Genomic DNA, 47,043 nt, shown 5'->3' on the forward strand with positions numbered 1-47,043 from the left:
CGGCGGTGTGGTTGTAGACGACGTCGAGGATCACTTCGAGGCCGGCCTCGTGCAGCAGCCGAACCATGCCCTTGAACTCGCGGAGCACGGCCTCCGGCCCCTCGGCGCGGCTCGCGGCGGTGGCGTAGGCGGAGTGGGGGGAGAAGAAGTTCAGGGAGTTGTACCCCCAGTAGTTCGTGAGGCCCAGTTGCAGCAGCCGCGGCTCGGTGGCGAACGCGTGCACCGGCAGAAGCTCGACGCTCGTGATCCCGAGCGACAGGAAATGCTCGATCATCGCGGGGTGGGCGAGCCCGGCGTACGTGCCGTGCAACGCCGGCGGAACGTGCGGATGACGCTTCGTCAAGCCCTTCACGTGCCCCTCGTAGATTACCGTGCGGTCCATCGGGACGCGGGGCTTGGCGACCCCGCCCCAGTCGAACCCGCCCTCGACGACGACCGAGCGCCAGTCGCCGAAACCGCCGGACACGAGCCCGCGCGCGTACGGGTCGAGCAGGAGGGTCGCGGGGTTGAACATGTTGCCGGGCCCGTGGGGTCCGCCGACGCGGACGGCGTAGCGCGCGCCCGGGCGCAGCAGCGCGCTCGTGGCCTCGAACACCCCCTGGCCGACAGCGGTCATCGGCAGCGTCTCCACCGCCCAGTCGAGGTCGACGTCGTCGAAGACCACGAGGTGCATCGTGTCGGCGCGCGCCGACCACACGCGCAGGGTTCCGCCGTCCGGTCCGAGTCGCACGCCGAGGTCGTCGAGCGACGGCGCGAGCAGGGCAGAGCGGGGCGACAGGGCCGCTTCGGGTGGGACCATGCGTTCTAGGGTAGTGAACGACACGTGCGCGACACCGGGAGGGTGAATGCCGGTCTATCTCGACCACGCGGCCACCACCCCGCTGAGGCCCGAGGCTCGCGATGCGTGGCTCGCGGCTCACGAGGTGCTGGGCAACCCGTCGTCGATCCATGGCGCCGGTCAGGCCGCCCGCCGCCTGCTCGAGGACGCGCGCGAGAGACTCGCGGAGGTCCTGGGATGCCAGCCCATCGAGGTCGTGCTCACCTCGGGCGGTACCGAGGCCACGAACCTCGCCCTGAAGGGCCTGTGGTGGGCGCGCGAGCCTTCGACCGACACCATGGTGCTCCCGGACGGTGAGCACCACGCCACGCTCGACACGGTCGGTTGGCTGACGGCATCCGCGGGTGCGATGGTGCGTCCGGTCGGTCTCGACCGTCTCGGGCGGATCCCGGTCGCGGACTTCTCCGCCGCGCTCCCCGGTACAGCTCTCGCTACCGCCCTGGTGGCCAACAACGAGGTGGGGACGGTTCAGGATGCCGCGGGCCTGGCCCGCGCAGCCGTGGACGCCGGCGTGCCCCTGCACCTGGATGCGGTGTCCGCGCTCGGACAGGTGGACGTGGACTTCGCGCGGTGGCGCGGCGACGGCAGCAGCCCCGGCGGGCTCGTCGCGCTGTCGGTCTCGGCGCACAAGGTCGGCGGTCCGGTCGGCGTCGGTGCGGCGGTGGTGTCCCGCCACGCACGGCTCACTCCGCTGCTGCACGGTGGTGGACAGCAGCGCGGACTCCGCGCCGGTACCCAGGATGCCGCGGGGGCCGCCGCGTTCGCGGCCGCAGCGATGGCGACGGTCTCCGAACGCACGCAGGAGTCCCTGCGGCTCGAGGCGTTGCGACGGCGTCTCGTGCACGGCATCCTCGACGCGATCCCGGCCGCGCGACTGCTGGGCGATCCCGATGGGCGGCTGCCGGGGAACGCCCACGTCCTCTTCCCCGGGGCGGCGGGGGAGACCCTGCTCTTCCTCCTCGACATGGCCGGGATATCGGTGTCGACGGGATCGGCGTGCCAGGCGGGCGTCGCCGAGCCGTCCCACGTCGTCCTCGCCCTCGGGCTCGACGACCGCGCGGCGCGGTCCGTGCTGCGCCTCACCCTCGGACGGACGTCGACGGACGAGGACGTGGATGCCGTTCTCGCGGCGCTGCCGTCCGCGTACGAGCGGGCCGTGGCATCCGGTGCCCGTTCAGCGGGCGGTTCGTAGACTGGACCCATGCGAGTTCTGGCGGCGATGAGCGGTGGCGTGGACTCCGCGGTGGCCGCGGCACGCGCGGTCGAGGCGGGGCACGATGTGGTCGGTGTACACCTGGCGCTGTCCCGCGCGGGCGGGACGCTCCGGGCCGGCAGCCGCGGATGCTGCACGATCGAGGATGCGATGGACGCCCGCCGTGCGGCGGACAGGCTCGGCATCCCGTTCTACGTGTGGGACTTCTCGGAGCGGTTCCGCGACGACGTGATCGAGGACTTCGTGTCGGAGTACCGGGCCGGTCGCACGCCCAACCCCTGCATGCGGTGCAACGAGAAGATCAAGTTCGCCGCGCTCCTGGAGCGGGCGATCGAGCTCGGCTTCGACGCCGTATGCACCGGTCACTACGCCACACTCGTCGACACGCCCGACGGCCGCGAGCTCCACCGGGCCTCGGATGCCGCCAAGGATCAGTCGTACGTGCTGGGTGTCCTCACGGCTGAACAGCTCGCGCACACGTACTTCCCGCTCGGGTCGACGCCCTCGAAGGCGGTCGTCCGGGCCGAGGCCGAGGCGCGCGGACTGTCGGTCGCGCAGAAGCCGGACAGCCACGACATCTGCTTCATCCCCGACGGCGATACGCGCGGCTGGCTGGCCGAGCGCGTGGGGGCCGAGCAGGGCGAGATCCTCGACCGTTCCGGAGCCGTGGTCGGCCGCCACGAGGGCGCGCACGCGTTCACCGTCGGCCAGCGCCGCGGACTGCAGCTGGGGGTTCCGGCCGCCGACGGCAAGCCGCGGTTCGTGCTCGAGGTGCGGCCCGTGAACAACACCGTCGTCGTGGGTCCGAAGGAGGCGCTCGCCTGCGCCGAGATCGCGGGCGACCGTTTCACCTGGGCCGGCCGTGTCCCGTCCGACACCACGTTCGCGTGCCACGCGCAGATCCGCGCGCACGCCGACCCGGTGCCGGCGACGGCCGTGCTCGAGGACGGCCAGCTGAGCGTGCGCCCCGACGAGCCCTTCGACGGTGTCGCGCCAGGGCAGACGGCCGTGCTCTACGACGGTACGCGGGTGATCGGACAGTTCACGATCGCTCGGACCGTGTCGGCCGTACCCGTCGAGGCCTGAGCGCGCGGATCGCCGGCGGCCTCGCGCCCCTTCTGCTGCGGCTGCGGCGCCTGTCGGCGGAGGAGATTCAGGGACGGGAAGGCCGAAGTCGCGGCATCCCTCCTCCGCCGCCCGAATGCCCTCCCGTCCGAGGTGCCGTGGTCGGCGCCACAACCCCCGCGGGCCATGTCGGTGCCCGTCTCTAAGCTGGGAACGTGACCGAGCACGACCAGCTTCCCGACCTGACCCTCGACGAAGCGCGCAGCGAGGCGGCCGATCTGACGGCGCGCATCGCCGGAGCGCGCGACGCGTATTACGGGCGGGATGCCGAGCTGGTCGACGACGCGACCTACGACGCGTGGATGCATCGTCTCGAGGCCATCGAACGGCTGTACCCCGAGCTCCAAGGGCAGGACAGCCCGACGTTGTCGGTGGGGGCGGCCGAGGCCACCGACCTCGTGACCATCGAGCACGCCGAGCGGATGCTGAGCCTCGACAACGTGTTCTCCCCGGACGAACTGCGCGACTGGGCCGTGAAGACCGAGGCCTCCGCCGGGCGGTCGGTGAACTGGCTCAGCGAGCTCAAGATCGACGGCCTCGCCATCAGCCTGCGGTACGAGAATGGCGTCCTCACATCGGCCGCCACGCGCGGAGATGGCCGCGTCGGCGAGATCGTGACCGAGAACGCTCTGCGCGTCGCCGGGATCCCGCGGGAACTGTCGGGCGAAGGCCACCCGGCGCTGGTCGAGGTGCGGGGCGAGGTGTTCATCCCGGTCACGGCATTCGAGAACCTGAACCGTCTCCAGGGCGAGTACCGCGAGCGCGCGGTCGCCGAGGCGCGCGAGCGCGCGACCGCGCGCCGTGGGGGCGCGAAAGCCTTCGACCTCGACAAGGCCGAGCAGGCGGCGGCACGTCGCTTCCCGGCGTTCGCGAACCCGCGCAATGCGGCGAGTGGCGGCCTGCGGCAGCAAATCGAGAAGAAGTCCGGCCTCGAGCTCGAAGCCGGACTCGCGCGGATCGCCTCGCTCGCGCTGTACGTCCACGGCATCGGCGCATGGCCGGATCCCCCGGTGGCGGCGCAGAGCGAGATCTACGACCTGCTGGCGTCGTGGGGGCTCCCGACGTCCCCGTACAGCCGGGTCGAGGCGAGCGTCGACGGCGTGCTCGACTTCGTGGCCCACTACGGCGAGCACCGACACGACGTCGAACACGAGATCGACGGCGTCGTGGTGAAGGTCGACGAGTTGGCGCTGCACGACGAGCTCGGCGCCACGAGCCGGGCGCCACGGTGGGCGATCGCGTACAAGTACCCGCCGGAACAGGTCAACACGAAGCTGCTCGACATCGTCGTGTCGGTCGGACGGACGGGTCGGGCGACGCCGTTCGCGGTGATGGAGCCCGCGCGCGTGGCCGGCAGCGTCGTGCGGCAGGCGACCCTGCACAACCAGGACGTGGTCAAGGTCAAGGGCGTGCTCATCGGCGACACCGTCGTGCTGCGCAAGGCGGGCGACGTCATTCCCGAGGTGCTCGGACCCGTGGTCGAGTTGCGCGACGGCACCGAGCGCGCGTTCGTCATGCCCGCGGACTGCCCCGAGTGCGGCACGCCGCTGCGGCCCGCGAAGGAGGGCGACATCGACCTCCGCTGCCCCAACGCGCGGTCGTGTCCCGCCCAGGTGCGCGGGCGCGTCGAACACATCGGCTCGCGCGGCGCCCTCGATATCGAGGCGCTGGGCGAGGTCACCGCTGCGGCGCTGACCCAACCCGACGTGCCGGCCGAGCCTCCGCTCGACACCGAGGCGGGGCTGTTCGGTCTCACCATCGACCAGCTCGTGCCCATCGAGGTCGTCGTCCGCGACGCCGAGACGGGGGAGCGCAAGATCGACGAGAAGACCGGCGAGGAGGTACGGCGTGCACCGTTCCAGAAGCTGGGCGCCGCGACCTATCCGCCGGGCGCGGAAGACCTCGATCCCGCCGAGCGGCGACGCCGCGGCATCCGCAAGGACTACCGCGCCGTGCTGCCGTCGGAGCAGGCCGTCAAGCTCGTCGCCGAGCTCGAGAAGGCGAAGACGAAAGACCTCTGGCGACTGCTCGTGTCGCTGAACATCCGGCACGTCGGTCCGGTGGCCGCGCGTGCCTTGGCGCAATGGTTCGGATCGCTGGATGCCATTCGCGCGGCCTCGCGCGACGAGCTCGCCGCTGTCGAGGGCGTCGGCGGCATCATCGCCGACGCCGTGATCGACTGGTTCGCCGTCGATTGGCACAGGGAGATCGTGGAGCGCTGGAGCGCCGCGGGGGTCCGCTTCGCGATCCCCGGCCACCCCGGCCCGGGGGCGGCGGCCGCGGCGGGCGGCGTGCTCACGGGCGTCACGGTCGTCGCGACCGGGTCGCTCGAGGGGTACTCCCGCGAGGGCGCGCAAGAGGCGATCATCGCCGCGGGCGGCAAGGCGGCGTCCAGCGTGTCCAAGAAGACGGATTTCGTGGCGGCCGGCCCGGGCGCGGGCTCGAAGCTCGCCAAGGCCGAAGAACTCGGCATCCGGATCCTGGATGCCGCGCAGTTCCGGATCCTCGTCGAACAGGGCCCCGACGCGCTCGGACCCGCGGGCGAGGCGGACGAAGCGGACGAAGAATGACGGAAGGGACGGGCCGGGGCCCGTCCCTTCCCGATCCCTCCGGTCAGCGCAGGCAGGCCTGCGCCGCTGCGTCGTAGGTGGTCTGCAGGGCCGTGATCTGGTCCGAGAGGCCCTCGGCCTTGCTCGGGTCGGCCGCCAGTTCCTCGATGAACGTGACGTACTCGCCGAGCGCAGCGCTCGCGTCCTGCGCGAGCGGCGCGATCTCGGTGTTCGTGATGCCTTCGAAGTCGGTGCGCACGGTGGCCGCCAACTCCTGGAAGGTCGCCATCGCGGCCTGCGGGTCGGAGGATGACATCGTGCTGCTGGCCTGAGTCACCTCGGTGAAGGCCGTCGAGACGACCTCGCAGGCTTCGGCTTTGGACTGCTCGGCGACGGGCGTCGCGGACGCCGATGCGCTCGGCGCGGTCGACGTCGGTGCGGTCGCATCGCCCTGGTCGGAGGCGGAACCGCCACCCGAGCACCCGGCGAGGAGAAGCAGCGCCGACGCGGCGGCGAGGACGAACGGTACGCGGATGGTCTTCATGTGATGCCCCCCAAGAGTCACGGTGCAGGCTGGCTCAGCCTCGGGACCACGCTAGGTATGGTGACGCCACATCCGCCAGAACGCTGGGGACCCTTGCGCTCGGGCGCCGGTTTAGGGCATGCAGCGCTCACTCCGCGAGGAAACGCTCCTTGACCTGTCGGCGCAGCACCTTCCCGATGAGCGACTTCGGCAGTTCATCGACCACGACGATCCGGCGGGGCACTTTGTAGGGCGTCAGGATGCCACGGGCGAAGGCGCGCACGGCGTCGGGGTCGACCTCGCAGCCGTCGGCCGCGACGACCGCGGCGACGACCTCCTCGCCGGAGTGTTCGCTCGGCATCCCCACCACGGCGACGTCCGCGATCGACGCGTGCTGCCGGAGAACGTTCTCGACCTCGGTGGGCGCCACGTTGAACCCGCCCGTGATGATGAGTTCCTTGATGCGGTCGACGATGCGGACGAACCCGCCGTCGTCGATCGTCACGATGTCGCCGGTGCGGAACCACCCGTCGACGAAGACCTCCTCCGTGGCCTCGGGCTTGCCGTAGTAGCCGGAGAACACCTGCGGCCCGCGGACCACGAGTTCCCCGCGGCCACCGGGCTCGACGTCCGTGTGCGGGTCGTCCGGGTCGACGACCCGGCATTCGGTCCCGGGCAGCGGAAGCCCCACGGTGCCGGGCACGCGGTTCTCGGCCACCGGGTTCGCCATCAGCACCGGAGAGCACTCGCTCAACCCGTACCCCTCGACGAGGTAGCCGCCGGTCGCCTTCTCGAACGGCACGACCAGCTCGTGCGGGAGGGCCATGGCGCCCGAGATCGCGATGTCGGTCCCGGCGAGCGACACGCCCTGCGCCTCGGCGGCGGCGAGCAGGCGCTCCGCGATCGGCGGCACGAGGGGGAGGAAGGTCGCTGGATGCCGCTTGGTGACGGCGAGGACGAGATCGGGGTCGAACTTGGGGAACAGCACGAGGCGTGCGCCCATGGACATGGCGAACGTCAGGCAGAGTGTCAGACCGTACGCGTGGAACATCGGCAGCACCGCGTAGACGACGCACCCCTCACCGCGGACGATCGACGGCACCCACGCCCGCGCCTGCGCCGCGTTGGCGAGCAGATTGGCGTGCGTGAGCATCGCGCCCTTCGGGGTGCCGGTCGTGCCGCTCGTGTACTGGATGATCGCGAGGTCGCCCGTGGCCGGACGGGGGTGCGTCTCGGGGATGGGGTCGTGCCGCACGAGCTGCGACCAGGGGGTGGCATCCGAGGTCTTCTCCGTCAGCGCCGCACGTGATTCTCGGGCTTTCGCGATGGGGAGGCGAAGCGCGAGCCGCATGCGCAGGGGCATGGCCTGCGTCACGTCGACCGACACCAGCGTGGTGACCCGCAGGTCGGCGGGGAACTCCTGCACGGTCTTGACGACCTTGCTCCACACGATCGCGTGCTTCGCGCCGTGGTCCTCGAACTGCTTGCGCAATTCGCGCGCGGTGTAGAGCGGGTTGTGTTCCACGACGACGGCGCCCAGGCGCAGGACGGCGTAGAACGCGACGATGTGCTGCGGGCAGTTGGGCAGCACGATCGCGACGGGGTCGCCCGCCCGCACGCCGTGAGCGGCCAGGGCCGCCGCGACGCGCGATACCTCGGCCGACAGCTCGGAGTACGGCGTCGTGCGACCGAAGAATTCCAGGGCGGGGGCGTCCGGGTAGTCGCGGGTCGAGGCGTCGAGGATGTCGACGAGCGATCCCGACTGAGGATCGAGATCCTCCGGGACTCCGGGGGCGTAGCTGGCGGTCCAGGGGCGAGGCGGGTCGTAGCTCGTCACGGTCCCAGCGTAGGCCGGGGCCGGTCTCGGCGCGCGGTGGTCGCGAACTAGACTTGCCGGGTGTCTGAAATCACCCCTGATCTCGTGCGCCATCTCGGTGTGCTCGCTCGGATCGAGCTGAGCGACGAAGAGGTCCAGAGCCTCACCGGCCAGCTGGATGCCATCGTCGACAACATCGCGAAGGTGTCCGAGGTGGCGACGCCCGACGTGGTCGCCACGAGCCACCCGATCCCGCTCGAGAACGTCTTCCGTCCCGATGTCGTGCAGCAGCAGCTCAGCCGCGAGCAGGTGCTGCAGAACGCCCCCGACCAGGCCGACGGCCGGTTCCGGGTGACCGCGATCCTGGGGGAGGAGCAGTGAGCGACCTCACGCGCCTGAGCGCCGCCGACCTCGCCGCCGCCCTGTCCGCGAAGGAGGTGTCGAGCGTCGAGGCCACGCGCGCGCACCTCGACCGCATCGCCGCCGTGGACGGCGACGTGCACGCGTTCCTCCACGTGAGCGACCACGCTCTGGATGTCGCCGCGGACATCGACCGCCGCCGCGCCGCGGGGGAGCAGCTGCACGAGCTCGCCGGCGTCCCGCTCGCGGTGAAGGACGTGCTCGTCACGACCGACATGCCGTCCACGAGCGGATCGAGAATCCTCGAGGGGTACATGTCGCCCTACGACGCGACGGTTGTGGCGCGCTCGCGCGCGGCCGGTCTCGTGCCGCTGGGCAAGACGAACATGGACGAGTTCGCCATGGGGTCGTCGACCGAGTTCTCGGCGTACGGCCCGACCCGCAACCCGTGGGACCTCGATCGCATCCCCGGGGGTTCCGGCGGCGGCTCGGCGGCCGCGGTCGCCGCGTTCGAAGCGCCGCTCGCGCTCGGCTCCGACACCGGCGGCTCGATCCGCCAGCCCGCCCATGTCACCGGCACCGTGGGCGTCAAGCCGACGTACGGCGGTGTCAGCCGCTACGGCGCGATCGCTCTGGCCTCCAGCCTCGACCAGGTCGGACCGGTCACGCGCACGGTGCTCGACGCGGGGCTGCTGCACGATGTCATCGGCGGGCACGATGAGCACGACTCGACGTCGCTCAGCGACGCCTGGCCGTCGTTCGCCGCGGCCGCTCGCGAGGGCGCGACCGGCGAGGTGCTGAAGGGCCTGAAGGTCGGTGTGATCCGCGAGCTCGACGACCGCGGTTTCCAGAAGGGCGTGTCGGACTCGTTCCGGGCTGCGCTGGCGACGATGCAGGCGCAGGGTGCCGAGATCGTCGAGATCAGCGCTCCGCACTTCGAGTACGGCGTAGCCGCGTACTATCTGATCCTGCCGGCCGAAGCGTCCAGCAACCTCGCCAAGTTCGACTCGGTCCGCTTCGGTCTGCGGGTAACGCCGCAGGGCACCCCGACGGTTGAGAACGTGATGGCCGCGACCCGCGACGCCGGGTTCGGTCCCGAGGTGAAGCGCCGCATCATTCTCGGCACCTACGCCCTGTCGGCCGGGTACTACGACGCCTACTACGGCAGCGCGCAGAAGGTCCGCACGCTCATACAGCAGGACTTCGACGCCGCGTTCGCCGACGTCGACGTCATCGCGACGCCGTCGGCCCCGACCACGGCGTTCCGCCTGGGCGAGAAGATCGACGACCCGCTGCAGATGTACCTGAACGACGTGACCACGATTCCGGCGAACCTCGCCGGTGTCCCCGGCATCTCGATCCCGAGCGGTCTCGCGGACGAGGACGGTCTGCCGGTCGGCATCCAGTTCCTCGCCCCTGCCCGCGAAGACGCACGTCTCTACCGGGTCGGTGCGGCGCTCGAGGCGCTGCTGGTCGACCAGTGGGGCGGTCCTCTCCTCGACCGTGCCCCCTCCCTCACGAACGGAGCGACGCGCTGATGGCCAAGGACGCGCTGATGGACTTCGACGCGGCGCTCGAGATGTTCGAGCCGGTGCTCGGGTTCGAGGTCCACGTCGAGCTGAACACCGCGACGAAGATGTTCTCCGCCGCGCCCAACCCGGCGAACGAGGCGAACCACGGCGCCGAGCCGAACACGCTCGTCGCCCCGGTCGACATGGGCCTGCCGGGCGCGCTGCCGGTCGTGAACGCCGAGGCGATCCGCTCCTCGATCAGCCTGGGCCTGGCGCTCGGCTGCTCGATCGCGCCGTCGAGCCGGTTCGCGCGGAAGAACTACTTCTACCCCGACCTGGGCAAGAACTACCAGATCTCGCAGTACGACGAGCCCATCGCCTTTGAGGGGTCGGTCGAGGTCGAGCTGGAGGACGGCACGATCGTCACCGTGCCGATCGAGCGCGCGCACATGGAGGAGGATGCCGGCAAGCTCACCCACATGGGCGGCGCGACCGGGCGCATCCAGGGCGCCGAGTACTCGCTCGTCGACTACAACCGCGCCGGTGTCCCGCTCGTGGAGATCGTGACCAAGCCGATCTTCGGGGCCGAGCACTCCGCTCCTGCGCTCGCGAAGGCGTACGTCGCGACCATCCGCGACATCGTGCGCGGCCTCGGCATCTCGGAGGCGCGCCTCGAGCGCGGCAACCTCCGCTGCGACGCGAACGTCTCGCTGCGTCCCCGCGGCCAGGAGAAGCTCGGGACGCGCACCGAGACGAAGAACGTCAACTCGATGCGGTCGGTCGAGCGTGCGGTGCGGTACGAGATCCAGCGGCAGGCCGCGATCCTGGCCGCCGGCGGCACCATCACGCAGGAGACGCGTCACTGGCACGAGGACACCGGGCGCACGTCGCCGGGACGCCCGAAGTCGGATGCCGACGACTACCGCTACTTCCCCGAGCCCGACCTGCTCCCCGTCGTGCCGGCACCCGAGCTGATCGAGGAGCTGCGCGCCGCTCTCCCCGAGCCGCCGGCCGCCCGCCGTCGCCGGCTCAAGGCCGACTGGGGCTTCGCCGACATCGATTTCCAGGGCGTGGTCAACGCCGGGCTGCTCGACGAGGTCGAGGCCACGGTGGCCGCCGGCGCGTCGCCCGCCGCCGCGCGCAAGTGGTGGATGAGCGAGATCAGCCGCATCGCGAACGCCGAGGAGCGCGAGCCCGCCGAGCTCGTCAGCCCCGAGAACGTCGCCGCGCTGCAGAAGCTCGTCGATGCCGGGACGCTGACCGACAAGCTCGCGAGGCAGGTGCTCGAGGGCGTCATCGCGGGGGAGGGCTCGCCGCAGGAGGTCGTCGACGCTCGTGGTCTCGCGGTCGTGTCGGATGACGGCGCGCTCATCGCCGCGATCGACGACGCCCTCGCTTCACAGCCCGACGTCCTGGCGAAGATCCGCGACGGCAAGGTGCAGGCCGCCGGTGCCGTCATCGGCGCCGTGATGAAGGCCATGAAGGGTCAGGCCGACGCCGCGCGCGTGCGCGAGCTCGTCCTGGAACGCGCCGCCGCGCACTAGACACACCGGATGCCACGGCCCCGCCGGCCCTCGCGGCCGGGGGTCGTGGCATCCATCCTTTCCGGGAGTGGCGCTGGCTCCGCTCGGGCCGATGTCGGAGGTCCGGGGGAGAATGGATGCCATGGGACGGGGAGACGGCACGGGGCGCATCGTCTCACCGCCCGACGCCGATGACACCGGGGCGGGCATTCTGCACGTCGACATGGATGCGTTCTTCGCGTCGGTGGCCGTCCTCGACGATCCCTCGCTGGCGGGGAAGCCCTTGATCATCGGCGGATCCGAGGGGCGCGGGGTCGTCTCGAGCGCCTCGTACGAGGCCCGTCGTTACGGCGTCAAGTCGGCGATGCCGGTGGCGATCGCCCTGCGGCTCTGCCCGAACGCGATCGTGGTGAACCCGCCGTACTCCCGCTACACCGAGATGTCGCGGCAGGTCATGGCGATCTTCGACGAGATCACGCCGCTCGTCGAGCCACTGTCGATCGACGAGGCGTTCCTCGACGTTCGCGGCGCGCGACGGCTCTGGGGGAGCCCCGGGAAGATCGCCCGCGACCTCCGTGCCCGGGTGAAGGAACGCACGGGTCTGACGTGCAGCGTCGGGGTCGCCGCGACCAAGCACGTGGCCAAGATGGCCTCGACGATCTCGAAGCCCGACGGCCTGCTCATCGTCGCCGAGGCCGATACCGAGGCGTTCCTGCGGCCTCGGTCGGTCAGGGCACTCTGGGGTGTGGGGCCGAAGGCGGCCGAGGTGCTCGAGTCGCGCGGTGTTCGCCTCATCTCCGACGTGCTCGACACACCACGCCCCGTGCTCGCGCAGCTGCTCGGACCCGCGATGGGCGAGCGGATCTGGCACCTCGCCCGGGGGATCGACGCCCGCGAAGTGCACACGGGCCGGACGGAGAAGAGCGTCGGCCACGAAGAGACGTTCCACACCGACATCTCCGACACCCGCACGCTTCACGTCGAGCTGCGGCGGCTCGCGGATCGCGTCGGTGCGCGGTTGCGGAACCAGGGGTTCGAGGCATCCACCATCTCGATCAAGGTCCGCTTCAGCGACTTCACGACGCTGAGCCGCTCACGGACCCTCCCCGAACCCACCTCGGTCGGTCAACGGATCGGGGATGCCGCGATCGAACTGTTCGACGGGATCGACCGGCGGCAGGCTGTCCGCCTCGTCGGAGTGCGGGGTGAGAAGCTCCGCCCGACGTCGGCCGCCGCGACCCTGTGGGACGACGACGCCGAATGGCGCCGTGTCGAGGGTGCGCTCGACGGGGCGGCGGCGCGGTTCGGGCGCGGTGCCGTGACCCGGGGCTCTCTGCTCGGTCCTTCCCGCGGCGGCGGCGCGCTGCCCACGAATCCCCGCCCCTCCTACGAGCACTGACACGCCCGCGCGGAGCGCGCAACTCCCCTGGGCGCGGCGCAGACCGCCGGGTACGGTGGGGCTATGCCCAACATCGCATTGGAACTCGGCCAGCAGGCCACCAGCTTCGGCGTCACCTCCGCTTACGGCGAGCAGCAGGACGTGGACGGCGTCCGCATCGTCCCCGTCGCCCTGACCTGGGCCGGATTCGGCGGCGGCTCGGACGAACAGGGCAACGGCGGCGGCGGGGGCGGCGGCTACACGCTGCCGCTCGGCGCCTACATCCGCCGCGGCGACGACCTGCGCTTCGACCCGAACCTGGTGTCGCTCCTCGCCGTCGGCATCCCGTTCGTGTGGGTGGCCGGTCGCGCGCTCAGCCGTGTCATTCGCGCCCTCAAGAAGTAGTGCCGACCCGCTCGACGACGCCCTGACCGCAGCGGTCGGGGCGGTGTCGTCGCGGGTCGCGGCGATCGCGGCGTCGAACCCTGTCGTGATCATCGACGGGCGCAGCGGGGCCGGGAAGAGTTCGCTCGCGCGGCGGCTGGTCGCGGCGTGGCCGGGCCGCAGTCGGGTGCAACTCGTGGCGCTCGACGACGTGTATCCGGGCTGGGGCGGTCTTGCCGACGGGGCCGACTACGCGCGCGACACGATCCTCCTCCCGCACGCGAAGGGCACGATCGGCGTGTGGCGGCGGTGGAACTGGGAGGTGGGCGAGCGCGCGGAGGCGCACGCCGTGGATCCCTCGCTCCCGCTCGTCGTCGAGGGCGCGGGGATCCTCACCCCGGCATCCGCGACGCTCGCCGACGTCAGGGTCTGGGTCGACGCGCCGGACGCATCGCGCAAGGACCGGGCGCTGCGCCGCGACGGCGAGACCTACCGTCCGCACTGGGACTTGTGGGCGGCGCAGGAGGACGCACACCTGAGCGAGCACGAGCCGCAGGCTCTGGCATCCGTCGTCGTGTTCCTGCCCTAAGCGCGAGAGTCGTCCGTCAGCGCCCCGTCGACGGATCGTCGAGGTTCCGGTCGAGGGCGGTGACCAGGCCGTCGAGACGGTAGCCGATCCAGTCGTAGATCCCGAACCGTGCGTCGCCCGGACGGTGCTCGTCGTCATCCTGGATGCCGAGACGGGTGGCGAGCACGAGGCGCACCGCCGAAAGCGTCCGCATCCAGGCGCGGGCCTCGGTCTCGCCCAGCGCCACCGTGATCGTGGTGTCGGGGTCGCTGGCGGGGTCGAGATCGCCGCCGTCCATCGCGAGGGTGTCGAGAACCGTGCGGGCATCCTCCGCGCGCCGGTCGAGCATGTCGCCGCCGGTGAGGCGACGGAATTCCCGGCTCGCGTCCTCGTCGTCGGGGTAGGCGTCGGGGAGCAACCGTGCGACCGCGGGGTCTTCCTCACGCCCGGCGTCCACGACGAGATCGCGGAACTGTCCGACGATGCCCGCCAGGTGCAGCGCCTCGATGCCGCTGACCTCGAGCACGACGATGCGGTCGTTCATCGGGGGTCCTCTCGCACGGTCGCCCACAGTCCGTAGTCGTGCATGGCTTGGGCGTGAACCTCCATCACCTCTCGGGGTCCTCGCGCGACGACGGCGTGACCGTCATGGTGCACGGACAGCATGAGCCGGTGGGCGGTATCGGCGTCGAAGCCGAAGTAGGTGCGAAACACGTGGACGACGTAGCTCATGAGATTGACGGGGTCGTTCCACACCACCGTCTGCCACGAGGTCGGCGGACCGACCTCGGTGTCGGTGACCCGATCCAGGTCGGGGACGGCGATGCCGGCCATCACGCCCATCCGAGTTCGTGGAGTCGCTCGTCGTCGATGCCGTAGAAGTGCGCGATCTCATGCACGAGCGTCGTATGGATCTCATCCCGGAGCTCGTCCTCGTCGGCGCACGCCGCGAGGTGCGGTTCGCGATACACGATGATGCGGTCGGGCAGCTCCCCCACCCCGTAGCGCTCCCGCTCGGTCAGTGCCCAGCCGTCGTAGAGGCCGAGGAGGTCGAGGGATCCGTCCTCGGGGCGGTCCTCGACCACGAAGACGACGTTGTCGAGGCCATCGACCATGTCGTCGGGCAGGCGGTCGAGTTCGGCGACGACGAGGGCCTCGAACGCGTCGCCGTCGATGTCGAGCACGGAGTGCTCTTCGACGTCGTCGTGCATGGGGTCTCCCGTTCCTGCGGACGATGGCGGGGGATGCCGCGCGCCCGCCCGTTCGATTCTATGAGGCTGTGCGGAACGCGGGCCGGAACGACGAAGGCCCGCCGGGGAGGCGGGCCTTCGGGGGTGGGGTGGCTAACGGGACTTGAACCCGCGGCCCCCGCGACCACAACGCGGTGCTCTACCAACTGAGCTATAGCCACCATGTGCCCACCGGAGCGGACAACTGAACGATTATGTCATACGTCCCGCGCGAACGACGAAACGACCGACGATGCGGCGCCCTTCGCCTCGTCGCTCGTGGGGCCCGGCTCGGGCACGAAGACGGCCTTCCGGTAGTACGCGAGTTCGCGGATCGACTCGAGGATGTCGGCGAGGGCGCGGTGGCCCCCGTTCTTGGTCGGCGCGTTGAAATACGCGCGCGGGTACCACCGGCGCGACAGCTCCTTGATGCTCGAGACGTCGACGTTCCGGTAGTGCAGCCAGCGGTCGACGCGGGGCATGTACTTCGCAAGGAACATGCGGTCGGTACCGATCGTGTTGCCCGCGAGCGGCGCCTTCCCCTCGAGGGGGGCGAAGCGCTGGATGTACTCGAGCGCCTGGAACTCGGCATCCGCGAGACTCACGCCGTTCGGGATCTCGTCGAGCAATCCGGAGGACCGGTGCATCTCGGTGACGAACTCGCCCATGTTCGCCAGAGCGGACGCGTCCGGTTTGATGACGACCTGGAAGCCGGGGTCGAGGACGTTCAGCTCGAAATCCGTCACGACGATCGCGATCTCGACGAGTTCGTCGACGGCGAGGTCGAGTCCCGTCATCTCGCAGTCGATCCACACGAGCCGGTCGTTCTCAGAGGCAGACACCATCCCGTCATCCTACTGACGGGGTGCGACACCGAGTCGGTCCCCCAGGCACGATTCGAACGTGCGACCGGCGGATTAGAAGGCCGCTGCTCTATCCACTGAGCTACTGGGGGTCCACACCAGGATATCGAGGACCGCTCGCCCCGTGCTCGACCCCCTGGCGGGGCCGTCTGGGCGGGCGTATCCTCCGGCCAGGTCGAACGAAAGGAGCATCATGTCCGACACCACGACACGGCGCCTGTGGGTCGCTTACGGCCCGGTGGGCGCGGTCGGGACCATCCAGAAGGATGCCGAGGGCTACGCCGTGCACATGGCGGGCAAGGACGAACGCCTCGGGGTCTACCCCAGCATGGAGATCGCCAAGAGCGCCCTGCACTCGCACCTCAAGCCGGGGAGCGACCGCCCCGAGTTCCGGGAGCACTGAGGAACAGATCGCGGCGGGGCGATGATGCTCCGCGGGTCGCGGCGTCACACCCGGGCCGGGCGGCGAAGACGCCGCTGCGGCTCGGGTGCGGCCAGCAGGCGGAGCGCGACGTGCACGAGCGGTCCGATCCCGAGGGCGAACACGACCGTGCCGATGCCGACGGTCCCGCCGAGGAGCCAGCCGGCGACGAGGACCGTGCCCTCGACCCCGAGACGGCAGGCCCAGATGGGCCACCCGAGCCGCGCGTGGAGTCCGGTCATGAGTCCGTCGCGTGGGCCCGGCCCGAAGTGGGCACCGATGTACAGCCCGGATGCCACGGCCACCGTGACGACCCCGGCGACCAGCATCAGCGCCTGCCAGAGCGGCGTATGAGGGTGCGGCAGGAACGTCAGCGCGAGTTGGATGCTCGTGCCGACCAGCAGGATGTTGGCGACCGTGCCGATGCCCGGTCGCTGGCGCAAAGGGATCCAGAGCAGCAGAACGCCGAGACCGACGATGTTGGTGACCCAGCCGACGCCGAGTCCCGTCACGCGGGAGAGTCCTTCGGCGAAAACCGTCCAGGGGTCGACTCCGAGACCGGCGGCGATCGTCAGGGCGCAGCCGAAGCCGTAGAGGGCCAGGCCCGCGAGGAGGCGGAGGATCCGAGTGGTCACGCAAGAATCCAATCACCCGATTGGTTCACTTCGACCGGGCCAATCTCGCTAATCTGGCCTCATGGACTCTCGCATCTCAGCGCGCGCCCTCGCCGAAGCGCTCGGCGGGTGGCGCGGTCGCGGCCCCGCGTACGAAGCGTTGGCCGATGGCATCCGCCTGCTGTGTCTGGACAACCGCATCGCGCCGCGCACGGCACTTCCCGCCGAACGCGAACTCGCGGCGGCCCTGGGATTGAGTCGCACCACGGTGGCCGCCACGTATCGCAGCCTCCGCGATACCAGCCATATCGAGAGCCTCCGGGGGAGCGGGAGCATCACGCTGCCGCTGCGACGCACCGACCCCGGGATCGATGACCGGCGGGACGGCGTGATCGACCTCCAGCAGGCGAGCCCTGCCGCCTGGCCCGGCCTCCCCGCGGTCTTCACCGAGGTCGCCCAGGACGGCGCCGCGCTCCTGGCGCGAACCGGGTACGACGTCGTCGGCGCACCCGCGCTGCGCGAGTCGATCGCGCAGCACTATCGACAGCGGGGACTGATGACCAGCGCCGACCAGATCCTGGTCACCACCGGGGCGCAGAGCGCGCTGCACTTGATCGCGGCGGTGCTGCTCTCCCGAGCCGACCGCGTCCTGATCGAGACGCCGACCTATTCGCACGGCGCCGACGCTTTCCGAGGTGTGGGCGCGCGACTCGTCGGCGTCCCCGTCGCACCGGATGCCGGGTGGGATCTGGACCGCGCTGCGCAGACGTTCGCCCGCGCCATGCCCGCGCTGGCCTACCTGATGCCGGAGTTCCACAACCCCACGGGTCGCACCATGACCCCCGAGGAGGTGGATGCCTTCGTCGACGGTGCTCAGCGCGCCGGAACCCTCCTCGTTCTGGACGAGACGACGGCGGGCCTCGACATCGACCGACCCGTCGCGGCGACCGCGTTCCCGGACTCGGATCGGATCGTGCGCGTCGGCTCGCTCGGGAAGACCGTGTGGGGCGGCCTGCGCGTGGGGTGGGTGCGCGCGAACGTCGACATCATCCGTCGCCTCGCCAGTGGCAGGCCCGTGCACGACCTCGGAACACCCGAGTTCGAGCAGGCTGTCGCGACTCGCGTCATGGGTCTCCTCGGCGAGATCAGTGCGCAGCGTGCCGACCTGCTCCGTGCCGGGCGGAATGCGCTGACGCGGGCGCTGACCGAGACGTTCCCGGAATGGGAGGTCCCGACCGTGCACGGGGGCGTGTCGCTGTGGGTGGGTCTGGGTGAACCGGTGAGTACCCCCCTCGTCATGAGTGCGCGGGCGCGCGGGCTGCTGCTCTCCGCCGGCTCTCGATTCGCGGTCGAGGGGGGACACGATCGCCGCCTCCGCATCCCCTTCACGGCCGCGCCGCACACCCTCGAGCGAGCCGTGGGGGTGCTGCGAACGGCCTGGGATGACGTGAGCGGGTCGGCGTCGGGCAGCGCGCTCGACGACCTCGCCGCCGTGGTCTGACGTTCGCGGCGGACGACGGCGCGCGTCCGCGGCGCTGTCTCAGCGCGCGGCTGCCTCAGCGCGCGTAGCGCAAGCACTCGAGCGCGTCGGCCGGGGACCAGAACTCACCGAGTCGGCGAAACCGGCCCGTGGCGGTGTGGAAGCGCTCGGCCGCATACCGCCATTCGTCGTCGGCAGCGATCGCGCGAACGTGCCCGACGACGACGCCCCGCGGGTCGGCGATGCGCCACAGACCAGCGGCGACGTGCGTCGCCGCTGCCCACCCGGCCGGGCGCGGTGCCGGGGCGAGGTCGTTCCAGAGTGCGGTGCTCATGCCCTCACCGTAGGAGGGGGCTCCGACATCGGCCCGGCAGCCTTCCTCCCCACGATCCAACTGTTGCGACTTCTCCACCGAAGCGCCTCGGCGGCCGCCGCGCGCATCTCCCACCGCGGCATTCTGGCCATGGCTCCGGCGTCCGTCGGGCACACGGATGCCGGAGCCCACATCGAGAGAGGACACATCATGAGCGACCACATCACCCTCGTCGGAAACGTCGTCGGCGACCCAGAAGAGCGCGCCACCCGCGGCGGCGATCCGATCGCCGCGTTCCGGTTGGCGGTCAGCGAGCGACGTTTCGACCGGGAACGCGGCCAGTGGATCGACGGGCACACCAACTATTACGCGGTCTCGGTGTTCGGTGAACTGGGCCGTAACGCGCTGGAGTCCCTGCACAAGGGCGAGCGGGTCATCGTCGCCGGACGCCCGCGCCTGCGCGAATGGGAGACGGACGCGAAGCGCGGCGTGAGCGCGGATGTCACCGCCGACGCGATCGGACACGATCTGCGCTGGGGTGTGTCGACGTTCCGCCGATCGGCGAAGGCGGGCGCCACCGGAGCGGCGCACCCGGACGAGCCGGCCGCGCGGGAGACGCCGAACGGGGCCGAGGCCTGGAACGTTCCGGGTGATACCCCCGCGGATCCGCGCGCGAGTGCGGACGGCATCCCCGACGCGGCCGGTGAGCGCGGGGCGACCCCGCTGGTCGAGGTCGCCGCCGACGCGACCCCGTTCTGATCCGCCGGTGAGCGGCCGGCCGGTACGTAGACTCGAGCGGGTGATCCGTCTGCACCGTCGTCCGGTCGCCGTCCTGGCGGTGGCGGCCGCCCTCGCCGTCGCCATGGCGGGATGTACGCCGACGCCGCCTCCCGCCCCCTCGGCGGCGGCTCCCGAAGTGAGCTCCTCGGCATCGGCACCGTCGCCGGGGGCGGACGGGTCCGCATCATCGCCGTCGGCACCCGCGCTGTCGCCGACGGGCTCGGCGACAGAGAACCTCCCGCTGTTCACGCAGGTCGTCGCGGAGGTCTGGGGCGGAGCGGAACAGGTTTCCGGGCGCGCGTACATCGACGCCCTGGACGCGGCCGGCTTCGACAAGACGGCGATGCAGGTGACGCCCGACCAGACGGTCATCGGCAACCCCGCCGAGAGCATCGAATTCTCGGTGCGGTGGGGCGAGGAGTGCCTCGTCGGGCAGGTCGGGCCGTCGATCGGCGACCCCGTCACCGCGGTTCTGCCCGGCCTGTCGACGGGCGACTGCCTGATCGGTCAGACGCGTCCGATCGACTGGTGACACCTGTTCCGCGCCGGCAGAAGGTGCACGTCTGGTCGTCCGCCCGCCGCGGGCTCCCGGGCAGCATGGCTTGCCGACCCTCGGAGCGGGGAGCGGCGTTGATAGGCTGAGGGAGACTTCCGCGCACCCGGGCGTCCCGCTGGCTTCTGCTCGGCGACCCGGGCGGGCGCGGCCCTCATCCCCGATCGAAGGTGGTACGTCCTCGATGGCCGAATACATCTACTCCATGGTCCGCGCCCGTAAGGCCGTGGGCGACAAGCTCATCCTCGACGACGTCACGATGTCGTTCCTCCCCGGCGCCAAGATCGGCATGGTCGGTCCCAACGGCGCCGGTAAGTCGACGATCCTCAAGATCATGGCCGGTCTCGACAACCCGTCGAACGGCGAGGCGCGGCTGAGCCCCGGGTTCACCGTCGGCATCCTCATGCAGGAGCCCGAGCTCGACGACAGCAAGACGGTCCTCGAGAACATCCAGGACGGCGTGGCGATCAAGCCGAAGCTCGACCGGTTCAACGAGATCTCGGCCCTCATGGCCGACCCCGACGCCGACTTCGACGCGCTGCTGGCCGAGATGGGCACCCTGCAGGAAGAGATCGACGCGGCGGACGGGTGGGACCTCGACTCGCAGCTGGCCCAGGCGATGGACGCGCTGCGCACGCCGCCGGCGGACGCCTCGGTCGTCCCGCTGTCCGGTGGTGAGCGCCGTCGCGTCGCGCTCGCCAAGCTGCTGCTCCAGAAGCCCGATCTTCTCCTGCTCGACGAGCCCACGAACCACCTGGACGCCGAGAGCGTGCTGTGGCTCGAGCAGCACCTCAAGGCCTACAAGGGTGCGGTCATCGCGATCACCCACGACCGGTACTTCCTCGACAACGTCGCAGAGTGGATCGCCGAGGTCGACCGCGGGCACCTCTACCCGTACGAGGGCAATTACTCGACCTACCTCGACAAGAAGGCCCAGCGCCTGGACGTGCAGGGCAAGAAGGATGCCAAGCTCGCCAAGCGACTGAAGGACGAGCTCGAGTGGGTGCGGTCCAACGCCAAGGGACGCCAGGTCAAGTCGAAGGCCCGTCTCGCCCGCTACGAGGAGATGGCGGCGGAGGCCGAGCGGACGCGGAAGCTCGACTTCGATGAGATCCAGATCCCCGCGGGTCCGCGTCTGGGCAGCATCGTCATCGACGCCAAGAAGCTCGAGAAGCGCTTCGGCGATCGCTCGCTCATCAGCAACCTCAGCTTCAATCTCCCGCCGAACGGCATCGTCGGCGTCATCGGACCCAACGGTGTGGGAAAGACCACGCTCTTCAAGACCATCGTCGGCCTCGAGCCCCTCGACGGCGGGACGCTGAAGATCGGCGAGACCGTCAAGATCAGCTACGTGGATCAGTCGCGCGCCAACATCGACCCCGAGAAGTCGCTGTGGGAGGTCGTCTCGGACGGTCTCGACATCATCACCGTCGGCAAGACCGAGATCCCGTCGCGCGCCTACGTGTCCAAGTTCGGTTTCAAGGGCCCCGACCAGCAGAAGAAGGCCGGCGTGCTCTCCGGCGGTGAGCGCAACCGTCTCAACCTGGCGCTGACCCTGAAGGAGGGCGGCAACCTGCTGCTCCTCGACGAGCCGACCAACGACCTCGACGTCGAGACCCTCAGTTCGCTCGAGAACGCGCTGCTGGAGTTCCCCGGCTGTGCCGTGGTGATCACGCACGACCGGTGGTTCCTCGACCGCATCGCCACTCACATCCTGGCGTACGAGGGCACCGAGGAGAACCCCGACCAGTGGCACTGGTTCGAGGGCAACTTCGAAGCCTACGAGGCGAACAAGATCGAGCGCCTGGGGCAGGACGCCGCCAACCCGTCGCGTTCGAGCTACCGCAAGCTCACGCGTGACTGACGCCGCGACCTCGGCGGGGCCGGCGTCGGCCGGTCCCGCGCGGCTGCGCATCCCGATCCAGCTGCGTTGGGGCGACCTCGATGCGCTCGGACACGTCAACAACACCTCGATGCTCAAACTGCTCGAGGAGGCGCGTCTCCGCGCGTTCTGGCGTGGCGACGAAGCGGGCGACGCCTTACCCACGGCCGTGTTCGACATGAGCGTCCTCGAGAGCGGGGGAGAGCGCGCGACGCTCATCGCCCGCCAGGAGATCGAGTACCTGCAGCCCGTGCCGTACAGCCAGCGCCCGCTCGACGTGCGCCTGTGGATCGGGGCGATGGGCGGGTCGAGCGCCGACATCTGCTTCGACGTGTACAGCCCCGTCGGCGACGATGAAGCCGTGCTCTACGCGCGGGCGACCGCCGTGGTCGTCCTCGTCGACACCGCCAGCGGGCGTCCGATCCGCTGGAGTGCGACCGAACGGGAGGCGTGGGCGCCCTACGTCGGACAGCCCATCGAATACCGTCGGCGGACCGCCGGGCGCTGAACCGGAGCTACTCGCTCGGGACCCGCACCATGATCTCCTGCGCCACGCTCCCCAGCAGCGTGCCCTCGCGCGTATAGATCCGCCCGGTCGACAGCCCGCGTCCACCGCGGGCGTTGGGGGATTCCTGCACGTACAGCACCCAGTCGTCGACCCGGCCCGGGCGGTGCCACCACATCGCGTGATCCAGACTCGCCACCCGCAGTCCGGGCGTGCTCCACGGAACGCCGTGGCCACGGAGGATTGTCTCCTGGATCGTCAGGTCGCTGAGGTAGGCCAGCGCCGCTCGGTGCACCGCGGGGTCGTGGGGAAGCGCGCCGCGCGTCCGCATCCACACGGCCTGGCGCGGGACGTGGGGTTCTTCCACCGACGTATAGACCGGCGAGGGCACGTGACGGACCTCGATCGGGTAGTCGGAGAACATCCGGCGCGTGAGCGGGTGGAGGGCGTCGGTATCGAACGGCGTCACGTCTTCGGGTTGAGGGAGCCCCGCCGGCATCGCCTCGGCGTGCTCCACGCCCAGATCCTCGTCCTGGAACGAGGCGATCATCGAGAAGATCGGCACGCCGGCCTGGAACGCCTGCGTGCGTCGGGTCGAGAAGGAGCGGCCGTCGTGGATCCGATCGACCGAGAACGTGATCGCGCCGGACGGATCTCCCGGCCGCAGGAAGTAGCCGTGCATCGAGTGCACGGCGCGCTCCGACGGGAGGGTCCGCGAGGCCGCGACGATCGACTGCGCGAGCACCTGGCCGCCGAACACCCGCCCGAACGGTGAGGGCTGCGAGACCCCGGTGAAGATGTCCTCGGTCGTCCGCGCGCCCGCGTCGCGAAGGTCCAGGACTTCGAGCAACGAGTCGACGGCGTCGGTGGCATCGGTCACGCGGTACTCCCGTTCCGGCGCGGAAGACCGCGCCGCTTGATAGTTTAGGGCGGGTGTCCGCGCGCCTGTTGTTCCCCGATCCCCAGGCGGCAGCCGACCTGCTGACCTTCGCCTCCCGAGCCGTGCGACTCGGCGACGGGTCCGTCCGGCTCCGCGCCGACGGCGGCGTCCTCGTGACGACCGCGGCTCCGTTGGCTCCCCGGGGACTCCTGGATGCCACGCCCACGGTGCTCGGCCTGCGGGTGTCGGCCGTCGATCCCGAGCTGCAGTGCGACCTCGTGGTCGAGGCATCCGCGCTGTCGCCCGCACCGGATGACTCGGCGGCCATCGTGCTGCCCGAGATCGCGAGCGCCCCTGCCTGGGCCGGCGTCTCGCCCCCGCGCGGCAGGTGGACGGAGGTCGCGGCGATCGACAGCTCCGTGCTCGCCGCTCGGGCACAGTACGGAATCGCCGCGGTCGCGGACGCGTTGCCCGCCGACCCGGGCGAGGATGTGATCCGCACGGTGCGCGCGCAGGTGTGGGGGCAGCCCGACGACGCTCTGAACGGCCTGCCGCTGGGCACGGCGTTCACGGCCTATGCTCTCGGGTTCATCGCCGGGGCGGAGCACGCCGCCGTTCGGACGAGCGGCGTCTGGACCCGCGTGACCCTGGCCCGCGGTCACGTCCTCGTGCGCGGTCCGGTGCGTTCCGGCCTCACGCCGGTCCGCGCCACCGGGGCGTGAGACTCAGTCCGCGGAGCGGATCGGGAGGCCCGGGTCCGTTCGCCCGTCGCGCGTCGGACCGATCCCCCGCGGCTCGAACGTGTTGACCATCGCGTGCGCAGCTCGCTCGAGGTAGTCCCACAGGGGGGCCTCGAGGAGCGGCGGCAGGGCGATCTCGTCCACCGCCGCACGCATGTGGCGTAGCCACCGGTCGCGCGCGTCCGGGTCGACGTGGAACGGCATGTGCCGCATCCGCAGGCGCGGGTGACCGCGGGTCTCGCCGTACGTCGTCGGACCGCCCCAGTACTGCGCGAGGAAGAGGGTGAGCCGTTCGGCAGCGGGCCCGAGGTCCTCCTCGGGATACATGGGCTTCAGTACCTCGTCCTCGGCGACGCCGCGGTAGAAGGCGTCCACCAGTCGACGGAACGTGTCCATGCCGCCGACCTGTTCGTAGAAGCTGATCGGCTCGCTCACGCGGACGCTCCGTCATCGTCTGCCCGCACGGCGGGGGGAGTGGGCCTCTGCACGGCGTCACTCTCGGCGGCCGGAGCCGGGGAGTCGCTCGTGTGCGGTTCGGCCGGCTTCTTCTTCGGTTGCGTGGTTTCCCGGGCGGCGTGAGCGGCCTTCTCGGCCGCGATCTCGGCGGCCACGGCATCCGCATCCAGCACCGTGTCGGACACCGCGAGCTTCTTGCGCCGTGGGCGCCACACCGGCCGCTCCGTCGTCGTGGCCACCGGCGTCGGCTTCGTCTTGGGCGGGTGCGCCCCGCGGACGCTCTGCGCGCCCTCCGCGCCGGTCAGCACGATCGAGTTGAGCTGGGGGAGGGTGACGCCGAGAGCGTCGATCGCCCGCTTGAGGCGCACGCGGAGCTCACGGGCCACGTCGTCCTTCGCGCCGGATCGCGTCTTCATCACGAGACGGATGACCAGCGCGTCGCCGCTGATGGACTCGAGCCCCCAGATCTCTGGCTGCTCGATGATCCGCGAGCGCCACTTGGTCTCTTTCGCGAGGCCCTTCGCCGCGCCGAGCATCGCCTTCTCGACCTCGTCGATATCGGCGTCCACCGGCACAGCGAGGTCGATGATGACCCGGGCCCACCCCTGAGACATGTTGCCGATGCGCGTGATCTCACCGTTGCGGACGTACCAGAGCGTGCCGTTGACGTCGCGGACATGGGTGATGCGCACACTCACGAACTCGACGATGCCGGTCGCCAGCCCCAGGTCGACCACGTCTCCGATCCCGATCTGGTCCTCGGCGACGATGAAGATCCCGTTCAGGACGTCCTTGACGATGTTCTGTGCGCCGAAGCCGAGTCCGGCGCCGACGGCCGCGGTGAGAAGGGTGAGGGATGCCAGGGCGTCCGGCGCCACGATGCCGGCGATCCACACGAGGGCGACGATCATCAGCACGACGTTGACGATGTTCTGCAGGATCGTGCCGAGGGTCCGCGTGCGCTGCACGAGGCGGACGGCCGCGAGGGGGGACCGGTCGAGCGCCTGCGTGTCGTCGACGCGCGCGTTCTTCTTCGCGCCGTTGACGACGCGGTCGACGACTCGGCGAATGACGACGCGGAGGATCCACGCCGCGACCGTGACCCCGACGATGATCCCCAGGATCTGCAGGAGCACGCCGCCGAAGCCGAGCAGTTGCTGGCCGATCCATGCCCAGGCGGAGGGATCCGCGAGCTCCGTGATGGTGGTAGGCGGAGTCGGCGTGGGCTCGGGTGCGCTGGCGAGAACGGACATCCCTCTCATGCTAACGACGGATGCCTCGGTGCCACCTGGGCATCGAGGCATCCATCGCTCTGTCGGCGTTTACGCGTCGCGTCGCTGCAGCACGACGATTCCGGCGCCCACGAGAGCGAGGACCCACCCCGCGAGCGTCAGCGCAGGAACGAGGACGTCGCCGGTGGGGATCGCGGTCAGGTCCGAGCCGGCCGCAACAGGGAGGTAGCGGCCGAGGTCCACCACCCACTGCCACGACGCACCGCCCAGGGCGAAGAGGTTCACGGCGATCGGGGCGACGAACAGGACCCCGACGGTCGCCGCGATCGCGCCGGCGCCGTTGCGGATCAGCATCCCGAACCCCATTCCGATGAGTGCGTACGCCACCATCGCGAGCACACCGAACAGCAGCGGCAGACCGGCCTGGGCGGGATCGGACCAGGTGACGGCGTCGGTCGACAGGGGCACCGTGACGGCGAGACAAATCAGGTAGCTGAGCGCGGTCGCCGCCCCCACGACGAGGGCGATTGCGAGGGCCTTGGCCAGCGCGAGCTGCGGGCGGCGGGGGGTGGCGGTCAGGGTCGAGCGGATCATGCCGGTGGCGTACTCTCCCGTGACCGCGATGGCCCCGAGGATCCCGGCGACGAGCATCGTGAACTGCGCGGAGATCACGACCCCGAAGATCGGCGAACCGCCGTCGGATGCGGCGGTGTACAGTCCGGCGATCCCGACGGAGAGGGCGGCCGCGATCGCGAGCGACCACCACGTCGAGCGGAGGGTCGTGAGCTTCAGCAGCTCGCTGCGCAGCGTCCGGGTGAAGGTCGGGCCGGACGCGGTGTCGGCGAACGTCGACCGTCGGGGTGAGGTGAGCGTGGTCATGCGAGTTCCTTCGTCTTGTACTCGATGGCGTCGTCGGTGAGAGCGAGGTACGCGTCTTCGAGGGATCCGCTGCGCGGGGTGAGCTCGTGGAGCGGGATGCCATGACGCGCGGCGATGTCGCCGATGGCGGCGGCCGATGCGCCGGCGAGGCTCGCGAGGCCGGGCTCCACGGGGGACGCCGTGACGCCCTCGGGCCGCAAAGCCTCGACGAGCCGCGGGAGCTCGGGGGAGCGGACGAGGACGACCTCGGTCGTCCAGGACCGCACGAGTTCGGGTAGCGGCGCGTCGGCGAGGACGGCGCCGCGCCCGAGCACGATGACGTGGTCGGCGGTGAGCGCCATCTCGCTCATCAGGTGGCTGGAGAGCAGGACGGTGCGACCTTGCGCCGCGATGTGGCGCACGAACTCCCGCACCCAGCGCACGCCCTCCGGGTCGAGGCCGTTGACGGGCTCGTCGAGGATGAGGGTGTGCGGGTCGCCGAGCAGCGCAGCCGCGATCCCCAGTCGCTGCCCCATGCCGAGCGAGAACCCGCCGGCGCGCTTGTCGGCGACGGAGGAGAGACCGGTGATCTCGATCACCTCATCGACGCGCTGGCGCGAGATCCCGTGGGTGGCTGCCATGACGCGGAGGTGGTTGCGTGCCGAGCGGCCCGTGTGGACGGCCTTGGCATCCAGCAGGACGCCGACCTCGGTGAGCGGTGCGCGGAGGCGGTCATACGCCGTGCCGTCGATGGTGACGCTGCCCGCGGACGGCCGGTCCAGGCCCACGATCATGCGCATCGTGGTGGACTTGCCGGCACCATTGGGGCCGAGGAAGCCCGTGACGCGGCCCGGCGGAATGGTGAAGGAGACATCGGACACGGCGGTGCGGCTGCCGTATCGCTTGGTGAGGTGGTCTGCGACGATCATGCTTCCACGCTAGGAAGCGGGCCGGCGCTTCCGCGTCCGCCGGGGGACGGATCCGCGTACATCGCAAGACGTACGCCCCCTCCCACCGAAGCGGGAGAGGGCGTACGTCGAGGCTGGGTGCTACTGCGCGTCGCGCTCCTGCACCGCGAGCGCGCGCTCGACACCGGCGAGGTTCTCGCTCACGAGGCGACGGAGGGCGGGAGCCGCGTCCTTGTGGGCGGAGAGCCACGCGCGGGTGGCATCCCGCAGCTGCGTGTTCGCGAGAGCGGCGGGGTAGAGCCCCACGATCAGGTACTGCGCGATCTGGTAGCTGCGGCTCTCCCAGATCGGAAGCAGCATGTCGAAGTACGGCCCGACGAACTCCGCGAGGACCTCGACCGTGGCCGGGTGCGTGAATCCCAGCGCCGCCGAGCGGACGATCGTGTTGGGCGCGTCCGCGCGGTCGATGAGCGAGCTCCACGCCTCCTGCTTCGCTTCCGACGTCGGCAGTGCGGCCCTGGCCTGGGCCGCGAACTCGCCGCCCTTCGACGTGTTGTCGGTCTCGCGAGCCGCGTCGATGTCGGCGGCCGTGACCGCGCCGCCGGCGGCGAGAGCAACGAGGAGCTGCCACGACAGGTCGGTGTCGACCTCGAGTCCGTCGAGCACCGTGTCGCCGTCACGCAACGACCGGACCGTCTCGACGTGCGCCGGGGTCGCGGCGGCCGAGGCGAACGCCGTGACGAACTGCAGCTGGCTGTCGCTGCCGGCCTCCGCACCCTGCGCGAGCGCCCACAGACCGTCCGCGACGCGCTCCCGGGCGGTGGCGCGGGTGGCCGGAGCGACGTAGCTGTTGGCCGCGAGCTGGAGCTGCGCGAGGGTCGTGCGGACCGTGGTCGACTCGGTTTCGGACCCGATGTTCCGCAGCACCAGGTCGATGTAATCGGTCGCCGAGGCCTCGGCATCCCGGGTCTGGTCCCACGCGGCACCCCAGACGAGCGACCGCGCGAGCGGGTCGGCGATGTCCTTGAGGTGCGCGATCGCCGTGGCGAGCGAGCGCTCGTCGAGGCGAATCTTCGCGTAGGCGAGGTCGTCGTCGTTGAGCAGGACCAGATCAGGACGACGGATGCCACGCAGCTCGGGCACTTCGGTGCGGTCGCCGTCGACGTCGAGCTCGACGCGGTGCACGCGCTCGAGGCGTCCGGATTTGTCGAGGGAGTAGAAGCCCACGGCGAGTCGGTGCGGACGGATCGTGGGGTAGTCCGACGGCGCGGTCTGCACGATGGCGAAGCGCGTCAGCGAGCCGTGGTCGTCCTGCTCGATGAGCGGCGACAGCGTGTTGACACCCGCGGTCTCGAGCCACTTCTTGGCCCACTCGCCCAGGTCGCGGCCGCTGGTGGCCTCGAGCTCGGTGAGCAGGTCGCCCACCTCGGTGTTGGACCACTGGTGCTTCTGGAAGTACGCGGCGACGCCGGCGAAGAACTGCTCGATGCCCACCCACGCGGCGAGCTGCTTGAGGACAGACCCGCCCTTGGCGTACGTGATGCCGTCGAAGTTCACCTGCACGTCTTCGAGGTCGTTGATCTCGGCGACGACGGGGTGGGTCGAGGGGAGCTGGTCCTGGCGGTACGCCCAGGTCTTCTCCATCGCGTTGAAGGTCGTCCAGGCGGCCTCCCACTCGGTGGCCTCGGCGGTGGCGATCGTCGACGCCCACTCGGCGAACGACTCGTTCAGCCAGAGGTCGTTCCACCACTTCATCGTGACGAGGTCGCCGAACCACATGTGCGCGAGCTCGTGGAGGATCGTCACGACGCGACGTTCCTTCACGGCATCCGTCACCTTGCTGCGGAAGACGTAGGTCTCAGTGAACGTCACCGCGCCCGCGTTCTCCATGGCGCCCGCGTTGAACTCCGGCACGAAGAGCTGGTCGTACTTGGCGAAGGGGTACGGGAAGCCGAACTTCTCCTCGAAGTAGGCGAAGCCCTGGCGCGTCTTGTCGAAGACGTAGTCGGCATCCAGGTACTGCCACAGGCTCTTGCGGGCGTACACGCCGAGCGGGATGACGCGGCCGTCGGCGCTCGTCAGTTCGGAGAACGTGGACTCGTAGGGGCCGGCGACGAGCGCCGTGATGTAGGACGAGATGCGCGGGGTCGCGGGGAAGCTCCACTCCGCGGCACCGTCGCCCCCCGCGACCGGCTCGGGCGTGGGGGAGTTGGAGACGACCTTCCAGGCGGCCGGGGCCGTGACGGTAAAGGTGAACTCGGCCTTGAGGTCGGGCTGCTCGAACACCGTGAAGACGCGGCGCGAGTCGGGCACCTCGAACTGCGTGTAGAGGTAGACCTCGCCGTCGACGGGGTCGACGAAGCGGTGCAGGCCCTCACCGGTGTTGGTGTACTCGCAGTCGGCGTCGACGACGAGCTCGTTCTCGGCGGCCAGACCGTTCAGCGCGATGCGCGAGTCGGCGAACACCTCGGCGGGGTTGAGGGTGCGGCCGTTGAGGGTCACCGAGTTGACCGTGCGAGCGATGAGGTCGATGAAGGTCGACGCGCCCTCGGTGGCGGCGAAACGGACCGTGGTGACCGAGCCGAACACCTCCTCGCCGCGCATGAGGTCGAGGCGCACGTGGTACTCGTGCGTGTCGACGATCGCGCGGCGCTCCTGCGCTTCGATGCGGGTGAGGTTCTCTCCTGGCACTGGCGTTCTCCCGAGGATGTGGGTGGGTCGTCGCGGATGGCACTGCTGGCGCCGACGACAACCGTATAAGCCTAGTGTCGAGATACCCCGGGGCCGGGCTGTTCGCGCCAGTGGGAAGATGTCGGGGTGAGCACGACCGAGACCGACACCACCCCCGAGACCGTCCTCTATGCCTCTCCCGCCGCGGCATCCGGACCCAAGTGGGTCGAGACGCCCGTGGCGTACGACGCCATCCTCCTCGCCGGTTTCGGCGGACCGGAGGGTCAGGACGACGTCATCCCGTTCCTGCGCAACGTGACGCGCGGACGCGGCATCCCCGATGAGCGCCTCGAAGAGGTGGCCCACCACTATCGCCACTTCGGCGGCGTGAGCCCGATCAACGAGCACAACCGTCAGCTGAAGGCGGCGCTCGAGGCCGAGATCGCCCGTCGCGGCCTGAACCTCCCCGTCTACTGGGGCAACCGCAACTGGGCGCCCTACCTCGAGGAGGCCGTCACCGAGGCGGCCGAGGCCGGCGACACGACGCTGCTGGCGATCGCGACGAGCGCCTACAGCTCCTTCTCCAGCTGCCGCCAGTACCGCGAGGACTACGCCCGGGTTCTCGAGGCCACGGGCCTCGGCGAGACGGTGACGATCGATAAGGTGCGGCAGTTCTTCGACCACCCCGGGTTCGTCTCGACCTTCGTTGAGGGTGTGAAGGATGCCGTGTCCGCCTACGTCGCGGACGGACTCTCGCCCGAGAAGATCCGCGTGCTCTTCTCGACGCACTCCATCCCCACCGCCGACGCTCAGCGCTCCGGGCCCCGTGACGTCGACTTCGGCGAGGGCGGCGCCTACGAGGCGCAGCACAAGGCCGTCGCGGCTTTCGTCATGGCGGAGGTCGCCGCGGCGGTCGCCGACGTCGAGTGGGAGCTGGTGTACCAGTCGCGCTCCGGCCCTCCCACGCAGCCGTGGCTCGAGCCCGACGTCAACGACGTCATCGCCGAACTCCCCGGCCGCGGAGCAGAGGCCGTCGTGATCGTGCCGCTCGGTTTCGTCAGCGACCACATGGAGGTCCTATGGGACCTCGACACCGAGGCGATGGAGGCGGCGGAGGAAGCCGGCATCCGCGCCGTCCGCACGCCCACCCCGGGCATCGACCCCGCGTACGTCTCGGGCCTGGTCGACCTGGTCGAGGAGCGCCTCAAGGGCGCCCCGAAGGCGGAACGTCCGCACCTCACCGACCTCGGTCCCTGGTACGACGTGTGCCGCCCGGGCTGCTGCGAGAACATCCGCGCGGGCTTCAAGCCGGTGGCCGCGGGAGTCCGCCCCTGACACGCCACGACGCCGCCCGTCCCGTCGTGGGGCGGGCGGCGTCGTCGTTCGCCCGCGGTGTCGGCGGCCGTCCCTAGGATGGGCGCATGCGCATTCACATCGGCACCGATCACGCCGGTCTCGAGTTCTCCACCCAGCTGCAGCACCACCTCGCCTCGCAGGGGCACGAGGTCGTCGATCACGGCCCGATCGAGTACGACCCGCTCGACGACTACCCGGCCTTCTGCATCCGCGCGGCCCAGGCCGTCGTGCGCGACCAGGCCGATGGCGTCGAGACGCTCGGTGTCGTCTTCGGCGGCTCGGGCAACGGCGAGCAGATCGCGGCGAACAAGGTCCTCGGCGTGCGTGCTGCGCTCGTCTGGAACATGGCGACCGCCGAGCTCGCTCGTGAGCACAACGACGCGAACGTGATCGCCATCGGCGCGCGCCAGCACACGTTCGAGGAAGCCGCGTCGTTCATCGACCGCTTCATCGCGACACCCTTCTCGGGGGAGGAGCGCCACGCGCGCCGGATCGCGCAGCTCGCGGCGTTCGAGCAGGACGGCATCCTGCTGCCCGATCCCCGCGAACGCGCTTCTCAGCCCGACGTCCTGGACGCCAGCGAGGCGTTCGACCCCGAGGCAGGCTGATGCCCGAAGGACATTCCGTCCACCGCATCGCCCGTCAGTTCGACCGCAACATCGTGGGCCGCACGGTCATGGCATCCAGTCCTCAGGGGCGGTTCGCCGAGGGCGCGTCGGTGATCGACGGGCGCGAGGCCGTGGAGGTCCGCGCCGTGGGCAAGCAGATGTTCCTGCGGTTCGATCCCGACGTGTGGCTGCGCGTGCACCTCGGGATGTACGGCGCGTGGGATTTCGCGGGCGAGGTGGCGATCGACGCGACCATCGCCGCGGCGAACGGCCGGATGGGCCAGACGAATCAGCGCGGCACCGCGCTGGACGAGGCGATCCTGGATGCCGCCGGCGAGAACTCCCTCACCTCGATCGGGGCCCCGCGACGCGCTCGCGTGCGCATGTCGGAGCAGACGACGGGCCTCGAGGAGCAGACCGAGTGGCCGCCACCGGTAGTGGGGGCGGTGCGGCTGCGGCTCCTGACCGAGACGACCTGCGCCGACCTCCGCGGACCGACGGCGTGTCAGCTGCAGACACCCGACGAGGTCGCCGCGACGATCGCGAAGCTCGGCCCCGATCCGCTCGTCGATGACATCGCGGAGGGGGAGGAGCGGTTCGTCGCCACGGTGCGGCGCAAGCCCACGGCGATCGGGCTGCTGCTCATGGACCAGGCGGTCGTGAGCGGGATCGGCAACGTCTACCGGGCTGAGATCCTCTTCCGCGCGCGCCGGAATCCGCACACGCCGGGTCGTGACGTGCCGGAGGAGACGGTCCGCGAGATGTGGCGCGACTGGGTCCGGCTGCTCGCGATCGGCGTCGAGACCGGCCAGATGATGACGATGGACGACCTCGACCCCGAGGCGTACCGGCGCGCGATGGCCCATCGCGACGACCGCCACTGGGTGTATCACCGCGCGGGTCTTCCCTGCCGGGTGTGCGGCACGACGGTGCTCGTCGAGGAAGCGGCGGGCCGCAAGCTCTACTGGTGCCCGAGCTGTCAGGCGTGAGCGCTCTAGGCTGATCCGGTGCGGCAGAATCCGAGTTTCGCGATGACCGACGTCGGGGAGATCCGGCGCCTCATCGAGCATCATCCCTGGGTCACGCTCGTGTCCGACGGCTCCACCGGTCTGGTTGCGTCGCACTACGCTGTCCTGCTCGACGACGACCACGACGACCTCACCATCGTGGGGCATGTCGGCAAGCCCGACGACGCGATCCTCGGTCTCGGCGACCGTGAGCTGCTCGTGATCGTGCAGGGCCCGCACGGGTACATCACGCCGCGATGGTACGGCGACGGTCCGGCCGTGCCGACCTGGAACTTCGTGTCGGCGCACCTCAGTGGCATCCCGGAGATCCTCACGCCGGACGAGAACCTGCGCGTGCTCGACCGGCTCGTGGAGCGTTTCGAGGGCGAGGACGGACGCGGCCTGTATCACGCCCCGAACGACGCCGCGTTCGTGGACCGGCTCGCCGCCGGGACCGTCGGCTTCCGGCTGACGCCCGCCCGCGTCGTCGCGAAGCGGAAGCTGTCGCAGAATCGCCCGGCAGAGGTCGTCGACGCGATCATCGCGAGGCTCGGCGACGGGCCCGACGCCAACCCGGCCCTCGCCGCCGAGATGCAGCGCGCCGCCGACGCGCGTCGCCGCGCATGATCGACGAGATCGCGGGGTTCGTTCGCGCCGTGCGGGTCGCCGGCCCGGGCCGCGAATTCCTGCCCACCCCTGACGAGCCCGTCGACCTCGTTCTCGCCGAGGGGCGCATCGTCGACATCGCGCCGACCGGGAACCTCCGCCCGCGCGGGCTCGTGATCGACGGCGAAGGGGGATGGCTGCTCCCGGGGCTGTGGGATCACCACGTGCACGTCGTGCAGTGGGCGCTGACCGCCGGTCGCGTCGCGCTGGGCGACGTGGCGTCAGCGGGGGAGGCGGCCGCCGTGATGGGCCGCGCCGAGGTGCGCGACGGGCGCCGCATCGGCGTGGGCTTTCGCGACGGACTGTGGCCCGACGAACCGAGTCTGACCTCCCTGGATGCCACGACCGGCGAGGTTCCGACCTACCTCGTCAACGCCGATGTCCACAGCGTCTGGATGAATTCCGCGGCGTTCCGACGGGAAGGCTTCGAGCCGTCGGCATCCGGTGTCCTGCGCGAAGAGGACGCGTTCGAGATCTCGCGGCGCATCAACGCGGTCGACCCGGAGGCGGGGGATCGCGCGGTCGAGCGGATGACGCGAGCGGCCGCCGCTCGCGGCGTGGTGGGCCTGGTCGACCTCGACATGACCTGGAACGACGAACCGTGGCAGCGGCGCGTCGCTCGCGGCTTCGACACGCTGCGGGTGTCGTACGGTACGTACCCGCAGCATCTGGATCGCGCGATCGCCGAGGGACTGCGCACGGGCGACCCGGTGCGCGGCGCCGGGAACGATCTCGTGCGCGTGGGGCCGCTGAAGGCGATCACGGACGGGTCGCTCGGCACGCGCACGGCGGCGTGCGCTCACCACTACCCGGGCGACAGCGAGAACCACGGGCTCCTCACGATCCCGCCCGATCAGCTCGTCGAGCTGATGACGCGCGCGACCGCCGCGGGCCTGGAATGCGCGATCCACGCCATCGGCGACGTCGCGAACGCCCACGCGTTGGATGCCTACGCTCGCACCGGCGCGACCGGCACGATCGAACACGCGCAGCTCGTGGCGCACGCCGACATCCCGCGGTTCGCGCGGTTGGGGGTCATCGCGAGCGTGCAGCCCGAGCACGCGCTCGACGACCGCGACATGACGGATGCCATCTGGGCCGAGCAATCGGCGCAGCCCTACCCGCTGCGGGCCCTGGCCGACAGCGGCGCGAACCTGCGATTCGGCTCCGACGCCCCCGTCGCGCCCCTCGATCCGTGGGCGGCGATGGCGTCGGCGGTGTTCCGCACGCGCGACGGGCGCGACGCCTGGCAGCCGCACCAGCGCATCGACATCGACACCGCGATCGCGGCATCCACCGCAGGAGGCTCGACGGCGCCCGCCGAGATCGCGCCGGGTGCTCGCGCGGACCTCGTGGTCGTGGATGTCGATCCCCGGTCCGCCGACGAGCGGGCGCTGCGCGCGATGTCGGTGCGCACGACGCTCCTCGCGGGCCGCGTGACGCACGCGTCCTGAACTCGGAACTTCGCGTGAGGGGTTGGTTTCTGTCGCTTCCGGTGGGCTGAGGCGACAGAAATCGACCCCTCACGCAAACGACGGAGGGGGCGACGCCGAAGCGCCGCCCCCTCGAGAACTCATGCTCAGGCCGCGAGGTGCGCGAAGAGGAACCAGCGGTCCTTGTCGAGGCCGCGCTTGATCTCGATCGCGACGTCCTGGCTCGTCATGTCGGTCTCGTCGAGACCGTCGATGGCGGTCTGCAGGTCGACGAGCACGGCGTCGATGTCGGCGATGACGGCGCGGATGATGACATCGGACTGCGCGAAGCCCGCGGGGACAGCCGTTGCCTTCGCCTTGGCGGCGACGGTCGAGAGGCGCGAGTCGACCGGGAGGCCCAGGGCGACGATGCGCTCCGCCGCGAGGTCGGCCCAGTCCTGCGCGTGGGCGACGACGGTGTCGAGCAGCTCGTGCACGCCGATGAAGTTCGAGCCACGGACGTGCCAGTGCGCCTGCTTGCCGTTGACGACCAGGGCCTCGAGGCCGAGGACGACGGGCGAGAGGAACTGGGCGGTGCTGGAGGCCATGGTCGAGTCGACGGTGGTGGCGGCGGGCGTCTGAACGGTGCTCATGAGATCTCCTGAGTGTTGTGCCGATGTCGTGATGACAGCAACGCTACTCGCGCCCGAACATTCCGCAAGCAAGATGAGGCTCGGCTAAATCCCTGATGGAAAGGCAATCCTCACCTCACTCGCGCGATAGTCTCACGGCATGACGATCGCTCCGGATGCCACGGTCCTCGCCCTGCCCGATGCGACGCCGAACGTGCACGACACCGCGTTCGTGGCATCCGGGGCTCGCGTGATCGGCGCGGTCACTCTGAGCGAGGGATCCAGCGTCTGGTACAACGCCGTAGTGCGCGGCGACAGTGCGGGAATCGTTCTGGGCCCGCGCAGCAACCTGCAGGACAACGTCTCGGTGCACGTCGATCGGGGGCGTCCCGTCACCATCGGCGCCGACGTGTCCGTGGGACACAACGCGGTGGTGCACGGCTGCACGATCGGCGACGGATCCTTGATCGGGATGGGAAGCGTGATCCTGTCGGGCGCCGAGATCGGTCCGGGATGCCTCGTCGCCGGGGGAGCGGTCGTGCTCGAGGGCACGGTGGTTCCGGAGGGGTCTCTGGTCGCGGGAGTGCCCGCCAAGGTCCGGCGGGCTCTGACGCCGGAGGAGCGGGAGGGCATTCTGCGCAACGCGCAGACGTACCTGGAACACGCGGAGCGCCACGCGGGCGCGGTGCGTCGCAGCTGACTCGGGCCTCAGGACGACGCGGGCGTCTCATTCAGGTAGATCGGCTCGATACCGACGGAGACCTCCACGGTTCCGGGGCCGAGTCCCGATCGGATGGCCTCACCCGTGAGCGAGGTCAGCGACGTCTTGTAGCCGGGTCGCGCCCGAACGTCCACCGAGACCGGTTCCGTGCTGGTGTCGGCGTACGGCGCGTCCCGCCAGAGGACGCGGCGTTGATCGCCGTTCTTGTCGGAGAAGGTGTACATCCACACATCCGACCCGAGCGATCGCCGGCCTTCGAACTCGTAGCCGGCGAGTTGACGGAGAAGGTAACCGGCGGCCGCGGCACCCTGTTTCGGCTGGAAGGCCTCCACCCGATCGGTGGGCTGCCGATACAGCCCGAAGTTGTCCTCGGTCTCGTCCAGACGAGTCCCATCGTCGATTCCGTCGTACCAGACGGTCTGGGCGACCGACGGGACCGCGCGCAGCCCGACGAAGATCTTCACCAGGGCCGCGGCGGCCTGCGCCTCGGTCGGCACTCGCGCGACATTCCCCCCGTCTTTCGTCGAGGTCGTGCTGGACACGCCCACCTCGCTCACGATGATCGGCTTGGACACCCCGCCGTTGTTCTTCTTCACGAGCGCGTCCAACGCCGAGACCTTCGACAGCGTGGCATCCAGGTCCGTGGCGTACCCGTGGGTGGAGAGCATGTCGGAGTAGTTGAGACCGTCGGCGTCGATGAAGTCCGAGAACCAGCTCAGAGGGGTACCGGCGGTGTTGCCCGCGACGATGTCCACGTGCGGGTGGCGAGCTTTCACGCCGGTGTAGACGGCCTTCACCAGCGTCGCATAGCAGGCCCCGCTCTGGCAGTCGCTCGTGTTGCGTTGGGAACGGTTGAACTCGTTCCACACCTCCACCTTGTCGATCTGCGGGTCCGCGTCGAGAACGGTGTTGATGTAGTCGACGTAGCCCTGTCGGCCTTCGCGCGTGGTCGGCGGCGACAACGTCTCCTTCATGTCGTCGGGGTAGGCGACGGGATTGCCGTACCCCGCGACGAAGAGCATTTTGAGACCGTTCTCGTCGGTGACGGCGTGAAGGTCTTCCGCGTAGGCCGGGATCTCGTATTCGCCACGCTTTCGCTCGACACTCGTCCAGGACGTCTCGTCGCGGATCTCCCGGAAGCCGAGTCCGACCAGGAGCGGAACGGTTTTGTCGAGGCGCCAGGTGTCGGCGGCGAACGAGGCCTTGCCCCAGTGGGTCGCCACGGAGAAGAAGCGATCCGTCTTCGGGGGAGTCGGATTGACCAGGACGTTCACGCTGAGGTGGTCTCGGTCGTCGGCGAGGTCGAGAACGTAGAACCCGTTCGAGGGGACCTCAGGCTCGACCTGCGCATCCGGGCCCCCGGGACTCTGACCGGTCGCGATCTCCTCGCCGGAATGCGATCGCAGGGTCCACGCGACCGGTCCGTGCGAGTTGCCGAGCACGACCCGCACATCGGACGCAGATGTGAACAGGAGGGAGGGGCTGACGACGCTGAGCGGGCCGGGTCCCGCGGAGCGCAGGAGGAGCAATGCCGCCGCCGCGGAGGCTGCGACGACCGCTATCGCGAGCGTGACGATCACACCCCACCTCGCCTTTCGTGAACCCGCCACCGGACCCCTTTCGTCGACCGTCACGATAACCCGGCGAGATATCGGTCAGATGTCCGTTGCATGAGGCACTCCTCAGAGGCGTGCGGCCGCCGGCCCGGGGAGAAGGCGTGGCACGATCCTGAGCAGTGCGGTCATCCCCACCAGCTCGATGAGTGTTTGCGTGACGACGACGACGGGGGCCAATGCGAAGGAATCCGGGAGGGTCAGGGCCAACGGCAGCACCACCAACGAGTTCCGTGTCGTGCCGGAGAAGACCACGGCGCGTGCCGCGCGGGTGTCCTGTCCGAAGATGCGTGCCACGAGGATGCCGAGAAGCGGCGCGCCCACGAGGAACGCCACGAAGACCGGCACAACGGTCAGGACGGCTATGACGTTCATCCTCACCGACTCGATCTGCGCGCCGATGATCACGGCGAGGGTGAAGGCGAGCAGCGGCACCATGGCGGCATCCATCGTCCGTTCCACCGCGCGAGCAGCCTTCAGCCGGACAGCGGCTCGCTGGGTGAGGGCCGCGAGCGTCAACGGGAGCACGATGAAGACGAGGAACGCCACCGCGAACGGCCCGACGTCGATGGCGGCGAGTACCTCGGGTCCGGCCATGAAGCGCAGGTACACCGGCAGCAGTGCCAGTTGCCCGAGCATGAGCAGCGGCGAGACGGCCAGGAGCCGAGGGGCGTCCCCGCCCGCGATCCGGGTGAAGACGATGACGTAGTCGATGCAGGGGGTGAGGAGGACCAGCAGCACTCCCGCCAGAAGTACCTGGTCATGGGCGATGAAGCGCGACATCGCGAAGACGAAGACCGGGATCAGGACGAAATTGAGCACCAGCACGGCAGCGAGGAAGCGGCCGTCACGGACCGCGCGCGCGATCGCGCCGAACGGCACAGCCAGGAACGTCGCGAAGAGGAGAACGACCAGCGATGGAGCAACCAGCGCATCCAGCACGGGGACGGTCGCGGGCGCGAGGATTCCGCACGCGCCACCGGCGGCCATTGCCCCGATCCAGACGGAGAGCTGCCAGCGGTGGAGCCACGCGATCACCGTCTCGAGGGTACGTGGTCGCCGTGCCCCCGTTCGGCCGGGGCGCCGCCGACGAACCGGCGGCGCGCCCCGTCACGCCCGGACGCGTGCCCGTCAGTCCCGACGCTCCGTGAGCGCCACATTCGCGGTCGACGTCACGGCGCCTGCTGTCACGGTGACCGTCGAACTCTTGCAGGACTCGTCGAAGCGGGAGTGCAGCGGAACCCACTCCGGCACCGAAGCGCACACGCGATAGGTGCCGGCGGGAACAACCATCGCGAACGCCCCTGGGGCGCCCGAGGACGAGAGTGCGCTCGTGAGCACCGTGCTCCCGCCGAGCGTCTTGACCGTCACCCGCACATTCGTCATCCAGACGTTTTCGCCGCCGGCCAGAGTGGCCTTCACCCGACCCGTGAGCACCCCGCCCGCGGACAGCCTGATGGTGGGCGCCGTCACCACTGATCCCGCTTTCACCGGCAGCGGGGTCGCCGTGCCCTGCGTGAGCGCATCAGAGATCCACTCCGGGGCGAACACCGACCCGGTACGGTCCGAGATGACGGATTCGCTGCCGGACGCGCCGGCCTGGACACGGTACGAGCCGCTGGGAACGTCGGAGAGGTCGTACCGCCCGCGGGAGTCGGTCACGGTCTGGAGGTCGCCCGTGCTGCCGCCGTCGCGGACGATGCGCACCGGCGTCCCCGCCACGGGCGCTCCGGTCTCGGCATCCACCACGACGCCCTTCACCCGCGCGGGCGCTTCGAAGGCCATGTCCTGTGTCTGCGAGCCACTCCTCGCCACCACCGTGGCGGCGACGATGCCCGTGGTTCGGCTGGCCGACACCGTGTACGTGCGCCCGGGGGCGAGCATGCTCGGGAACGAGTACCGCCCGTCGGCCCCGGTCGTGACGTTCTTGCTGTCGACGTAACCGCCGTCCGCCCGCTTCTCGACCAGGGACACGGATGCACCGGGCACGCCGGCACCGTCGGCTCCGGTAACGGTGCCGACGAGGCTGCCCTTACCGGCAGCGACGGCGACGTTCGCGATCGCCGCACCGCCGCTCGCGACGACCACCTTGCGGGCGGTCGCGCTCGTGCCCCCGAACCACGCGACCGGCGCCGACGGCGTCACGATCCGCACCGTGTACGACCCGCTCTTCAGGGCCGGGAAGCTGTAGGCGTAGGTCTTGTCCATGGTGCGTTGAACGCTCGCGGAGTAGCTGCGACCGTCCGTGGACTCGGCGTATACGTAGACATTCGTCACCGAGGTGATACCGGTGACCGTTCCTCTGAGACCTCCCGAGCCCGCAGGAACGTCCGTCACTGTTCCGACGTCGACGTGGGCACCGGCTCCGACGGTGATCCCCGGCGCCGCCGTCGGGTCCTCGTTCGAGCCGGACGACGCCAGGACCGCGTAGACGCCGGGTGCCAGGCCCGGGAAAGCGAAGCTCTGGCCCGGTGAGGTCCAGTTGGAGGCCACCCACGTCCAGGTGCCGCCCGCCGCCCGCCAGAGCGAAAGGCTGCCCGACTGCTGCGTCGGCGCGAGCGTCCCCGTGATACTGCCGGCCCGGAGCACGGTGAGATTCTTCTTCACCGACGCGGTGCCCACCGAGAAGTAGTCCGCCTCTGGCGCGGAGGGCGCCCCATCCGCCCAGGTCGCGGCGTAGGTATCGCCCGCCGGTCGGACCAGGATCGTGTACGTGCCGCGCGGGATGTTCCGCAGGACGTAGGCGCCGGTCTTGCCGATCGGCGCCGGCATACCGACGGCACCGGTCGATGAGTACAGCACGACGGTGCCCCCGCTCATCGCCGCCCCCGTATCCGAGGCCGTGACGAACCCGCTGATCGATCGGCCGGCCAAGCGGATGTCGACGGTGGTCGACCGGCCCGGCGAAACGGTCTGGAAGGTTGTGGCGACGGGGAACTCGGAGCCATTGGCGTAGGTCAGCCCCGACGGTCCCACGACGCCCACTGCCACGTCGCCCGCGGGCAGTGCGCGCACCACGTACACGCCCGCCCCGTCGGTGTCCGCGGTCCCGAGGTCGGCGCCGGCTCGGTTCGTGATCCGCACCTGCGCCCCGACCAGAGGTGCGCCGTCTGCGGAGCGCACAGTGCCGGTGACGGTCGCGCCCGAGGTGAGAGTTGTCGCCAGGGAGGTGCGGACCTGTCCGGCCGCGAGCGTGAAGCCCGTCGCAGTCGTCCGATCGGGGGTGTCCTTCCACCATTCGCCGAGCAGCGGCGAACCGGTGGGCGGCTCGAATTGCAAGGTGTAGGTCGCCGGGCTCAGGTCGCTGAACGTGTACGCACCGGTGCTGTTCGTCGTGACGGACGTCCGCCACACCCAGGTGGTGCCGCTGCGGGCGTAGATGGTCACGCGCGCTCCGGCCACGCCCGCTCCGGCGGCGTCGCGAACGGAGCCGCTCACCGCCCCGGCCCGGTCCAGAGCGGCATTCACGTTCGTCAGGCCCTGTCCCGCCGTCAGCGTCAGCGAGTCCGCCGACCAGTACTCCGCCTTGTCCGTGTACCACTCGGACAACACTCCGGAATTGTGCGGGCTGGAGAACTGCAGGCGGTAGCTGCCCGCCGGGAGGCCTCGGAGAACGTAGGTCCCGTCCGATTTGAGACCGGCGGATGCCACGTAGCTCATCTGCGGGCCGTAGGCGGTGACGCGATACTCCATCGAGTCGACTGTCATCCCCGCCGGAAGGGTCACACGTCCGGCTACGCTGCCCCCGGCCGCAAGTGCCGCGTCAACACCCGAAACGGTCTGGCTCGTCCCGACGGGGACCGGTGTCGATTCCGAGTACGTCGTGGCGTCGTCGTAATACTCATCGATGAGTCCCCAGTCGTCGGGAGCCTGGAACGAGACCCGATAGCGTCCGACGGGGAGCCCCCGCAACGCGTAGGTGCCGTCCGCGGAGACGGTGGCTGAGAACCACGACGACGAACCGCCGCCTTCGAGGTACGCCGAGACCTGGATGCCGACGCCGTTGGAGCTGCGCGGAGTTCCGGCCGGTACCGTCACCGTGCCGGTGATCGTGCCGCCGACCGCGAGCGAGGCGTTGACGTCGGACAGGCTCTCGCCGTTGGTCACAGTGATCGGCACGGCGTCGGGGTACCGCGCCGCGTCGTCGTACCACTCGGGAAGGAGGGCGGAATTCCACGGCGGCTGAAACTTCACCCGATACGTCCCGGCAGGCAGGCCGGTGACTGCGTAGGACCCGTCGGAGGCGATGGGGGTCGACCTGAACGAGGCGTATTCGCTCGTGTAGAGCAGCACGGACCCGCCGAACAGCGAGGACCCTGCGGGCGCGGTCACCCGCCCGGCGATCGAGGCTCCTGTGGTGAGAGTGGCGTTGATCCCGGTGCGTTTCTGTCCAGGTGTCAGGTCGACCGGCGTGGCGGAGGCGAAGTCCGGCTTGTCGTTCCACCACTCGGACCGCAGGCTCGACGGCGACATGGCGGAGAAATAGACACGGACACTGCCACTCGGCAAACCGCCGACCGAGTAGGTGCCGTCGACGGCGACGTTGGCGTACGCGACTGTGCTCTGCGTTGCGTCGTAGACCTGGATGCTGACGTCCGACGGCGACGAGCCCGAGGGTACCGTCACGCGACCCGAGAGGGACGCGCCGCGAGCGAGCGTTGCATCGATACCGCTGCGGGTGGCACCGGTCGCCACCGTCACCGGCTTCGCGGAGGTGTAGTTTCCGGCATCGTCGTACCACTCGTCCAACAGCCCCGACGCGTTGTCGGCGTCGAACCTCAAACGGTAGTCACCGGCACGGAGCCCTTTGAGGCGATACGTGCCATCGCGGGAGACGTAGGCGTCGCGGACCCAGTTCTGTCCTTCGGCGTATGCCGAGACGCGAATCGTCCAGTCGTCGATCGTGATCCCGTTCGGCACCGACACACGTCCCGTGATGACTGCGCCCGTGGCGAGGGTGGCGTTGATGCCCGTGCGCTTCTCTCCTGCAACGAGCGTGATCGCGTCGGCGGAGGAGAACGCCGCCTCGTCGTCGAACCACTCATCCACGAGACCGCTGTCGGAGCTCCCGCTGAACTGCAGGAGCACCGCTCCCGCGGGCAGCGACCCCACCGCATACGAACCGTCCTCAGAGACGCTGGTGGAGCCGAGCCAATTCTGCGTCGCGTCGTAGGCGGCGACGAAGACGGAGCTCGCACCGCCCGGCGTCCCTCGAGGGACGGTGACCACACCCGAGATGGATGCCGCCTTCGCCAACGTGACGTCGACACCGGTCCGGTTCGCTCCCGGGAGGAGTTCGACCCGATCCGCGGAGTAGCGGTCCGACTTGTCGCTGTACCACTCGTCGAGCAGACCACTGCCCGGATCGACATCGAACTGGATGACGTAGGAGCCGGCCGCGAGCCCGGCGAGGGTGTACTTCCCCGTCGAGGCGGCCGTCGTGGACGCGACCTGGTTCCAGAGGTCGCCCGATGCGTAGGCGCGGATCGTCACCCCGCTCGTCGGTAGCGTCGACCCGTTCGGTACCAGGACACGACCCGAGATCGACAGGGTCTGCGGCGCGCCCGTGGGCGTCGGCGACAGGGTCGGACTCGGCGTCGCGACCTTCGTCGGGCTGGGTGTCGGGGTCGGCGTCCGGGAGGGGGTCGGGGAGGGTGTCGCCGTCTTCGTCGGGCCCGCTGACGGAGTGGACGTGCGCGCAGGCGTCGGGGAGGCGATTGCCGCCTTCGTGGGGCTGGGTGACGGACTGGACGTCGACGTCGGCGACGGACTCGAGCTCGACACGACCGACGGCGTCCTCGTGGGCTGTTCTGCCGACGCTGCGGGGGCGACCCCGATACCGAGCGACACAGCGAGCGTGAGTGCGACAGCGCCGGAAATGTAGCGTCGCGCGCGCGCGAGCGAAGACGTGGTCATGTTCCCCCCAATACGGCACACGCCGAACTCGCAGCACCCCTGCGACGAGTGATTCGTGGTCTCGGGCGACCACGCGCTATTCCTACCACAGCGGCGTGGTCACCTGTGAAAAACCTGAGCGTGCTGAGCGGTCGCGGTGTCTCCGGGCGGCGGCCTACCTTGGACCGACGCGCATCGAGCACCTCGCACCCGGTGAGATCTTCGTCTTCGGCTCCAACGGAGGCGGTGCGCACGGTGGCGGCGCAGCAGGCTTCGCCCACGACCGTTTCGGGGCCATCTGGGGTCAGGCTGAGGGGCTGCAGGGACAGTCGTACGGGATAGACACGATGTCCGGCCTGTCGGTTCTCGAGCGGCAGGCGAAGCGGTTCGTCGCGTTCGCAGCAGACCACCCCGAGCTGCGGTTCCTCGTCACCGAGCTCGGTTGCGGAATCGCCGGGTACCGGCCCGCTGACGTCGCTCCGTTCTTCACGGGCGCGGGGGAGAACGTCGTGCTTCCGGCGTCGTTCCGGGAAATCCTGCTCGAGGACTGACGGCGCCCTTATCGTGTCCGAAGACGAGTCGTCCGGCAGCGGAGGGTGTGCGACGCAGCTTCACCTGATGCCACCGGCGGCAATGACGCCGGAAGAACTGGCGGATGCCATCGGCGCGACGCCACGACTGCGGATCCCCGGCACGATCCTCGACCCGCGAACCGTCAGCGTGATGGCGTGGCCGAAGGGAACGGCGCTGGTCCTCGCACTGGACCACTTCTCGCAGGAGTACGTGCCGTGAGGGCGCGCTCACGATTAAATGTGGAGGGGATGACGGGAATCGTCCCCACCGCCCCTCCACGCGCCGCTGCGCGTCGCGCGGAGCCTCCGGCGGCGTGGGCCCACCCGAAGCGCGTCGGTTCCGACGGCATCCACGCGAAAGGTCCGACACACCGGCTGGGCCGGCCTGTCGGACCTGTGGAGGGGATGACGGGAATCGAACCCGCACCATCAGTTTGGAAGACTGAGGCTCTACCATTGAGCTACATCCCCGCGGCGGCGAACCGCAGCGTCGACAACTCTACTTCACGCCCGACGGTGTCACGAACACCGGCGTTGCCAGGACAGGGGATGCGCTCGGAACAGGCTGATCACCGCCGAAACGGCCTGTGCTCGTGGCATCCGCCTGTTCTCGCGTCCGCAGACGCCGTCCGCGCCACGGCACACGGCATCCGATCGACTCCCAGAACGGCCCCCGCACGTCGATCGACTAGACTTTCAGGGGTCGTTTCGTCGAACGCGTGCTGCGCGTCACCCCGGGGCGTAGCTCAGCTTGGTAGAGCGCCCGCTTTGGGAGCGGGAGGCCGCAGGTTCAAATCCTGTCGCCCCGACGCAACGGCCCCACAGACCACAGGCCTAGCCGGCCCCCGCGTGCGCGCGGGCCACACGAGGAGAACACACCGCATGGTCAACAGCACCGTCGAGAAGCTCAGCCCGACCCGGGTCAAGCTCCACATCACGGTCTCGCCCGAAGAGCTCAAGCCGAGCATCGCGCACGCCTACGAGCACATCGCGCAGGACGTGCAGATCCCCGGCTTCCGCAAGGGCAAGGTGCCGGCGCCGATCATCGACCAGCGCATCGGCCGCGGCGCGGTCATCGAGCACGCCGTCAACGAGGGTCTCGACGGGTTCTACCGCCAGGCCGTCGAGGACCAGGAGCTGCGCGTCATCGGACGCCCCAGCGCCGAGATCGTGGAGCTGCCCGAGCTCAAGGACTACTCCGGCGATCTCATCGTCGACGTCGAGGTCGACGTCCGTCCCGAGTTCGACCTCCCCGCCTACGACACCATCACCGTGACCGTCGACGCGGTCGAGGCCGACGAGGCGGCGGTGGATGCCGAACTCGACCGCCTGCGTGCCCGCTTCGGCACGCTCGTGACCGTCGACCGTCCCGCCGCGAAGGGTGACTTCGTCGAGCTCGATCTCGTCGCCACCATCGACGGCGCCGAGATCGACCGCGCCGAGGGCGTGTCCTACGAGGTCGGCTCCGGCGAGCTGCTCGAGGGCATCGACGAGGCGATCGACTCGCTCACCGCCGACGAGCAGACCACGTTCCGTTCGAAGCTGGTCGGTGGCGACCACGCCGGGGAAGAGGCCGAGGTCTCCGTCACGATCACGGCTGTCAAGGAGCGCGAGCTGCCCGAGGCCGACGACGACTTCGCGCAGATGGCATCCGAGTTCGACACCCTCGCCGAGCTCCGCGCCTCGCTCGCCGAGCGCGTGTCCGAGCAGTCGGTCTTCACGCAGGGCGCCGCCGCGCGCGACAAGTTCGTCGAGGCGCTCATCGAGGCCGTCGAGATCCCCGTGCCGCCGCAGCTCATCGAGGACGAGGTCCACACGCACCTCGAGGGCGAGAACCGCCTCGAGGACGACGTGCACCGCGCCGAGGTCACCGAGGCCAGCGAGAAGCAGTTCCGTACCCAGATGATCCTCGACAAGATCGCCGAGGACGCCAACGTCCAGGTCTCGCAGGACGAGCTGACGCAGTACCTCATCCAGTCGGCCGCGCAGTACGGCATGGCGCCGCAGGAGTTCGTCAACGCGCTGCAGCAGGGCAACCAGCTGCCCGCGATGGTCGGCGAGGTCGCCCGTAACAAGGCGCTCGCGATCGCGCTCGGCAAGGTCACCGTCGTCGACACGAACGGCAAGCCCGTCGACCTGACCGGCTTCGTCGCCGTCGAGGGCGAAGAGCCCACCGACGCCGAGGACGAGGTCGCGGAAGAGGCCCAGGAGATCGCGGACGCCGCCGCCGACGCGGACGCCGTCGTCGAGGCCGAAGAGGCCGCCGCCGAGGAGGCCCCCAAGAAGGCCCCCGCCAAGAAGCGCGCTCCGGCCAAGAAGAAGGCCGCCGACAGCGAGTAAGCCTCGTCCGGTACGACGGAGGGGGTGGATGCCATGGCATCCACCCCCT

Annotated in this window: 44 protein-coding genes, 4 tRNA genes and 1 pseudogene; 27 read left to right on the forward strand and 22 right to left on the reverse strand. The window is 70.2% G+C overall.

What is annotated here, in order from left to right:
- A pseudogene (locus tag D8Y23_RS09685) lies at positions 1-799 on the reverse strand (glycogen debranching enzyme); the annotation flags it as partial.
- Positions 800-845: 46 nt separating this feature from the next.
- On the opposite strand from D8Y23_RS09685, the gene D8Y23_RS09690 reads away from it, so the two are divergent.
- The 3 genes from D8Y23_RS09690 to ligA all read left to right on the forward strand — a co-directional run bounded on the left by D8Y23_RS09690 (position 846) and on the right by ligA (position 5,746).
- Entirely contained in the window at positions 846-2,030 is a 1,185-nt protein-coding gene (locus tag D8Y23_RS09690) for a cysteine desulfurase family protein (RefSeq protein ID WP_128217940.1), read from the forward strand.
- Between the two features lie 9 nt (positions 2,031-2,039).
- Positions 2,040-3,137: a tRNA 2-thiouridine(34) synthase MnmA gene (mnmA, locus tag D8Y23_RS09695; RefSeq protein ID WP_128217941.1), complete on the forward strand. Its 1,098-nt coding sequence runs from the start codon at positions 2,040-2,042 to the stop codon at positions 3,135-3,137.
- A 194-nt stretch (positions 3,138-3,331) separates the two neighbouring features.
- Positions 3,332-5,746 carry an NAD-dependent DNA ligase LigA gene (gene ligA, locus D8Y23_RS09700; RefSeq protein ID WP_128217942.1) on the forward strand — a complete coding sequence of 805 codons (2,415 nt, stop codon included), beginning with the start codon at positions 3,332-3,334 and terminating at the stop codon, positions 5,744-5,746.
- Positions 5,747-5,789: 43 nt separating this feature from the next.
- Here ligA and D8Y23_RS09705 read toward each other — a convergent pair whose 3' ends face one another.
- Positions 5,790-6,269, reverse strand: coding sequence for a hypothetical protein (locus D8Y23_RS09705; RefSeq protein ID WP_128217943.1), 480 nt, complete (start codon positions 6,267-6,269; stop codon positions 5,790-5,792).
- 127 nt (positions 6,270-6,396) lie between these two features.
- Positions 6,397-8,085 carry a long-chain-fatty-acid--CoA ligase gene (locus D8Y23_RS09710; protein ID WP_128217944.1) on the reverse strand — a complete coding sequence of 563 codons (1,689 nt, stop codon included), beginning with the start codon at positions 8,083-8,085 and terminating at the stop codon, positions 6,397-6,399.
- Between the two features lie 60 nt (positions 8,086-8,145).
- On the opposite strand from D8Y23_RS09710, the gene gatC reads away from it, so the two are divergent.
- From gatC to D8Y23_RS09740, 6 genes are all read left to right on the forward strand, one after another.
- The gene (gatC, locus tag D8Y23_RS09715) at positions 8,146-8,445 is read left to right on the forward strand and encodes an Asp-tRNA(Asn)/Glu-tRNA(Gln) amidotransferase subunit GatC (RefSeq protein WP_128217945.1); all 300 of its coding nucleotides are present in this window, start codon (positions 8,146-8,148) and stop codon (positions 8,443-8,445) included.
- Complete coding sequence (gene gatA, locus D8Y23_RS09720; protein ID WP_128217946.1) at positions 8,442-9,962, forward strand: Asp-tRNA(Asn)/Glu-tRNA(Gln) amidotransferase subunit GatA; 1,521 nt, start codon at positions 8,442-8,444, stop codon at positions 9,960-9,962. The genes gatC and gatA overlap by 4 nt, the downstream gene beginning before the upstream one ends.
- Entirely contained in the window at positions 9,962-11,479 is a 1,518-nt protein-coding gene (gatB, locus tag D8Y23_RS09725; RefSeq protein ID WP_128217947.1) for an Asp-tRNA(Asn)/Glu-tRNA(Gln) amidotransferase subunit GatB, read from the forward strand. Before gatA ends, gatB begins: the two co-directional genes overlap by 1 nt.
- 121 nt (positions 11,480-11,600) lie before the next feature.
- Positions 11,601-12,857: a DNA polymerase IV gene (gene dinB, locus D8Y23_RS09730; RefSeq protein ID WP_128217948.1), complete on the forward strand. Its 1,257-nt coding sequence runs from the start codon at positions 11,601-11,603 to the stop codon at positions 12,855-12,857.
- A gap of 63 nt (positions 12,858-12,920) precedes the next feature.
- Positions 12,921-13,241 carry a hypothetical protein gene (locus tag D8Y23_RS09735; RefSeq protein WP_128217949.1) on the forward strand — a complete coding sequence of 107 codons (321 nt, stop codon included), beginning with the start codon at positions 12,921-12,923 and terminating at the stop codon, positions 13,239-13,241.
- On the forward strand, positions 13,216-13,809 hold the full coding sequence (locus D8Y23_RS09740) for a hypothetical protein (protein ID WP_128217950.1): 594 nt from the start codon (positions 13,216-13,218) through the stop codon (positions 13,807-13,809). Before D8Y23_RS09735 ends, D8Y23_RS09740 begins: the two co-directional genes overlap by 26 nt.
- Before the next feature lie 16 nt (positions 13,810-13,825).
- On the opposite strand, the gene D8Y23_RS09745 is transcribed toward D8Y23_RS09740, so the two are convergent.
- From D8Y23_RS09745 to D8Y23_RS09770, 6 genes are all read right to left on the reverse strand, one after another.
- Positions 13,826-14,332, reverse strand: coding sequence for a DUF2017 family protein (locus D8Y23_RS09745; RefSeq protein ID WP_128217951.1), 507 nt, complete (start codon positions 14,330-14,332; stop codon positions 13,826-13,828).
- On the reverse strand, positions 14,329-14,631 hold the full coding sequence (gene clpS / locus D8Y23_RS09750; RefSeq protein ID WP_128217952.1) for an ATP-dependent Clp protease adapter ClpS: 303 nt from the start codon (positions 14,629-14,631) through the stop codon (positions 14,329-14,331). The genes D8Y23_RS09745 and clpS overlap by 4 nt, the downstream gene beginning before the upstream one ends.
- Positions 14,622-14,999, reverse strand: a complete 378-nt coding sequence (locus D8Y23_RS09755; RefSeq protein WP_128217953.1) for a metallopeptidase family protein — start codon at positions 14,997-14,999, stop codon at positions 14,622-14,624. Before D8Y23_RS09755 ends, clpS begins: the two co-directional genes overlap by 10 nt.
- 124 nt (positions 15,000-15,123) lie before the next feature.
- A tRNA-His gene (locus D8Y23_RS09760) sits at positions 15,124-15,199 on the reverse strand.
- A gap of 36 nt (positions 15,200-15,235) precedes the next feature.
- On the reverse strand, positions 15,236-15,862 hold the full coding sequence (gene orn, locus D8Y23_RS09765; RefSeq protein WP_128217954.1) for an oligoribonuclease: 627 nt from the start codon (positions 15,860-15,862) through the stop codon (positions 15,236-15,238).
- A gap of 37 nt (positions 15,863-15,899) precedes the next feature.
- Positions 15,900-15,972: transfer RNA gene (locus D8Y23_RS09770), tRNA-Arg, on the reverse strand.
- Between the two features lie 101 nt (positions 15,973-16,073).
- Here D8Y23_RS09770 and D8Y23_RS09775 point away from each other — a divergent pair.
- On the forward strand, positions 16,074-16,283 hold the full coding sequence (locus tag D8Y23_RS09775) for a methyltransferase (protein WP_128217955.1): 210 nt from the start codon (positions 16,074-16,076) through the stop codon (positions 16,281-16,283).
- A 44-nt stretch (positions 16,284-16,327) separates the two neighbouring features.
- Here D8Y23_RS09775 and D8Y23_RS09780 read toward each other — a convergent pair whose 3' ends face one another.
- Positions 16,328-16,936 (reverse strand): YczE/YyaS/YitT family protein, encoded by a 609-nt coding sequence (locus tag D8Y23_RS09780; protein WP_128217956.1) that lies wholly within the window; start codon positions 16,934-16,936, stop codon positions 16,328-16,330.
- A gap of 61 nt (positions 16,937-16,997) precedes the next feature.
- Here D8Y23_RS09780 and D8Y23_RS09785 point away from each other — a divergent pair, with 61 nt between their 5' ends.
- Positions 16,998-18,416, forward strand: coding sequence for a PLP-dependent aminotransferase family protein (locus D8Y23_RS09785; RefSeq protein WP_128217957.1), 1,419 nt, complete (start codon positions 16,998-17,000; stop codon positions 18,414-18,416).
- Between the two features lie 55 nt (positions 18,417-18,471).
- Here the strand turns inward: D8Y23_RS09785 and D8Y23_RS09790 are convergent, their stop codons facing one another.
- Positions 18,472-18,729, reverse strand: a complete 258-nt coding sequence (locus D8Y23_RS09790) for a hypothetical protein (RefSeq protein ID WP_128217958.1) — start codon at positions 18,727-18,729, stop codon at positions 18,472-18,474.
- 189 nt (positions 18,730-18,918) lie between these two features.
- On the opposite strand from D8Y23_RS09790, the gene D8Y23_RS09795 reads away from it, so the two are divergent.
- The 4 genes from D8Y23_RS09795 (at position 18,919) to D8Y23_RS09810 (ending at position 22,431) form a co-directional block, all read left to right on the forward strand.
- Positions 18,919-19,467 (forward strand): single-stranded DNA-binding protein, encoded by a 549-nt coding sequence (locus D8Y23_RS09795; protein WP_164878193.1) that lies wholly within the window; start codon positions 18,919-18,921, stop codon positions 19,465-19,467.
- A gap of 40 nt (positions 19,468-19,507) precedes the next feature.
- Positions 19,508-20,020 carry a DUF6993 domain-containing protein gene (locus D8Y23_RS16975; protein ID WP_205796987.1) on the forward strand — a complete coding sequence of 171 codons (513 nt, stop codon included), beginning with the start codon at positions 19,508-19,510 and terminating at the stop codon, positions 20,018-20,020.
- A 205-nt stretch (positions 20,021-20,225) separates the two neighbouring features.
- A complete protein-coding gene (gene ettA / locus D8Y23_RS09805; RefSeq protein ID WP_128217960.1) occupies positions 20,226-21,905 on the forward strand; it encodes an energy-dependent translational throttle protein EttA in 1,680 nt (559 codons plus the stop codon).
- The gene (locus D8Y23_RS09810; RefSeq protein ID WP_128217961.1) at positions 21,898-22,431 is read left to right on the forward strand and encodes an acyl-CoA thioesterase; all 534 of its coding nucleotides are present in this window, start codon (positions 21,898-21,900) and stop codon (positions 22,429-22,431) included. Before ettA ends, D8Y23_RS09810 begins: the two co-directional genes overlap by 8 nt.
- A gap of 7 nt (positions 22,432-22,438) precedes the next feature.
- On the opposite strand, the gene D8Y23_RS09815 is transcribed toward D8Y23_RS09810, so the two are convergent.
- Positions 22,439-23,308 (reverse strand): acyl-CoA thioesterase, encoded by an 870-nt coding sequence (locus tag D8Y23_RS09815; protein ID WP_128217962.1) that lies wholly within the window; start codon positions 23,306-23,308, stop codon positions 22,439-22,441.
- A 53-nt stretch (positions 23,309-23,361) separates the two neighbouring features.
- On the opposite strand from D8Y23_RS09815, the gene D8Y23_RS09820 reads away from it, so the two are divergent.
- A complete protein-coding gene (locus tag D8Y23_RS09820) occupies positions 23,362-24,030 on the forward strand; it encodes a hypothetical protein (RefSeq protein ID WP_128217963.1) in 669 nt (222 codons plus the stop codon).
- A gap of 3 nt (positions 24,031-24,033) precedes the next feature.
- Here D8Y23_RS09820 and D8Y23_RS09825 read toward each other — a convergent pair whose 3' ends face one another.
- From D8Y23_RS09825 to pepN, 5 genes are all read right to left on the reverse strand, one after another.
- Entirely contained in the window at positions 24,034-24,483 is a 450-nt protein-coding gene (locus tag D8Y23_RS09825; RefSeq protein WP_128217964.1) for a globin, read from the reverse strand.
- A complete protein-coding gene (locus D8Y23_RS09830) occupies positions 24,480-25,757 on the reverse strand; it encodes a mechanosensitive ion channel family protein (RefSeq protein WP_240663857.1) in 1,278 nt (425 codons plus the stop codon). Before D8Y23_RS09830 ends, D8Y23_RS09825 begins: the two co-directional genes overlap by 4 nt.
- A 69-nt stretch (positions 25,758-25,826) precedes the next feature.
- Positions 25,827-26,615 (reverse strand): ABC transporter permease subunit, encoded by a 789-nt coding sequence (locus D8Y23_RS09835; RefSeq protein ID WP_128217965.1) that lies wholly within the window; start codon positions 26,613-26,615, stop codon positions 25,827-25,829.
- Positions 26,612-27,523: an ABC transporter ATP-binding protein gene (locus D8Y23_RS09840; protein ID WP_128217966.1), complete on the reverse strand. Its 912-nt coding sequence runs from the start codon at positions 27,521-27,523 to the stop codon at positions 26,612-26,614. The genes D8Y23_RS09835 and D8Y23_RS09840 overlap by 4 nt, the downstream gene beginning before the upstream one ends.
- 120 nt (positions 27,524-27,643) lie before the next feature.
- The gene (pepN, locus tag D8Y23_RS09845) at positions 27,644-30,193 is read right to left on the reverse strand and encodes an aminopeptidase N (protein ID WP_128217967.1); all 2,550 of its coding nucleotides are present in this window, start codon (positions 30,191-30,193) and stop codon (positions 27,644-27,646) included.
- Between the two features lie 126 nt (positions 30,194-30,319).
- On the opposite strand from pepN, the gene D8Y23_RS09850 reads away from it, so the two are divergent.
- The 5 genes from D8Y23_RS09850 (at position 30,320) to D8Y23_RS09870 (ending at position 35,263) form a co-directional block, all read left to right on the forward strand.
- Entirely contained in the window at positions 30,320-31,507 is a 1,188-nt protein-coding gene (locus D8Y23_RS09850; RefSeq protein WP_128217968.1) for a ferrochelatase, read from the forward strand.
- An 86-nt stretch (positions 31,508-31,593) separates the two neighbouring features.
- Positions 31,594-32,136 carry a ribose-5-phosphate isomerase gene (locus tag D8Y23_RS09855; protein ID WP_128217969.1) on the forward strand — a complete coding sequence of 181 codons (543 nt, stop codon included), beginning with the start codon at positions 31,594-31,596 and terminating at the stop codon, positions 32,134-32,136.
- Positions 32,136-33,125 carry an Fpg/Nei family DNA glycosylase gene (locus D8Y23_RS09860; RefSeq protein ID WP_128217970.1) on the forward strand — a complete coding sequence of 330 codons (990 nt, stop codon included), beginning with the start codon at positions 32,136-32,138 and terminating at the stop codon, positions 33,123-33,125. The genes D8Y23_RS09855 and D8Y23_RS09860 overlap by 1 nt, the downstream gene beginning before the upstream one ends.
- 18 nt (positions 33,126-33,143) lie before the next feature.
- On the forward strand, positions 33,144-33,770 hold the full coding sequence (locus tag D8Y23_RS09865) for an FMN-binding negative transcriptional regulator (protein ID WP_205796991.1): 627 nt from the start codon (positions 33,144-33,146) through the stop codon (positions 33,768-33,770).
- Entirely contained in the window at positions 33,767-35,263 is a 1,497-nt protein-coding gene (locus D8Y23_RS09870; RefSeq protein WP_128217972.1) for an amidohydrolase, read from the forward strand. Before D8Y23_RS09865 ends, D8Y23_RS09870 begins: the two co-directional genes overlap by 4 nt.
- Before the next feature lie 125 nt (positions 35,264-35,388).
- Here the strand turns inward: D8Y23_RS09870 and D8Y23_RS09875 are convergent, their stop codons facing one another.
- Positions 35,389-35,874 (reverse strand): Dps family protein, encoded by a 486-nt coding sequence (locus D8Y23_RS09875; RefSeq protein ID WP_128217973.1) that lies wholly within the window; start codon positions 35,872-35,874, stop codon positions 35,389-35,391.
- A gap of 139 nt (positions 35,875-36,013) precedes the next feature.
- Between D8Y23_RS09875 and D8Y23_RS09880 the strand changes: the two genes are divergently transcribed.
- Positions 36,014-36,553, forward strand: a complete 540-nt coding sequence (locus D8Y23_RS09880) for a gamma carbonic anhydrase family protein (RefSeq protein ID WP_128217974.1) — start codon at positions 36,014-36,016, stop codon at positions 36,551-36,553.
- An 8-nt stretch (positions 36,554-36,561) separates the two neighbouring features.
- Here D8Y23_RS09880 and D8Y23_RS09885 read toward each other — a convergent pair whose 3' ends face one another.
- The 3 genes from D8Y23_RS09885 to D8Y23_RS09895 all read right to left on the reverse strand — a co-directional run bounded on the left by D8Y23_RS09885 (position 36,562) and on the right by D8Y23_RS09895 (position 43,680).
- Positions 36,562-38,154 (reverse strand): hypothetical protein, encoded by a 1,593-nt coding sequence (locus tag D8Y23_RS09885; protein ID WP_128217975.1) that lies wholly within the window; start codon positions 38,152-38,154, stop codon positions 36,562-36,564.
- A 102-nt stretch (positions 38,155-38,256) separates the two neighbouring features.
- Complete coding sequence (locus tag D8Y23_RS09890; RefSeq protein WP_240663858.1) at positions 38,257-39,225, reverse strand: arsenic resistance protein; 969 nt, start codon at positions 39,223-39,225, stop codon at positions 38,257-38,259.
- 93 nt (positions 39,226-39,318) lie between these two features.
- A complete protein-coding gene (locus tag D8Y23_RS09895) occupies positions 39,319-43,680 on the reverse strand; it encodes a carboxypeptidase regulatory-like domain-containing protein (RefSeq protein WP_164878194.1) in 4,362 nt (1,453 codons plus the stop codon).
- 73 nt (positions 43,681-43,753) lie between these two features.
- On the opposite strand from D8Y23_RS09895, the gene D8Y23_RS16795 reads away from it, so the two are divergent.
- The 3 genes from D8Y23_RS16795 (at position 43,754) to D8Y23_RS16800 (ending at position 44,874) form a co-directional block, all read left to right on the forward strand.
- The gene (locus D8Y23_RS16795) at positions 43,754-44,071 is read left to right on the forward strand and encodes a hypothetical protein (protein ID WP_164878195.1); all 318 of its coding nucleotides are present in this window, start codon (positions 43,754-43,756) and stop codon (positions 44,069-44,071) included.
- Between the two features lie 127 nt (positions 44,072-44,198).
- Positions 44,199-44,633, forward strand: a complete 435-nt coding sequence (locus D8Y23_RS09900) for an A1S_2505 family phage non-structural protein (protein WP_240663859.1) — start codon at positions 44,199-44,201, stop codon at positions 44,631-44,633.
- Between the two features lie 67 nt (positions 44,634-44,700).
- Complete coding sequence (locus D8Y23_RS16800) at positions 44,701-44,874, forward strand: hypothetical protein (protein ID WP_164878196.1); 174 nt, start codon at positions 44,701-44,703, stop codon at positions 44,872-44,874.
- A gap of 177 nt (positions 44,875-45,051) precedes the next feature.
- Here D8Y23_RS16800 and D8Y23_RS09905 read toward each other — a convergent pair.
- Positions 45,052-45,125, reverse strand: a tRNA-Gly gene (locus D8Y23_RS09905).
- Between the two features lie 264 nt (positions 45,126-45,389).
- On the opposite strand from D8Y23_RS09905, the gene D8Y23_RS09910 reads away from it, so the two are divergent.
- A tRNA-Pro gene (locus tag D8Y23_RS09910) sits at positions 45,390-45,463 on the forward strand.
- 73 nt (positions 45,464-45,536) lie between these two features.
- A complete protein-coding gene (gene tig / locus D8Y23_RS09915) occupies positions 45,537-46,994 on the forward strand; it encodes a trigger factor (RefSeq protein ID WP_128217977.1) in 1,458 nt (485 codons plus the stop codon).
- Positions 46,995-47,043: the final 49 nt, after the last annotated feature.

This window comes from Microbacterium enclense, assembly GCF_004022425.1.
GTDB lineage: Bacteria > Actinomycetota > Actinomycetes > Actinomycetales > Microbacteriaceae > Microbacterium > Microbacterium enclense_A.

Coding starts and splice junctions, on each gene's coding strand:
- D8Y23_RS09690 (WP_128217940.1), top strand. CDS start 846: ATGCCGGTCTATCTCGACCACGCGGCCACCACCCCGCTGAGGCCCGAG.
- mnmA (WP_128217941.1), top strand. CDS start 2,040: ATGCGAGTTCTGGCGGCGATGAGCGGTGGCGTGGACTCCGCGGTGGCC.
- D8Y23_RS09705 (WP_128217943.1), bottom strand. CDS start 6,269: ATGAAGACCATCCGCGTACCGTTCGTCCTCGCCGCCGCGTCGGCGCTG.
- gatB (WP_128217947.1), top strand. CDS start 9,962: ATGGCCAAGGACGCGCTGATGGACTTCGACGCGGCGCTCGAGATGTTC.
- dinB (WP_128217948.1), top strand. CDS start 11,601: ATGGGACGGGGAGACGGCACGGGGCGCATCGTCTCACCGCCCGACGCC.
- D8Y23_RS09735 (WP_128217949.1), top strand. CDS start 12,921: ATGCCCAACATCGCATTGGAACTCGGCCAGCAGGCCACCAGCTTCGGC.
- D8Y23_RS09745 (WP_128217951.1), bottom strand. CDS start 14,332: ATGAACGACCGCATCGTCGTGCTCGAGGTCAGCGGCATCGAGGCGCTG.
- clpS (WP_128217952.1), bottom strand. CDS start 14,631: ATGGGCGTGATGGCCGGCATCGCCGTCCCCGACCTGGATCGGGTCACC.
- D8Y23_RS09755 (WP_128217953.1), bottom strand. CDS start 14,999: ATGCACGACGACGTCGAAGAGCACTCCGTGCTCGACATCGACGGCGAC.
- orn (WP_128217954.1), bottom strand. CDS start 15,862: ATGGTGTCTGCCTCTGAGAACGACCGGCTCGTGTGGATCGACTGCGAG.
- D8Y23_RS09775 (WP_128217955.1), top strand. CDS start 16,074: ATGTCCGACACCACGACACGGCGCCTGTGGGTCGCTTACGGCCCGGTG.
- D8Y23_RS09785 (WP_128217957.1), top strand. CDS start 16,998: ATGGACTCTCGCATCTCAGCGCGCGCCCTCGCCGAAGCGCTCGGCGGG.
- D8Y23_RS09790 (WP_128217958.1), bottom strand. CDS start 18,729: ATGAGCACCGCACTCTGGAACGACCTCGCCCCGGCACCGCGCCCGGCC.
- D8Y23_RS09795 (WP_164878193.1), top strand. CDS start 18,919: ATGAGCGACCACATCACCCTCGTCGGAAACGTCGTCGGCGACCCAGAA.
- ettA (WP_128217960.1), top strand. CDS start 20,226: ATGGCCGAATACATCTACTCCATGGTCCGCGCCCGTAAGGCCGTGGGC.
- D8Y23_RS09830 (WP_240663857.1), bottom strand. CDS start 25,757: ATGTCCGTTCTCGCCAGCGCACCCGAGCCCACGCCGACTCCGCCTACC.
- D8Y23_RS09835 (WP_128217965.1), bottom strand. CDS start 26,615: ATGACCACGCTCACCTCACCCCGACGGTCGACGTTCGCCGACACCGCG.
- D8Y23_RS09840 (WP_128217966.1), bottom strand. CDS start 27,523: ATGATCGTCGCAGACCACCTCACCAAGCGATACGGCAGCCGCACCGCC.
- D8Y23_RS09855 (WP_128217969.1), top strand. CDS start 31,594: ATGCGCATTCACATCGGCACCGATCACGCCGGTCTCGAGTTCTCCACC.
- D8Y23_RS09860 (WP_128217970.1), top strand. CDS start 32,136: ATGCCCGAAGGACATTCCGTCCACCGCATCGCCCGTCAGTTCGACCGC.
- D8Y23_RS09870 (WP_128217972.1), top strand. CDS start 33,767: ATGATCGACGAGATCGCGGGGTTCGTTCGCGCCGTGCGGGTCGCCGGC.
- D8Y23_RS09875 (WP_128217973.1), bottom strand. CDS start 35,874: ATGAGCACCGTTCAGACGCCCGCCGCCACCACCGTCGACTCGACCATG.
- D8Y23_RS09880 (WP_128217974.1), top strand. CDS start 36,014: ATGACGATCGCTCCGGATGCCACGGTCCTCGCCCTGCCCGATGCGACG.
- D8Y23_RS16800 (WP_164878196.1), top strand. CDS start 44,701: ATGCCACCGGCGGCAATGACGCCGGAAGAACTGGCGGATGCCATCGGC.
- tig (WP_128217977.1), top strand. CDS start 45,537: ATGGTCAACAGCACCGTCGAGAAGCTCAGCCCGACCCGGGTCAAGCTC.